At 70.9% G+C, this 57,671-nt stretch carries 47 protein-coding genes (2 of these 47 cut by a window edge); 20 read left to right on the forward strand and 27 right to left on the reverse strand.

Annotated elements, in window-relative coordinates:
- On the forward strand, positions 1-14 hold the 3' portion of the coding sequence (locus AC5P1C_RS11085; protein ID WP_493865566.1) for an acyl-CoA thioesterase. It extends 892 nt beyond the left edge of the window; the window shows 14 of its 906 coding nt (coding positions 893-906); its start codon lies beyond the left edge, outside the window; its stop codon occupies positions 12-14.
- A 191-nt stretch (positions 15-205) separates the two neighbouring features.
- On the opposite strand, the gene AC5P1C_RS11090 is transcribed toward AC5P1C_RS11085, so the two are convergent.
- Positions 206-1,108, reverse strand: a complete 903-nt coding sequence (locus AC5P1C_RS11090; RefSeq protein ID WP_493865567.1) for an NADP-dependent oxidoreductase — start codon at positions 1,106-1,108, stop codon at positions 206-208.
- 741 nt (positions 1,109-1,849) lie between these two features.
- Between AC5P1C_RS11090 and AC5P1C_RS11095 the strand changes: the two genes are divergently transcribed.
- Positions 1,850-2,347: a tetratricopeptide repeat protein gene (locus AC5P1C_RS11095; RefSeq protein WP_493865708.1), complete on the forward strand. Its 498-nt coding sequence runs from the start codon at positions 1,850-1,852 to the stop codon at positions 2,345-2,347.
- A 22-nt stretch (positions 2,348-2,369) separates the two neighbouring features.
- Here the strand turns inward: AC5P1C_RS11095 and AC5P1C_RS11100 are convergent, their stop codons facing one another.
- Both AC5P1C_RS11100 and AC5P1C_RS11105 read right to left on the reverse strand, forming a co-directional pair.
- Complete coding sequence (locus AC5P1C_RS11100; protein WP_493865568.1) at positions 2,370-3,365, reverse strand: DUF6397 family protein; 996 nt, start codon at positions 3,363-3,365, stop codon at positions 2,370-2,372.
- Between the two features lie 109 nt (positions 3,366-3,474).
- Positions 3,475-3,888, reverse strand: coding sequence for a roadblock/LC7 domain-containing protein (locus AC5P1C_RS11105; protein WP_493865569.1), 414 nt, complete (start codon positions 3,886-3,888; stop codon positions 3,475-3,477).
- Between the two features lie 94 nt (positions 3,889-3,982).
- Between AC5P1C_RS11105 and AC5P1C_RS11110 the strand changes: the two genes are divergently transcribed.
- On the forward strand, positions 3,983-4,411 hold the full coding sequence (locus AC5P1C_RS11110) for a PPOX class F420-dependent oxidoreductase (protein WP_493865570.1): 429 nt from the start codon (positions 3,983-3,985) through the stop codon (positions 4,409-4,411).
- 14 nt (positions 4,412-4,425) lie between these two features.
- Here AC5P1C_RS11110 and AC5P1C_RS11115 read toward each other — a convergent pair whose 3' ends face one another.
- From AC5P1C_RS11115 to AC5P1C_RS11135, 5 genes are all read right to left on the reverse strand, one after another.
- Positions 4,426-5,031 carry a GTP-binding protein gene (locus AC5P1C_RS11115; RefSeq protein WP_383319264.1) on the reverse strand — a complete coding sequence of 202 codons (606 nt, stop codon included), beginning with the start codon at positions 5,029-5,031 and terminating at the stop codon, positions 4,426-4,428.
- Positions 5,012-5,425, reverse strand: coding sequence for a DUF742 domain-containing protein (locus AC5P1C_RS11120; RefSeq protein ID WP_493865571.1), 414 nt, complete (start codon positions 5,423-5,425; stop codon positions 5,012-5,014). The genes AC5P1C_RS11115 and AC5P1C_RS11120 overlap by 20 nt, the downstream gene beginning before the upstream one ends.
- Positions 5,426-5,444: 19 nt before the next feature.
- On the reverse strand, positions 5,445-5,879 hold the full coding sequence (locus AC5P1C_RS11125; RefSeq protein ID WP_493865572.1) for a roadblock/LC7 domain-containing protein: 435 nt from the start codon (positions 5,877-5,879) through the stop codon (positions 5,445-5,447).
- Complete coding sequence (locus tag AC5P1C_RS11130) at positions 5,876-8,422, reverse strand: sensor histidine kinase (protein WP_493865573.1); 2,547 nt, start codon at positions 8,420-8,422, stop codon at positions 5,876-5,878. Before AC5P1C_RS11130 ends, AC5P1C_RS11125 begins: the two co-directional genes overlap by 4 nt.
- A 70-nt stretch (positions 8,423-8,492) precedes the next feature.
- A complete protein-coding gene (locus AC5P1C_RS11135; protein WP_493865574.1) occupies positions 8,493-9,266 on the reverse strand; it encodes an MHYT domain-containing protein in 774 nt (257 codons plus the stop codon).
- Positions 9,267-9,417: 151 nt separating this feature from the next.
- Between AC5P1C_RS11135 and AC5P1C_RS11140 the strand changes: the two genes are divergently transcribed.
- Positions 9,418-10,017: a class I SAM-dependent methyltransferase gene (locus tag AC5P1C_RS11140; RefSeq protein ID WP_493865575.1), complete on the forward strand. Its 600-nt coding sequence runs from the start codon at positions 9,418-9,420 to the stop codon at positions 10,015-10,017.
- Between the two features lie 48 nt (positions 10,018-10,065).
- On the opposite strand, the gene AC5P1C_RS11145 is transcribed toward AC5P1C_RS11140, so the two are convergent.
- Positions 10,066-10,821, reverse strand: a complete 756-nt coding sequence (locus AC5P1C_RS11145; RefSeq protein WP_493865576.1) for an alpha/beta fold hydrolase — start codon at positions 10,819-10,821, stop codon at positions 10,066-10,068.
- Between the two features lie 101 nt (positions 10,822-10,922).
- Here AC5P1C_RS11145 and AC5P1C_RS11150 point away from each other — a divergent pair, with 101 nt between their 5' ends.
- The gene (locus AC5P1C_RS11150) at positions 10,923-11,444 is read left to right on the forward strand and encodes a PadR family transcriptional regulator (protein ID WP_493865577.1); all 522 of its coding nucleotides are present in this window, start codon (positions 10,923-10,925) and stop codon (positions 11,442-11,444) included.
- Positions 11,445-11,455: 11 nt separating this feature from the next.
- Here the strand turns inward: AC5P1C_RS11150 and AC5P1C_RS11155 are convergent, their stop codons facing one another.
- Positions 11,456-12,361, reverse strand: coding sequence for an oxygenase MpaB family protein (locus AC5P1C_RS11155; protein WP_493865578.1), 906 nt, complete (start codon positions 12,359-12,361; stop codon positions 11,456-11,458).
- Between the two features lie 99 nt (positions 12,362-12,460).
- Between AC5P1C_RS11155 and AC5P1C_RS11160 the strand changes: the two genes are divergently transcribed.
- The gene (locus AC5P1C_RS11160) at positions 12,461-12,739 is read left to right on the forward strand and encodes a hypothetical protein (RefSeq protein WP_493865579.1); all 279 of its coding nucleotides are present in this window, start codon (positions 12,461-12,463) and stop codon (positions 12,737-12,739) included.
- Between the two features lie 469 nt (positions 12,740-13,208).
- On the forward strand, positions 13,209-14,087 hold the full coding sequence (locus AC5P1C_RS11165) for a hypothetical protein (protein WP_493865580.1): 879 nt from the start codon (positions 13,209-13,211) through the stop codon (positions 14,085-14,087).
- Positions 14,088-14,108: 21 nt separating this feature from the next.
- Here AC5P1C_RS11165 and AC5P1C_RS11170 read toward each other — a convergent pair whose 3' ends face one another.
- From AC5P1C_RS11170 to AC5P1C_RS11180, 3 genes are all read right to left on the reverse strand, one after another.
- Positions 14,109-17,516, reverse strand: a complete 3,408-nt coding sequence (locus tag AC5P1C_RS11170; protein WP_493865581.1) for a hypothetical protein — start codon at positions 17,514-17,516, stop codon at positions 14,109-14,111.
- Between the two features lie 195 nt (positions 17,517-17,711).
- Positions 17,712-17,894, reverse strand: a complete 183-nt coding sequence (locus tag AC5P1C_RS11175; protein WP_160502917.1) for a tail-anchor membrane protein — start codon at positions 17,892-17,894, stop codon at positions 17,712-17,714.
- A 141-nt stretch (positions 17,895-18,035) separates the two neighbouring features.
- A complete protein-coding gene (locus AC5P1C_RS11180; protein WP_493865582.1) occupies positions 18,036-19,088 on the reverse strand; it encodes a fatty acid desaturase family protein in 1,053 nt (350 codons plus the stop codon).
- A 313-nt stretch (positions 19,089-19,401) separates the two neighbouring features.
- On the opposite strand from AC5P1C_RS11180, the gene AC5P1C_RS11185 reads away from it, so the two are divergent.
- From AC5P1C_RS11185 to AC5P1C_RS11195, 3 genes are all read left to right on the forward strand, one after another.
- Positions 19,402-22,203: an SCO1167/SCO6262 family helicase gene (locus AC5P1C_RS11185; RefSeq protein WP_493865583.1), complete on the forward strand. Its 2,802-nt coding sequence runs from the start codon at positions 19,402-19,404 to the stop codon at positions 22,201-22,203.
- Positions 22,200-23,522, forward strand: a complete 1,323-nt coding sequence (locus tag AC5P1C_RS11190; RefSeq protein ID WP_493865584.1) for an SWIM zinc finger family protein — start codon at positions 22,200-22,202, stop codon at positions 23,520-23,522. The genes AC5P1C_RS11185 and AC5P1C_RS11190 overlap by 4 nt, the downstream gene beginning before the upstream one ends.
- Before the next feature lie 537 nt (positions 23,523-24,059).
- On the forward strand, positions 24,060-25,412 hold the full coding sequence (locus AC5P1C_RS11195) for an esterase-like activity of phytase family protein (protein ID WP_493865585.1): 1,353 nt from the start codon (positions 24,060-24,062) through the stop codon (positions 25,410-25,412).
- Positions 25,413-25,441: 29 nt separating this feature from the next.
- Here AC5P1C_RS11195 and AC5P1C_RS11200 read toward each other — a convergent pair whose 3' ends face one another.
- Positions 25,442-25,768 carry a hypothetical protein gene (locus AC5P1C_RS11200; RefSeq protein ID WP_493865586.1) on the reverse strand — a complete coding sequence of 109 codons (327 nt, stop codon included), beginning with the start codon at positions 25,766-25,768 and terminating at the stop codon, positions 25,442-25,444.
- A gap of 330 nt (positions 25,769-26,098) precedes the next feature.
- Positions 26,099-27,265 (reverse strand): xylose isomerase, encoded by a 1,167-nt coding sequence (gene xylA, locus AC5P1C_RS11205; protein ID WP_493865587.1) that lies wholly within the window; start codon positions 27,263-27,265, stop codon positions 26,099-26,101.
- A gap of 193 nt (positions 27,266-27,458) precedes the next feature.
- Here xylA and xylB point away from each other — a divergent pair, with 193 nt between their 5' ends.
- From xylB to exaC, 9 genes are all read left to right on the forward strand, one after another.
- The gene (gene xylB, locus AC5P1C_RS11210; protein WP_493865588.1) at positions 27,459-28,922 is read left to right on the forward strand and encodes a xylulokinase; all 1,464 of its coding nucleotides are present in this window, start codon (positions 27,459-27,461) and stop codon (positions 28,920-28,922) included.
- Positions 28,923-28,950: 28 nt separating this feature from the next.
- Complete coding sequence (locus AC5P1C_RS11215; RefSeq protein WP_493865589.1) at positions 28,951-30,153, forward strand: ROK family protein; 1,203 nt, start codon at positions 28,951-28,953, stop codon at positions 30,151-30,153.
- Positions 30,154-30,389: 236 nt separating this feature from the next.
- Entirely contained in the window at positions 30,390-31,328 is a 939-nt protein-coding gene (locus tag AC5P1C_RS11220; protein ID WP_493865590.1) for a MerR family transcriptional regulator, read from the forward strand.
- Positions 31,328-32,572, forward strand: coding sequence for an MFS transporter (locus tag AC5P1C_RS11225; protein ID WP_493865591.1), 1,245 nt, complete (start codon positions 31,328-31,330; stop codon positions 32,570-32,572). Before AC5P1C_RS11220 ends, AC5P1C_RS11225 begins: the two co-directional genes overlap by 1 nt.
- A 149-nt stretch (positions 32,573-32,721) precedes the next feature.
- On the forward strand, positions 32,722-34,212 hold the full coding sequence (locus AC5P1C_RS11230) for a tetratricopeptide repeat protein (protein ID WP_493865592.1): 1,491 nt from the start codon (positions 32,722-32,724) through the stop codon (positions 34,210-34,212).
- Between the two features lie 273 nt (positions 34,213-34,485).
- On the forward strand, positions 34,486-35,499 hold the full coding sequence (locus AC5P1C_RS11235; protein WP_493865593.1) for an acetamidase/formamidase family protein: 1,014 nt from the start codon (positions 34,486-34,488) through the stop codon (positions 35,497-35,499).
- Between the two features lie 38 nt (positions 35,500-35,537).
- Complete coding sequence (locus AC5P1C_RS11240) at positions 35,538-36,137, forward strand: N-acetylmuramoyl-L-alanine amidase (protein WP_493865594.1); 600 nt, start codon at positions 35,538-35,540, stop codon at positions 36,135-36,137.
- Between the two features lie 99 nt (positions 36,138-36,236).
- A complete protein-coding gene (locus tag AC5P1C_RS11245; RefSeq protein WP_493865595.1) occupies positions 36,237-37,493 on the forward strand; it encodes a GAF domain-containing protein in 1,257 nt (418 codons plus the stop codon).
- A gap of 188 nt (positions 37,494-37,681) precedes the next feature.
- The gene (gene exaC, locus AC5P1C_RS11250; RefSeq protein ID WP_493865596.1) at positions 37,682-39,205 is read left to right on the forward strand and encodes an acetaldehyde dehydrogenase ExaC; all 1,524 of its coding nucleotides are present in this window, start codon (positions 37,682-37,684) and stop codon (positions 39,203-39,205) included.
- A gap of 103 nt (positions 39,206-39,308) precedes the next feature.
- Here the strand turns inward: exaC and AC5P1C_RS11255 are convergent, their stop codons facing one another.
- The 9 genes from AC5P1C_RS11255 to AC5P1C_RS11295 form a co-directional block, all read right to left on the reverse strand.
- Positions 39,309-40,469: an alkaline phosphatase PhoX gene (locus AC5P1C_RS11255; RefSeq protein ID WP_493865597.1), complete on the reverse strand. Its 1,161-nt coding sequence runs from the start codon at positions 40,467-40,469 to the stop codon at positions 39,309-39,311.
- A gap of 276 nt (positions 40,470-40,745) precedes the next feature.
- A complete protein-coding gene (locus AC5P1C_RS11260; protein ID WP_493865598.1) occupies positions 40,746-41,720 on the reverse strand; it encodes an ArsR/SmtB family transcription factor in 975 nt (324 codons plus the stop codon).
- Positions 41,721-41,741: 21 nt separating this feature from the next.
- Positions 41,742-42,386, reverse strand: coding sequence for a M15 family metallopeptidase (locus AC5P1C_RS11265; protein ID WP_493865599.1), 645 nt, complete (start codon positions 42,384-42,386; stop codon positions 41,742-41,744).
- A gap of 190 nt (positions 42,387-42,576) precedes the next feature.
- On the reverse strand, positions 42,577-43,344 hold the full coding sequence (locus AC5P1C_RS11270; RefSeq protein WP_493865600.1) for a CHAP domain-containing protein: 768 nt from the start codon (positions 43,342-43,344) through the stop codon (positions 42,577-42,579).
- A 143-nt stretch (positions 43,345-43,487) separates the two neighbouring features.
- Positions 43,488-46,601 (reverse strand): AfsR/SARP family transcriptional regulator, encoded by a 3,114-nt coding sequence (locus tag AC5P1C_RS11275; protein WP_493865601.1) that lies wholly within the window; start codon positions 46,599-46,601, stop codon positions 43,488-43,490.
- A 266-nt stretch (positions 46,602-46,867) separates the two neighbouring features.
- Positions 46,868-48,034: a serine hydrolase domain-containing protein gene (locus AC5P1C_RS11280; protein WP_493865602.1), complete on the reverse strand. Its 1,167-nt coding sequence runs from the start codon at positions 48,032-48,034 to the stop codon at positions 46,868-46,870.
- Positions 48,035-48,229: 195 nt separating this feature from the next.
- Positions 48,230-49,030 (reverse strand): xanthine dehydrogenase accessory protein XdhC, encoded by an 801-nt coding sequence (gene xdhC / locus AC5P1C_RS11285; protein WP_493865709.1) that lies wholly within the window; start codon positions 49,028-49,030, stop codon positions 48,230-48,232.
- Position 49,031: 1 nt separating this feature from the next.
- Positions 49,032-51,479, reverse strand: coding sequence for a xanthine dehydrogenase molybdopterin binding subunit (xdhB, locus tag AC5P1C_RS11290; RefSeq protein WP_493865603.1), 2,448 nt, complete (start codon positions 51,477-51,479; stop codon positions 49,032-49,034).
- Positions 51,476-52,957 carry a xanthine dehydrogenase small subunit gene (locus AC5P1C_RS11295; protein WP_493865604.1) on the reverse strand — a complete coding sequence of 494 codons (1,482 nt, stop codon included), beginning with the start codon at positions 52,955-52,957 and terminating at the stop codon, positions 51,476-51,478. The genes xdhB and AC5P1C_RS11295 overlap by 4 nt, the downstream gene beginning before the upstream one ends.
- Positions 52,958-53,504: 547 nt before the next feature.
- Between AC5P1C_RS11295 and AC5P1C_RS11300 the strand changes: the two genes are divergently transcribed.
- Entirely contained in the window at positions 53,505-54,659 is a 1,155-nt protein-coding gene (locus tag AC5P1C_RS11300; protein WP_493865605.1) for a serine hydrolase domain-containing protein, read from the forward strand.
- A 32-nt stretch (positions 54,660-54,691) separates the two neighbouring features.
- On the opposite strand, the gene AC5P1C_RS11305 is transcribed toward AC5P1C_RS11300, so the two are convergent.
- The 3 genes from AC5P1C_RS11305 to AC5P1C_RS11315 form a co-directional block, all read right to left on the reverse strand.
- Complete coding sequence (locus AC5P1C_RS11305) at positions 54,692-56,341, reverse strand: PucR family transcriptional regulator (protein WP_493865606.1); 1,650 nt, start codon at positions 56,339-56,341, stop codon at positions 54,692-54,694.
- Between the two features lie 98 nt (positions 56,342-56,439).
- On the reverse strand, positions 56,440-57,546 hold the full coding sequence (gene menC / locus AC5P1C_RS11310; RefSeq protein ID WP_493865607.1) for an o-succinylbenzoate synthase: 1,107 nt from the start codon (positions 57,544-57,546) through the stop codon (positions 56,440-56,442).
- Positions 57,543-57,671: the end of a GNAT family N-acetyltransferase gene (locus AC5P1C_RS11315; protein ID WP_493865608.1), read on the reverse strand. The gene runs 792 nt beyond the window's last position; only the last 129 of its 921 coding nucleotides appear in the window; its start codon lies off the right edge, out of view; the stop codon is at positions 57,543-57,545. Before AC5P1C_RS11315 ends, menC begins: the two co-directional genes overlap by 4 nt.

Raw genomic sequence — 57,671 nt, forward strand, 5'->3', positions numbered from 1 at the left:
CGGCGGGGTCATGAGTCTCGAGCTAGGGGGCGTGGGCGACGGGGCCTGAGCTAGGGGGCGTGGGCGACGGGGCCTGAGCTAGGGGGCGCGGGCGACGGGGCCTGAGCTAGGGGGCGCGGGCGACGAGGCCTGAGCTAGGGGGCGCGAGCGACGAGGCCTGAGCTAGGGGGCGCGAGCGACGAGGCATCGGGGCCCATCGGCCCCGTCAGCCGACCAGCAGCACGAGCTTCCCTCGCGCGTGACCGTCCTCGCTGACGCGGTGCGCCTCCGCGATCTCGGCGAGGGGGAAGGTCCGCGCCACTGGGAGCGAGAAGTGCCCGGCCTCGATCAGCCCTCCGACCTCGGCGAGCGCGTGCAGCGCGCGGCCGTCGTCCCCGCGGCTGAACGTCACCCCATACTGCTGCGCACCGGCGAAATCGGCGATCGTCACGACGTTCTCCGGGTCGCCCGCGAGGCCGATGAGATCAGGCAGGACGCCACTCCCTGCCACATCGAGCGCCATGTCGACGCCCTCAGGCGCGAGCGCGCGCACCCGCTCGACGAGGCCCTCGCCGTAGGCGACGGGTTCGGCTCCCAAGGAGCGGAGGTAGTCGTGGTTCGCGGGACTCGCTGTGCCGAACACGCGCGCACCACGCACGACGGCGAGCTGGACCACGGCACTGCCGACGCTTCCGGAGGCTCCACTGACGAGCAGCGTGCTGCCACGCTTGACGCCCAGCCGGTCGAGTGCGCGGGTGGCCGTCTCGATGGCGGCCGGCAGCGCGGCTGCGTCGGCGAAGTCGAGCGACGGCGGGATCGGCGCGTAGTGGGACAGCACAGCCAGCTCGGCCTGGGCCCCTTCCTCTGCGGAGAAGCCGAACACGCGGTCGCCGACGGCCACGTCCACGACGCCCTCGCCGAGTTCATCGACCACGCCCGCCGCCTCATGGCCCATGGTCTGCGGCAGCTCCTGATCCATCAGGCCCCTGCGCTTCTTCCAGTCGCTCGGGTTGACGCCGGCCGCGCGCACCGCGATCCGGACCTGGCCGAACCCCGGATGCGGGTCGGGGAGATCCACGAGCTCAAGGACCTCCGGGCCCCCGAAGTGGTCGAAACGGGCCGCCTTCATCGTTCACTCCGATCTCGACAGTCTCTTGCCTCACTATCGCCGCTCGCCTACGCGGCTGCGAACGCATCACCCAGGACACCCGCAGGACGGACGAGCCCCGGCCGGCCACCGTCGCTGACCGCCGCGTAGACGGTGTACGACCACCCGCGATCGGCCGCGTACCGGACGCCCACTTCAGGAGCTCTCCGAAGTCGACGGCCTCAAGGACTTCGTACTCATACGCCGCCGGGCGCCTGCGCCGTCCCGGTCGGCACGTTCCAGAAGCCCACGTGGTGTCACGGGGGGTCAATGCCGCGGATCTCCATACAGGCGAGCCCAGAGCCAGAGCCAGAGCCTGACGCCACGTCGACCACGGGCCCAGGTCTTGATGAATCCTCCCGTCGGTCGCGTCACCCCGGCTTCCTGACCGGTTCCGCCTGCTCGCCCTCGGCATCGGCGTTCGGCAGCAGGCGATCCAGCCAGCGCGGGACACGCCAGGCCGACCTCCCGAGAAGCGTCATGACCGCAGGCACCAGCAGGAGGCGGACCACGATGGCGTCGCAAAACACGCTGGCCGTGAGGGCAGACAGGCGGCAGAACCCACGCCCCAGCCACACCGGTCCAGCCGTGACGCCATGGGAGCCTTACCTGCGTCCACACCCGCGTGCCGCTGCCACGCCGACCGTTATGCTCACCCGACATCACACTCATGGCGGCCGGCCAGGGAGAGAACGGGATGGTCCATTGACCACGGACGAGGACATGACCGGGCACCGCGACCACCTGCTCGTCGAGGCCGTACGACTCCGCGAGGACGGTCGTCGCGAGGAGGCCAAGGAGCGCCTGCTCGCCCTGTGCGAGCAGTTCCCCCTGGACCCGGAGGTGGCGTACCAGACCGCGTGGGTGCACGACACACTCGGTTTGGAGGCCGAGGCGGTGCCGCACTACGTACGCGCGCTCGAGGAACCGGGCCTTTCTCCCGATGACCGCCGGGGAGCCCTGCTCGGCCTCGGCAGCACCTACCGCGTCCTGGGCCGGTATCCGGAAGCCGTAGTGACCTTGGGTGACGCGGTGGCCGAGTTCCCCGACGACGCCGCCCTCAAGACCTTTCTGGCGATGGCTCTCTACAACACCGGCCGCACCCACCTCGCGATGGAGATCCTGCTGAACCTGGTGGCCACCACGAGCCAGGATCCCGGCATCGCCGCCTACCGGCCCGCGATCGAGCACTACGCCAAGGATCTCGACGCCACCGAGTAACGCCGCTACTCCCGGGCGTCCCTCAGCCCTTGCCCGGCTGCGCTCCCCTGCGGCGCATCCACTTGAGTAGGCCCCGCGGCTCCGCCGCCCGCCCTCTCTCCGGTTGGTAGAGCCGTGCGGCCTGCGGTGCCGCGTGGTCCGGCGCGCAGTGCGGGATCGGCTCAGCATCTGGGTCCGCGCGGTGGCCGGGAGTTGGTTCCGACGCCGGGCCGTGCTGGGGCTCGGGCCGCGGCGCCGGGCGTCGGCCCCGGGCCTGGGAGAGGCCGATGGTCAGGTTCGCCCGCAGCCAGCGGATCTCGTCCGGGTCATCCGCGGTCGTGATCCCCTGAATGATCCGCCCCGCCGGAGATTCGGGCGCGCTCTGGGCGAAGGGGTCGGGCATGAGCCTGCGTACATAGGCGCGTTCGTACGGATCCTTGATGATCTCCGCGATCTGGACCGGGGCGAGGAGCGAGGCGACGGCCGCGGCACGCTCCCAGGGATCGTCGGACTGCCGCAGCAGCGCTCCCGCATGGCGGCCGCGCCAGTTCCGTGCCCGCAGGTCGACGCCTGCCTCCAGTTGGGCACGGATCGTGCCGGGCGCTCGGCCGGTGAGCAGATTGGCGTTGGCCTCGGACTCGGCGAACTGCCGTAGTTCCTCGGCCAGATACAGCCAGACCACGGCCCTGTAGCGATTCAGGTAAAACTTCACCGGCGTGACGAAACCCGCGCGAGTGAGCCGCGTGAACCGGGCGGTGGAGATGTTCATGAGGGCCGCGCCCTCCGTGGTCCCCACGGCTCTGATGCGCTCCACCCATGCCTCGGGAAAGCCCTCCCCGGCACGGACGCGCTCGATCTCCTCGCGTGTGACGCGGCGCCGTCCACCGACCGTGTCGCTGACGGTGCGGATGCGCCCCAGCATCACGCCCAGCTCGAACTCGCCGCGTTTCAGCCCCAGTTCCCGCGCCGCTCGGCTCTGCGTGACCGATGTCCGCGCTGCCGCATCAGCGGCTTCGTGCATGATCGTGTGACCTGTCATGGTGGTTCTCCCCCGTGAGGCGTCTTTGCTCTCGGGAAAACCGTAGCGCGATCACCGCGACCCGCGCCGAGCCTGTGGATAACTCTCGACGCGTCGACGTTTCAGCTGGTCAGAGGTCTACGACTGGTGTCCGTTCCGGCTGTCGGGCGCCCACGCCGAGATGCTCGCCGACACGATTGACGAGGAGCGTCATCTCGTACGCGACCTGGCCGATGTCCGCTTCCGCGGAGCTGAGGACACAGAGGCAACTGCCGTCGCCCGCCGCGGTGACGAACAGCACCGCGTCGTCGAACTCGATCATCGTCTGGCGTACGTTGCCCGCGCCGAAATGCCGCCCTGAGCCCTTGGCCAAGCTGTGCAGACCCGACGAGACCGCGGCCAGATGTTCCGCGTCCTCCCGCTCCAGCTCCGAGCTCGCGCCGGTCACCAGGCCGTCGTTGGACAGCACCAGCGCGTGCCGTACGGGCTCCATGCGCTTGGTCAAGTCGTCGAGCAGCCAACCGAGCCCCGTGTTCTGGGCCATGTTCCCGTCTCCCCGCCTCAGTGTTCCCCCTGGTCGGCGGAACTGACCTGCCAGCCTTCCCCACCAACGGCGCCCCGGCAAGCATGATGAGGACATGGCGCAGAAGATGACTGAGGACCAGTGGCGGGCGTTCGTCTCGCAGGGCACCCGCACCGGCAAGCTGTCGACCGTCCGTGCGGACGGCAGCCCGCACATCGCACCGATCTGGTTCCTGTTGGACGGGGACGAGTTGGTGTTCAACACCGGGGCGGAGACCGTCAAGGGGCGGAATCTGGCGCGGGACGGGCGTGTCGCCCTGTGCGTGGACGACGACAAGGCTCCGTTCGCGTTCGTGGTCCTGCAGGGGCAGGCCCGGTTGATCGACGATCTGGCCGAGGTGCGGCACTGGGCGGGCCGGCTCGGCGCCCGCTACATGGGCGAGGGGCGCGCCGAGGAGTTCGGCGAGCGCAATGGCGTGCCCGGTGAGCTCCTCGTGCGCGTCAAGATCGACAAGGTGGTGGCCCGCGGCGGCATCGCCGACTGACGCCCCGGCCCACCTCAGCCCACGGTGTCGAGCAGCCGGGCGGTATGCATCCGCCCGGCGTACTCGACCAGGCGTATCAGCACCTCCTTTCCCGAATCGCGGTCCCGTGCGTCGCACAGCACCACAGGGGTTCCACGGTCGAGGTCCAGGGCCCGTGACACCTCGTGCGCACCGTACGTACGGGCGGTCGCGAAGCAGTTGACGGCCACGACGAACGGGATGTGCCGATGCTCGAAGTAGTCGACGGCGGGGAAGCAGTCCTCGAGCCGTCGTGTGTCCGCGAGGACGACGGCCCCGAGCGCGCCCTGGGACAGCTCGTCCCACAGGAACCAGAAACGGTCCTGCCCCGGCGTACCGAAGAGGTACAGCGACAGGCCCGACCTGATGGTGATGCGGCCGAAGTCCATGGCGACGGTCGTCGTGGTCTTCCGGTCGACTCCGCCGGTGTCGTCCACCGACTGGCCCGCCTCGCTGAGCAGTTCCTCGGTGCGCAGCGGGCGGATCTCGCTGACCGCGCCGACGAGGGTGGTCTTGCCCACCCCGAAGCCGCCCGCGACCAGAATCTTCAACGCCATGGCGGTCGTGTCGCCGCCACCGGCGTCAGAGTGCTCGGAGCCCATCGATCACCTCTCGCAGGATCTTCTCGTCGGGCAGCTGTGCGGGTGGCACGGGTCGGCTCACCTTCACGCAGCCCATTTCCAGCAGGTCGCCGAGCAGCACCCTGATCACGCCCACGGGCAGATCGGCGTCGGCCGCCAGCTCGGCGACGGATTGGGTCTCGGTGCGGCACAGCTCGATGAGCGACCGGTGTTCCGGTCCGAGCGCCGTGTCGTCCCCGGGCCCCGGTGCGTTCTCGTCCAGCGTGACGAGTGCGATCAGATCGAAGTGCACTCCGTTGGGGCCCGGTTTGGTCCGTCCGCCCGTCATCGCATAGGGACGGACCAGTGGTCCGGCCTCGTTGTCGTACCACTGGCTGCCCGCGTCCCGTGGTTCGCCGCTCCTGTCAGCGTTCATCTGCGTCGACCGCCCTGTGTCATCCGACGGCCGGCGGCGTGGCCGCGAAGCGCGGTGGGGTGTGGAGATGCTCGCCCACCCGCTTGACCAGGCGAGCCATCTCGTAGGCGACCAGGCCGATGTCGGCCGTCACGGAGCTGAGGACGGCGAGGCATGAGCCGTCGCCCGCCGCAGCCACGAACAGGAAGCCGTCGTCCATCTCGACCATGGTCTGGCGCACTCCCCCGGCCCCGAAGTGCCGGCCCGCGCCCTTGGCGAGGCTGTGGAATCCGGAGGCCACCGCGGCGAGGTGCTCGGCGTCCTCGCGGGTGAGGGCGGTCGAGGCGCCGACGGCGAGCCCGTCGTTGGACAGCACCACGGAGTGCCGTACCTCGCCGACGCGGGTAACCAAGTCGTCCAGCAGCCAGTCGAGTTCGCCGGACCGGCCGGCGGTGATGCGCTGATCCTGGATCATGCGTGGTCTCCTTCGGTGCTGTCACTGGCCGGTGCGGGCCCTGGGATATCGGGGACCGCGCCGACGATGCCCGGCCTGCGTCCGCCGCCGCGGGCCCAGCCCTCGCGGTAGGCGGCCATGCGGTCCCGTACCTCTTCGGGGCTGCGTTCGGTGTCTTCACGGACGCTCACGGATCCGGCCGCGTCATCGGGGCGCTCGCGCAGTTGGGGAGCCAGGCTGGCCTGGCGCACGCGGCGCGGGAGGTCGTCCGAAGGCTCCTGAGCGCTGTCGGGTTCCGTGTCCGAAGGCTTGTGCAGCCGGAGTGTGGTGACGCCCGGGGGTGTGTTCACCGGGGCTTTTGTCGAGGCGGCAAGCGCCGGGCGGGCGGTCGGGGCAGGAACGGAGTTGCCGTTCATCGGTGCGGCATCAGGCACGCGCGCGTGCCTGTCCTGTTTGCGCTCGCGTTCCATCGTGTGGGCTCCGGGGCTCTCCGGCGTGGTGCTCTGCAGCAGGGCGGTGGGCAGGAGGACGACCGCGGTGGTGCCGCCATAGGGCGACGTACGGAGGTGCACCTTGACCCCGTGGCGCGCGGCGAGCCTGCTGACCACGAAGAGACCCAGTTGGTCGCTGTCGAACAGGTCGAGCGCTTCGGACTGCTCGATGCGGCGGTTGGCCTCGGCCAGGGTTTCCGTGCCCATACCGAGACCACGGTCCTCGATCTCCAGGGCGTAGCCGTTGCCGACGGGTTCGCCGTTGACCCGCACCTTGGTGTGGGGCGGTGAGAACTGGGCGGCGTTCTCGACGAGTTCGGCCAGGAGATGGGTGAGGTCGGCGACGGCCGTGCCGACGACCGCGGCGGCGGGGAGTTGTCGTACCTCCACACGCGCGTAGTCCTCGACTTCGGAGACAGCCGCACGGACGACGTTCGTCAGGGAGACGGGCATGCGCCAAGCGCGCCCCGGCGCGGCTCCGGAGAGAATGATCAGGCTCTCGGCGTGCCGCCTCATGCGGGTGGTGAGGTGGTCGAGCCGGAACAGATCGCTGAGTTCGTTCGGGTCGTCCGCCCTGCGCTCCATGCTGTCGAGGAGACTGAGCTGGCGGTGGACCAGGACCTGGCTCCTGCGGGCGAGGTTGACGAAGACGCCGGAGATGCCACTGGCGAGTTCGGCGCGTTCGATGGCGGCGCTCAGGGCCGCCCGGTGCACCGTGCCGAGCGCTTCGTAGACCTGCCCCGTCTCGTCCTCCACGGGCGGGCCGGGTGGCGCTTCGGCATGAATGTCGATCTCCTCGCCGGCGCGCAACCTCCGCATGGCGTGCGGGAGTTTGTGACGAGCGATCTCCAGTGCTCCGTTGCGCAGGCTCACCAGCTCGACGACCAGGCCGCGCCCGATGCGTACGGAGATGACCAGCGAGGCGGCGACGGCGACGAGCCCGAGCAGCACCGCGGCGCCCGCCGACGTGAGCAGCCCGCGGGCGAACGGGTCGGCCCGGTCGGCGGCGCTGCGGCTCGCGCCCACGTCGATCGCCCGGAGCTCGTCCCGTACCGCGGCGTGGGGGCCGTCCCACTTGGCGGCCGACGCGGCGTCGGCGGCTTCGCGGCCCGGCGGTGCGACGAGCACCTTGTCCTCGACGGCGCGCACGTCGGCGTACGCGCTCCCCTCCTCGAGGTCCTGCCAGGCTGCTCGTTCGGGTCCGCGCAGATCCGCCACCGCCGCCTCGGTCAGGGTCCGCCGGGTTTCGACGGAACCGGTGAACTGCCGCAGTCGTTCCCCGTCCAGAGAGCCGTCGAGCCGGGCGCTGGACAGCACGGTGTCCTCGCGTGCCAGCATCTCGGCGGCCCGGGAGAATTCGAGCAGCACGCGCGCGTCGGAGCCGAGTTCGGCGTCCTGGACGCCGGTGAGTGCGCCGCCGACTCCGAAGGCGGCCGAAATGGTCTTCGTGTACTGGCCGTAGGTCGCGTCCCAGCCGGTGCGACGGTCAAGCACGTCGCTCCGCACGGTGCGCAGCCCGTCGGCCTCGGAGACGAACGTTTCGAGCCTGGCCGCCACGCCAGTGGGCAGGTCGGCGCCGTCGGCGACCGTCTGGCCCTCGCCACGGCGCAGCTTCGCCACCGCGCGGTCCGTTCGTCCTGCCTGCCTCTTGAGTTCGCTGCCACGGTCCGGTGCGGACTCGGTGGCGTAGCGCACGGCCGCCACGCGCTCGGCCTGCAGTGCGGCGACAGCCGCGTCGACGGGGCCGCGCACCTCGGCGTCGGCGCGTTGTACCTGCCGCAGGTGCGCCACGTCCTGGGCCGTGGTGACCGTGGCGTACCCCCACAGTGCGAGCAGGGACACGACCGGCACCATCAGCAGGCACACGATCTTGGCGCGTACGGTGCGCGGGCGCGGCCACCACGATCGCCCGCGCGCGGGGGTCATCGGCGGTCCGGGCTCCAAGGGGGCTTCCGCGTCGGGCCGTTCGTCGGCGGGTGGTCCCGCGTGTGCGCGACGACCACGTGCCGGGGCCCCGGGCTTCGGCGGCGCGGTGCCGTCGGCCGGGTCGGGGGTCCTACGGGGTGTACGCATGGCCTCCTCGCTCGGAGAGAATTCGGGGTGTGTGCCCGTACGGCCGCAGCCGCTCCAGGGCGCCACGCCGCTATCGGGCTGTGCGCTCCATCGGTCGCTGAGCCGCCACGGAGGCCGCACGTTCCCCCGAGGTCGGTGAGAGCGCGACGAACGCCGACGTCAGGAAGAGATAGGACCCGAGGCCCACGGCCAGGGGGAAGATGAACTGCATCGTGGTGGCCCCGGGCAGTGCCGCGGCCGACTCCGTGACCCGCACGCTCACGGCCAGCATTCCGGTGTAGTGCATGCTGCTCACCGCCCCGCCCATGACGAGTGACGCGACGGCGACCGCGAGGGGCGACCTGATGTTGAGCGCCGCCCACAGGGCCGCGGTCGCGGCGACGACGGCGATGACCACGGAGACGCCGACCAGCACCGGGTCGTAGCGCACGTCGCCGTGCAGTCGCAGGGCGGCCATGCCCAGGTAGTGCATGCTCGCGACGCCGAGCCCGGTGGTGAGCCCGCCGACCGCGAGCGCACGCCCGCGGTCACGCCCGTAGCCGACGGCGAAGACGCCGACGCCGACGACGCCCATCGCGACGACCAGACTCAGGATCGTCAGGGGCACGTTGTAGCGGATCTCGGTGCCGGTGACCCCGAAGCCGAGCATGGCCACGAAGTGCATCGTCCAGATGCCCGTGCCGATGGCGGAGGCCGCGGTGATGAGCCAGTTACGGCGTGAGGTGCCCGTGGCGCCGAGCGCACGGACGGTGCAGCGCAGCCCGAGGGCGGCGCCGATACAGGCCATCGCGTACGACAGCACGGGGGTCAGCCAGCCGAAGGTGGCGTGGTCCAGGTGTCCCATGGCTCCGGGACGCTAGTCCGGGCAGGGGCGCACAACGGGGGCGCAGTTCGAAAGGTGCTGGAATATGACAGAGAGAGGATCCTGAACGATCGCATCACGCTCGAACGTGTGCCCCCAACGCACATGCGAGTCCTTGAGCGATCATGGCCACATGAGCGATGACCACACGCGTGTCCGTGACTTCTTCAGCGCCCGAGCGGCCAACTGGGACGACCGGTTCCCGGACGACGGGCCCGCCTATCGGGCCGCGGCGTTCGAGCTCGGCCTGCGCCCCAGCGCTCGCGTCCTCGACGCCGGGTGCGGCACCGGCCGTGCGCTGCCCGCACTCAGGGAGGCCGTAGGGCCGTCCGGAGTCGTGCTCGGCGTCGATCTGACCCCCGCGATGCTGGAGGCCGCCACGCGGGCGGGCAGGGGCGGTGACGGGCAGCTTCTGCTCGCCGACGTCACCCGGCTTCCGTTGCGCGACGCTTCGCTCGATGCCGTGTTCGGCGCGGGCCTGATCTCCCATCTCCCCGATCCGGCCGAGAATCTGCGGGAGTTGAGGCGCGTCGTACGTCCCGGAGGGGTCCTCGCCCTCTTCCATCCCATCGGCCGGGCCGCGCTCGCGGCGCGGCAGGGCCGCCAGATCTCCACGGACGATCTGCGGGCCGAGCCGAACCTCCGCCCGCTGCTTGCCGGTTCGGGATGGCGGCTGACCTCGTACGTCGACGAGGACGCGCGGTTCCTTGCCCTGGCCCTACGGCAGGACTAGGGCCGACAGCCCTGCTCCGGGGGCGAGGCCGCGCGGGCTGGTGATGGATCAGTGACGTCCGGCGATGGCGGAGGCGAACGCCTCCGGGGTGTCGAGCATGACGTTGTGCCCCGCGTTCGGAATGGTCAGAACCCGCACCCCGGAGGCCATCAAATCGCCCGCCCCCACGAGTTCCCCGCTCAGCGCGCCCTGCAGGTAGACACGCTCGATCGGCAGGCCCATGAGCATCGCGCGCATGGTGGGCTTCGTACCTCTCACCAGCCCCGTCGCGCTGCGGTGCAGAGCCCGTGGGTCGGCGAGCCTCATGGTCGCCGCCCATTGGGGGCCGACCTTCTCGAGCACGCGCGCGTGGCCGCCGGCCACGAAATCCTCTTCTTCGTAGGACGCGATCTCGCTGCTGCCCGCGGTCGCGGCCGGGTCGGGATCGAGATTGGCCTCGGTGAGGACCAGTCGCGACACCAGGTCGCCGCGGCGGTGCGCGAGCACGATGGCGACAGAACCGCCCATGCTGTGCGCGACGATCTCCGCTCCGGTCACCTGGGCCTCGTCCAGCGCCGCCGCCAGCGCGTCAGCATGGTCCTCCAGGGAGTAGCCGAAATCCGCCGGGCGGTCGCTGATGCCGTGGCCGGGCAGGTCGACGAAGAGGGATCGGCGTCCGGTCAGCTCGGGCCTGGCCGCGATGTGCGCGTGATAGACCGCCGACGCCGCGCCGAGACCGTGCACGTACACCCGGGCCGGTTCGGATCCTTCGCTCTCCGTCCAGCGGACCCAACTGCCCTGTGCGTCGAACCGTGCCTGTCGCATCGCCGCTCCCTGAATCGCTTGCCGGTACAAGCGAAGACAATACATCGGCCTCGATGTATTGCGCGTACGAGGTACACCGTGAGTACGGCAGAATGCACGGCATGCTCGAACTGGCCATCCTCGGATTCCTCTACGAAGTTCCCCTGCACGGCTATGAGCTGCGCAAGCGCATCACCGCGCTGACGGGGCACGTACGCCCGGTCGCGGAGAGCACGCTGTATCCCGCCATCAAACGGCTGGAGAAGGGAGGCCTGCTGGCCCGCGAGACACAGCCCGGCTCCGTGGCGGCCCCGCGCCACGTCCTGAGCCTCACCGCGGACGGCAGGGGCGAGCTGCGCCGCAGGCTCACCGAGCCGCAGCAGGGCGACATCACCGACGAGAACCGCTGGTTCACGGTTCTCGCCTTTCTCCGCCACGTGGACGACAAGGCGGCCCAGGCCGCGGTACTCGATCGGCGCCTGGCCTTCCTCGAGGAGCCGGCCAGTTTCTTCTACGACGGCGAGCGCCCGCTGAGCGCCGAGGATCTGGACGACCCGTTCCGACGCGGCATCCTCACCGTCGCCCGTGCGACGAGCCGTGCCGAACTGGCCTGGCTGCGGACGACGTTGAGCTCACTGCGCTGAGGCGGTCGATCTCACTCCGACGAGGCGGCGGCCGACTCGTCCGTGTGCGCCACCGGGCAGCCCCGGACGCCGGGCACCGGGAACGTGCCGAGCTCGCCGACCCGATATCCCTTCGGGTACCCCTTGATCTCCCAGTTCTGCCGGGCATAGTGCGGTGCGGTACGGGGCGGCATCAGACGCACGGCGCGCCCACGCAACCGCACCGCGCCCCTGACCAGCCTGCGGGTGGCGGCGCCTGGCGGTTCGTAGCGGAAGGCGCGCAGGAGCGGCTCGTCGAGCAGGGCGAGGGTCGAGGACCGCAACAAGGGCGCCAGCGGGCCTGGATACCAGGAGGCCATGAGATCGAGGGTCGCGTCGGAGACCTTGCGCGCGCCCTGGTCCCACGCGAAGTGGGCCTCTTCGTAGGCGTCGAGACACTTCTCGAAGGCTTCGTAGGAGTCCGGGATGTCCTGGATCCCCATGTGCCGCCCCAAGGTGCGGTAGTAGACGGCAGCCGCGGTCGTCTCGTGGCGTGAGAGCTTGCGCCATCCGTAGGCGTCGATCCAGCGCTTGGGCATCACCACGAAGGTGCACAGCACGTAGCGCATGTCTTCATTGCTGATGTCGTAGCTGCGGTGCATCTGGTTGATGCGGCGGATCGCGGTGCGGCCTTCGTCCGTGCCGAAGCCGTGCTCCACGACGGTGTCGAGAAGCAACGCCGTGTCGTCGTACCGCTTCTGCGTACGGTCCGTCAGTTCCGCCGTCTCGGCGAGGAGTCGGCCGATGCTGGGCACGGCGTACGTGCGGTAGAGCGCCAGCTCCAGAGCGCGGGTGTAGTCCCAGGGGAACTCGTACGTCGCGGTGAGCCGGTAGATCGCCAGGGCGTCCTTCTCCGGGTCGAGACGCCGAATCTCCTTGAGCCTGTCATAGCGCTTCACCGCACGGCCCCCCTTCTGTCGTCGGAACTCCAACTCTACTTTGGAGTACAACAGACGAGTGATCATCAGCGGCCAACGCACCGGGGGAAGGTGGCCCACATGTTCGACAAGCTCCGCAAGTTGTGGCGCGCGGACGACGCCGTTCGTCGCAAGGAGGAGCGCCCGCACAACCTCTTCGAGGCGGCTGCCGTCTACGTGGCGGCATGCGCCGAGGACGATCAGGACCGCATGGACGAAGCCACCGAATGGGTCTCGCCGGAGGCACTGTCCTTCGGGGTCGGCGAACTCGCCTGCCGAGCGGTCATCGCCCTCGCCCGGGAGCGCGACGAGTCGCCGACGGACGTGGCGCGTACGCTCCTCGGCCTGCCCGCCGCCTGACATCCGTGTGCGTGGGATCGGGGCAGGCCAGTGCCTCATGGAAGGCATTGCCTGTCTCGACTGCGTGCGCGAGGCGTTCACGCACCTCTCGCGGGGTGCGTGGACGGTAGCCGGGGCCGTCGCCGCAGCAGCCCTGCCGGAAGCGGAGTCCGGCCAGCAGGACGGCACTCAGGGCGCGCCAGGCCGCCGTGTCACGGCGCTTGGGCACGGCGAGCGCCGAGCCCGCGTTGAGCAACGGGCCTTCGCACTGGGGGCAGACGTCGACGCGCACGCGTCCGTAGGCGGGCGACTTCTTGAAAGAAGCACGGCATGGCAGGCACACGAAGTGCGAACTGGCGCTGGGCATGACACCCAGCCTAGGCGTCCGGCACAGGGGCCTACGAGCGAGTTTCCTGGTCACGCACCCCTCGACGATCAAGCGGACCTGTGGTTAGGGTGCGCCGACGGATGAAGCGATGGGGAGGCTGGCATGGCCGGAACGGACGACGCTGTCGCCGCCGAGGACGACGCGCTGTACGTGCTGACCGCGGTGCTGCTGACACCCGCGAAGTTCCCGAGTGTGCTCGGTGACGACTATCCGGAGGCGTGCGCGGCTCTGGGCCTTGCGCCGCTCGCCGCGGGCTACGGTCTGGTGCTCGGTCAGGACGGTGCGGGCGCCCGGTGGACCGTCGTCGTCGACGACGTGTCCCTCGTGGCCGTCGCGATCGCCTCCTGGGACTGCGGCATGGAGTACGACCTGTCGCCCGACGAGCGCACGGTGGTCGCCGCGCTGCCCGGCTGGCCGCTCGCGGTCGCCGTCGCGGCCCCCAATGTGCCCGCTCCCCATGATCCCGATCCCGACGAAGCGGACCAGAAGCCGCTCTCGCCGCCTCAGGCCGACACATGGGGTCCTGCCCAGCGTCGGCTCGGCGCCGACGAGATCGCGCTCCAGTGGGCGGCGTGGCGCGAGCAGATCGACGACGCGGACTTCTTGACGGACGGCGCCGAGGAAGGGGCCGCGCAGGAGGGCGAGGACGCCGCCCCGGAGAGCGGCAGCGCCCCCGCCGGTTTTGATGCCGACGCTGATGCCGACCCGGCGCCGCTCACCGGCGTGCGTCGCGTGCTGGCGGAAGCACGGGCCTACGTGAGCACTCCGCCGCCCCTGGGCCGTGTGCGGTCGTCGTTCGCCTCCGGAGAGGCGCGCACCCTGCGCGCCGACGGTCCCGGCTGGTCCATGGTCGCCAGGACCGACGACATCGCGTTCGTGCTGCTCGACGAAGAGCCGGGTGAAGTACTGCCGGTGGGCCGCGGGCCAGAGCTCCCCTGGCTTCTCGACGCACTCGACAAGATGGCCGTACGCCCCGCCTGATCCCTCTGGTCCGACGCCCTGTCAGGGGTTCTGCTCGGTGTCGACGAGCAGCGCGGCCATGGCCGTGTCGTGGTCCGCGTGGTCGCGCAGGGACGCCAGTTCGGCGCGCCAGGTCGCATCCCACGACGTGGCCCGGCCGCCGACGCGCACCAGGGCGAGGGCCATCGCTCCGGCCGCCGGGGTCCCTCGCTCGTGCAGCAGCCGGGCTGCGGCGAGCAGTGCGGCACGCGCGCGTGGCGTAGGGACTTCCAGATGGAACCCACTGCCCAGGGGCAGCCGTTCGGGGCGTTCCTCGACCAGCTCCATGAGTCGCTCCCAGCGCGCTGCGTGATGTTCGCCGTGTCGCACGGCCGCCAGCGACGCGTCCCAGGTCAGGGCCGCCGCATGGGCGTACAGGCCGACGGCATGCATCGACAGGGCCAGGGCGTCGGCGATGAGAAGGGTCTGGGCCGAGCCTCGTCGGACGCGCAACGCCTCACTGATGCCGGAGAGTCGACGGAGCGCATCAGCTCGAACCTGCGGATCCGGCGTGACGGCGAGCTCTTGGAGCCCACGGATGACGCCTCGCAGGATGGGCCCGCCGACCGGCCCCAGAGGGAACCAGGCCAACTGCTGTGCGGCCGCGTCCCATTCCCTTCGACGCCGCCCCGGATCCGTGGCGGCGTCGGCGACGGCGCGCATGGCTTCGGCCGACTCCGGTGTGAACCAGGCGGGCAGGACACGGCACGCGGCGACGACGGTCTCTGTGTCGCCGTCTCGCACCAGTCGGGCCAGGAACTTCGCATACGCCTTCCCCACCGACTCGCGCACGGGCCCCCCGCGCGCGTGGATCACCGCTTCCCGTAGGGCAGGTTCGCCGACCGCCCGTGCCAGGCGGTCGGCGATGGCGGGCCGGTCGATCGCGGCAAGGAGATGGTGCGCCACGACGGCGCGCACGTCGCGGTGTTGGCGCGGTGTGTCCCACGCCGCCACCAGGGCGTCGAACGCCGCATCACCGGTGAGAGCGCCAAGGGCTCGGACCGCTTCCTTGCGGGAGCCGACCGGGGCATCCGCCGCGCAGGCCACGGGGGCGAGCAAGGTGACCGCTTCCCCGTCCGGTACCGCTTCCAGGAGCCGGCGGACGGATGCCATGGCGGCACGCCCCCGGACGCCGCCCGTCGCGGCATGGCGGAGCAGGGTGCCCAACAGCGGCTCGGTGGCGGGTGGCGCACCGTCGTGGGCCGCACTGAGGACGTCGCCCAGTGCACCGAGCGCCGCCGCGGAGACGGGCTGTGGCGCCGACTGCGCGAGTGTCGTGAGCAGCGCCGGTTCGCGCACCTGCGCTGCAGCGTCGGCGCGGGTGCGCAGTGGAGCCAGCTCTTCGGCGGCCACGCGCGCGTGGTGTTCGTCCCACGCGCGACGCTGTTCGGGCAGCCAGCGGCCTGTGACACCAGGCTGCACTCTCGTGGCCCAGGCCGTGCCCCGGGGTCGCACCCGGCCCGTGAGCCCCGCTTGGGCAGCGAGCAGCACGGCGTCCAGCAGGTCGGTGCGCCGGGTGACGACGGTACGCAGGATGTCAGGCACCGCAGCGAACGAGGCGTCGCAGTTGACCAGTTCGGCGCTGCGCTCTTCGCGCAGCGCCTGTGGCGCCGCCCAGGCAGCCGCCGCGCGCGCCGCGAAGTCCGGGTCGTCGGATTCCAAGGCCATCGAGCGCACCAGTGCGTCGAGTTCGGGCAGCGCGGTGAGGTGCGGTGCGAGCAGTTCCGCGAGGGAGATGCGAAGGGCGGGGTCCATCGGTGTGCCCGCCGGTGTCGCGGCCCAGACGGCACGTGCGGCTTCCTCACCGACGCGCAGCGCCGCGACGGGCTTGCGGGAGCGCGGGTCGCTCACGACGTGACAGAGCAGCTCTGTGGCGTAGGCCGCCCGTTGGAGTCTGCCGGTCGCCACGGCGCTCTCCGCGGCACGGCGCAACAGCCGCTCCGCCGCGGCCAGGGTGTCGGGGGTCGAGTCGCGGGACTGGACGGTGGTCAGCGACGCGTCGCGCAGGACGCTGTCGGACAGCGCCGCGAGCAGACGCGGCGGCGTCCCCGCGAGCTGCTGGAGGGCGGCCCTGCGTACGTCGTCCTGGTCGTGCCAGGCGCGTTCGCAGTCTCCGGCGATCCGAGCGAACTCCCCCGGTTCGCCTTCGAGTTCCGCGCAGGCCAGCAGCGCGGGCCAGGCCATCTGGCGTTGGTGGACGCGGTGCTGCCCCGCCATGTCGCGCAGCAGCGGTTCCCCCAGGGCGAGCGGGAGCGCTACGGCCAGGCGGCTGGCTGTCCACTCCTGACGCGACCAGCGCTTCACCCAGGGCATGACGAGCGCCGCCCTGTCGGCCGGTGCCAGGGCCGTCAGGGTGGCTACGGGGATGCCGCGCACCGAGCGGCGACGGGCGGTGCGTTCCTCGACCAGACGGCGGCGTTCCGGTGCGGGCAGCAGCGCCAGCAGACAGTCCGGCTCGATGTCATGACGTCCCGGCCCGCGGTGCCGCGACTGCGTCACGGGGCAACGACGGGCGAGGTCGACCAAGTCCGCGGGCCGGAGTTCCCCCAGGGCCCGCCGGGTTGCGGGCGGCAGCACCCCGCCGGAGACCCGTAGTTCGCGGGGTGAGCCGTCCTGGTGCGGTGGGGCCGCGCGCAGGATCTCGAGGACCTGGGCGGGGTGGCGCAGCAGGGAGCGGGCCGCCTGCGACGTCAGGAGATCCGGGACGCGCGCCAGGAGCAGCAGTCCTGCCTTCGGGTCGCGTTCCGCGGCCAGACTCGCGAGCGCACGGTTTCGGCTCGTGAAGCGGTAGCGGTCGGCGCCGCTCTCGCCGCGGGCGACGAGCAGTTGGGCCACGGCGAGCGGTGCCGTGCGGGTGAGGGCGTTCAGAACGCCCGCCGGGGGATCGAGTCGGGGCAGCCATGCCCCGGCCGTCTCGGCGGGGCATGCGGGCAGAAGCCGGGCGGCTTCACGGGCGCCGAAGCGTGCGTGGACCTCGGGCAGCAGGCGTGCGGCCAGGGTGCGCCGGCGGCTCAGGCGCAGGACGCGGTACGTCTCGTGCCGCGCTGCCCCGATGTCGCTCAACGCGAGGTGTTCCAGGGCCGCGTCCGGCACGGGAAGCCGGATGGCGGCCGAGAGGGCTCGGCGGCGCAGGAGGGGGTCGGTCAGGGCGTCGGCGATGGTCGCGAGGTCGCGCCGGGTGACGGCGAGGAAGAGGCCGGTGTGCCGTTCGTCAGGGGAACCGGCGGCGAGGGCATCGCGGAGTGTTACGTAAGCGTCGGTGGTGAGCGCTCGGGCGTAGCGGGCGAGGGCGCTCATGCGGGCCGGGAAGGGCAGCGGGTCGAAGTGGGCCGTCAGCCAGGCCGACGTCAGCGGCGCGAGGGTGGGCTCAGGCTGGGAGGACGGCGTCTGGGACGCCTCATCTGCGGCCATCAGCGATCACCGAGGGATCGCTGGGCCTCCTTTCGGGAAGTCATGTGCGCCATGGTCACCGCCGAACTGCCGGGGCGCAAAGGGTTTTCCGCTCGCGGAGCCGCCCGGAGGCAGGACCGCGAGCGGAGAAGCCGTCAGCCTCTGTACGTCGAGCGTCCACTCACACCGAGGTGGTGCCCCCTCCGGGGTGGCCGGTCAGTGGCCGATTTCCTTGCGTGAGACGCGGCGCAGCCTGCGCCGCTGTCCGGGATCGAGGGTCAGATAAGCCGCGGCCGGGACCCCGAGCACGATCAAGAGGGCGGCCCACCAGGGCAGCCAGATCAGCAGGATGATGCCGGCCGCCACACCTCCTGCGGCGATCTTCGCGTTCTTCGACATGTGTGTCGCCTCCTTCGCGGCTGCTGCCGCTCTCTGTCTTGAGAACGGGCTCGGGCCGCCCACGGTTCCAGTCTGCTCCCCTGATGGACCCCTGAGGAGCGACCCTGACGTAACCCTGAGGCGCGCCGCGTGTCCGGGGGTCTACTCGACCCTCAGCGGCTCGCCGACCTCGTACATGTGGCGCAGTACCTGACGGTAGGAGTCGATGAATCCGGCCTCCGTGTACGGCATGCCCAGCTCGGCGCAGTGGGCCCGCACCAGGGGCTGAACGCGCCGCAGGCTGGGGCGGGGCAGGCTCGGGAACAGGTGGTGCTCGATCTGGTAGTTCAGCCCGCCCAGGAACCAGTCGGTCAGCACGCTTCCGCGGATGTTGCGCGAGGTGAGGACCTGGCGGCTGAGGTGGCCCCAGCGCTCCCCGTCGGGGTCGGGCATCTCCATGCCTTTGTGGTTGGGCGCGAAGGCCAGCCCGAGGTGCAGGCCGAACAGCGCCTGGTGGATGGCGGCGAAGGCAAGGGCGTGGCCCACCGGCATGGTGGCCAGCAGCAGCGTCACATATCCGACGAGGTGGGCCACCAGAAGGAGGCCTTCGAGTACCCGTTCACGCGGGGCCTGGCGGCGCAGGTCCTGGAAGCCGTAGATCTTCATGGCGATGCCCTGGAGGAGCGTCAGGGGGAAGAACAGCCAGGCCTGGTTGCGGGTGAGCCAGCGGCGGAAGCCCTGGCGGACCGTGGCCTGCTTGCTCGTCCAGACGAGGATGTCCGCGGCGACGTCGGGGTCCTTCTCCAGGTGGTTGGGGTTGGCGTGGTGGCGGTTGTGCTTGTCGTTCCACCAGGCCGAGCTCATGCCGAGGAGGAGGTTGCCGTGGATGAGGCCGATGGCACGGCTCGTGCCGCGGTCGCCGGTGATCTGGGAGTGTCCCGCGTCATGGCCTATGAACGCCGTACGGGCGCACAGGACGGCGAGGACGGGCGCCAGGAGGAGTACCCACCAGGAGCCACCGATGAGGAACATGCCCGTGGCGACAGCGGCCAGCGCCACGGTGTTGGTCACGATGGTGCGGGCGTACCACCCGGTGCGGCGGCCCAGCAGCCCCTGCTCCTTGACGGTGCGCAGGAGAGGCGCGAAATCGCTCCCGGCGGGCTGCCTCATGAGGGTGGCTGGGGAACGCTCCGCGACTGCGGCGGCCTGGGGCATGGTGAGGTCTCCGGTCTCTGACTGGATCGGGCTGACCTGACACAACGTATGAGCCGGTGACCTGGGGCAACCATGGCGCCTTCACCCGTCTTGGACGGGGGCCAGCACCGTCCGGGAGGGGGGTTAGGTACACCAAGGCGATGGAGTGGCGGGGATCACTCCTTGATCGCTCACGCCTCGTCCGGGACGTGCTGTACCCTCGGCGACTCCGGTCCTAGTAGTCAAGTTTGAGGAATGCGCCATCGCCGAGCCCAGGCCCTCTGCCGCGTCACCTTCCGAGATCTCTGAACTGTCCCGCTGTTCCGTGCTGTTCGTGTCCGCCGATCCGGCCCGCATGGGCCGGGTCGCCTTCTGGCACCCCGACGGGGACGCGCCGCCCGACTGCTCCGCGGGCACCGTCGAGGAGCTGTCCATCGCCGTGCCCGACGACGACGGCGCGCGGCTCAGCGACGTGTCGGCGATCGTGCTCCCGGTGCGCGCGGCGCTGCCGGTCCTGACACGCGCGCGTGCCACCGCGGGGGCTCACCCGACGGCCGCGTTCTGGGGTGCGGCGGGGGTGCTCGCGCTGCAACTGGCCGCGCGCGGGCTGCTGTTGCCCGGCCTGACGGCGAGCGATCACGACGCGTGGCGCTCGGGCCCGCTGGGCACCGACGATCTGCGCCGCCTGCGCGACCTCGCCGCCGCGATGCCCCCTGCCGCGCACGCCCTGCCCCTTGACGACTCCCGGCCCCTGCGGCTGCCGGACCCCGAGCGGCTGCTGCGCCAGTTCCTGGACGCGGTGGCCGATACGCTGCCGCGCTCCCCCGCCGCGACCCTGGCCGCGAGCGCTCCCGCCTTCGCCTCTCGGCAGCCCCAGCACGTCCCCGAGCAGCGCCCCTGGGCCGCCGATGTGGCCGCCGGGCACGACGCCGGCGTACGTATCTCGCTGCGCGTCGAGGTGCCGGGCCTGGTGTCGGACACCTCCGACGGGACCCGGCTGCCGTTCCGCGCCGTGCTGCAGATGCACAGCGTCAGCGACCCCTCGCTCGTCGCCGACGCAGCCGAGGTGTGGGCCGGTTCGGGCGCCTCGGGGCAGGCCTTCGGGCCGCGGTCACGGATGGATGCCCTGCTCGCGCTGCGTCGCGCCACGCGCGCGTGGCCACCGCTCGCCCCGCTGCTCTCGGCCACCGTCCCCGATGCGATCGAACTCGCCGACGAAGAAGTCACCTCACTCTTGGGCGAAGGTTCCCGCATGCTCGCCACCGCCGGTGTCGAGGTGCACTGGCCCAAGGAACTGGCACGCAATCTGACCGCTCGCGCGGTCATCGGCCCGCCCGACGACGAAACCAAGGACCCCGACAAGCCGTCGTCGGACACTCCGTCCTACCTGTCCGCCGACGCGTTGCTCACCTTCAACTGGCGCTTCGCGCTGGGCGATCAGCAGCTCTCCCGCGAGGAGCTCGACCGCCTCGCCGAAGCCAACCGGCCCGTGGTGCGCCTGCGCGACCAGTGGGTCCTCATCGACCCCGAAGAGGCACGGCGCGCTCGCGAGCACCAGGACCACAAGGTCTCGCCGATCGACGCCCTGAGCGCCGTCCTGACGGGCACCACCGACGTGGCGGGGCGCCGCGTGGACGTCCAGCCGACGGGCTGGCTCGCCACACTGCGCGAACGCCTCGCGGACCCCGAGGGCATGAAGCCCGTCGGCCAGCCCGCAGCGCTCGCCGCTGATCTGCGCGACTACCAGCTGCGCGGACTGAACTGGCTGGCCCGGATGACCTCCCTGGGCCTGGGCGGCTGCCTCGCGGACGACATGGGTCTCGGCAAGACGATCACGCTCATCTCCCTGCATCTGCACCGGCAGTCCGAGGCCGAGTCCGCAGGGCCCACCCTCGTCGTCTGCCCCACGTCCCTGATGGGCAACTGGCAGCGCGAAATCGAGAAGTTCGCCCCCGGCACCCCTGTACGCCGCTTCCACGGCGCTCAGCGCAGCCTGGAGGACCTCGCCGACGGGGAGTTCGTGCTCACCACGTACGGCACGATGCGACTCGACGCGGACAGCCTGGCCCACACTCCGTGGGGCATGGTCGTCGCCGACGAGGCCCAGCACGTCAAGAATCCCTACTCGGCCACCGCCAAACAGTTGCGGACCATCGGCGCACGCGCGCGCGTGGCGCTCACCGGCACCCCCGTGGAGAACAATCTCTCCGAGCTGTGGGCCATCCTCGACTGGACGACACCGGGCCTGCTCGGCAAGCTCGGCACCTTCCGCACCCGCTATGCGCAGGCCGTGGAAAGCGGCACTGACCCGGCAGCCGCCGAGCGGCTCGGCCAGCTCGTACGCCCCTTCCTGCTGCGCAGGCGCAAGTCCGACCCGGGCATCGCGCCCGAACTGCCGCCCAAGACCGAGACCGACCGGGCCGTGTCCCTGACCACGGAGCAGACGGGCCTCTACGAAGCCGTGGTGCGCGAGACGCTCGCGGAGATCTCCGGCGCCGACGGCTTCACCCGCCGCGGCCTGATCGTCAAACTGCTGACCGGGCTGAAGCAGATCTGCAATCACCCCGCGCAGTACCTCAAGGAGGACAAGCCGCGGATCGAGGGTCGTTCGGGAAAGTTGGAACTCCTCGACGAGTTGCTCGACACGATCCTCTCCGAAGACGCGAGTGTGCTCATCTTCACGCAGTACGTGCAGATGGCGCGCCTCATCGAGCAGCATCTGGCAGCCCGGGGCACCCCGTCCCAGTTCCTGCACGGCGGTACGCCCATCGCGGCACGTGAGGCGATGGTGGAGCGCTTCCAGGACGGCGAAGTGCCCGTCTTCTTGCTGTCGTTGAAGGCAGCGGGGACCGGACTGAATCTGACGCGGGCCGAGCACGTCGTGCACTACGACCGCTGGTGGAACCCCGCCGTCGAGGCGCAGGCCACCGACCGGGCGTACCGCATCGGGCAGACACAACCGGTGCAGGTACACCGGTTGATCGCGGAGGGGACGATCGAGGACCGTATCGCCGACATGCTGCTGCGCAAGCGGGAGTTGGCGGACTCGGTCCTCGGTTCGGGCGAGGCGGCACTGACGGAACTCACCGACGCCGAGCTGTCGGATCTGGTGGAGCTGCGAGGGGGGACGCGATGAGCGACCTGTACGACGAGTCGAACGACGACGCACACATGGACGGCCGTCACGGGGAGGACGCGGACGGGCACGAGCGCACCTTCGCCGCGCTGCCGGCCACGCACGGGCGGGGGTTCGCGCAGAGCTGGTGGGGCCAGGCCTGGCTGAAGGCGCTGGAGGACACGGCGCTCGACCTCGCGCAGCTGAAGGCCGGGCGCAGGCTCGCGCGCGCGGGAGCCGTGGGCGCGGTCTCGGTGCGCCCCGGCCGCATCACCGCGGTCGTCCAGGACCGCGACGGCACCCCGCGCCGCTCGGACGTACTGCTGCAGCGGCTCAGCGAGGACGAGTGGGACCGCTTCCTGGGCATGGCCGTCGAGCGGGCCGGGCACATCGCGGCGCTGCTCGACCGCGAGATGCCCCCGCACCTGGTGGAGGACGCGGCGGCAGCGGGTGTCGAACTCCTGCCCGGCATCGGCGACCTGGAGCCGGAGTGCGACTGCGACGCGTGGGACCACTGCGGTCACACGGCCGCCCTCTGCTACCAGGTCGCCCGCCTGCTCGACCAGGATCCGTTCGTGCTGTTGCTGATGCGGGGCCGTGCCGAGCGTGAGCTCCTGGACGAGCTGCAAGTACGCAGCGTGGCGCAGGCGGAGGCCGAGGAGACCCCCGCGCAGGAGCAGGGGGCCCAGGCGGGCGTGGACGCCGACGAGGCGTACGCGGAGGGAGCCATCCTGCCTCCGCTGCCCGACCTCCCTCCGCTGCCGCCAGAGCCGGGCCTGCCGCCCTCACTCGACACGGAGGCGGAGCCCGCGCCCGGTCTCGATGTGTCGGCACTCGAGTTCCTGGCGGCACAGGCGGCCGTCGAAGCGCGCCGGATACTGGCCGAGGCGCTCTCTCCTGGGCACGAACGGCATCCGGTCGATCAGGAGTTGACGCCGGACGAGGATGCCGTGCGCCTCGCCACCGTGGCTCCTGCGCCGGTGGTCGCGCGCCTGGCGACCGCCGCCGACCGCGGCAGGGACGGGCTCGCGCTGGCCGTTCGTGCCTGGGAGTACGGAGGTCCCGCCGCGCTCTCGGTCCTGGAGGAGGAGTGGACTCCCGAGGCGGACGCCCTGGCACGCGCGCGTGCGGCGCTCGAAGCGGCCTGGGAGGACGGCGAGCGACCACGGCTGCGCGCCGCCCGCAATCGCTGGACGGTGATCGGCAGCGACGCCCAGCTGCGGCACGGGGTCGACGGCCGCTGGTGGCCCTACCGCAAGGAGCGCGGCCGCTGGACCCCGGCGGGCCCGGCGGCCCACGACCCCGCGACAGCACTGGCCGTGGCGACCGGCGGCGAATAGGCCGGCAGTTCCGGTGCGGGCCTCCCGCGCCCGCACCGGACCAGAGACGCGCCCGCTCACCACTGCGACCGCTCGGAGACGTGCGCGCCCTCACAGCACGCCACCCGCCGCGTTCACTCCACCGCCGCCCGCCTCCTGGCCGAAAGGCACCCGGCGGCCACCGGCGTATCCACGCCACTCACACACACGCCGGGAACATCGGCGCGCGCACTCCCCCTGACCGGCGATTGAGCACGGGCATGACATCCGAGAGCGTGGATCACACCGGTTCAGGGGGTGCCGACCGCGACTGGACGCCCCCGTCCCGCAGGCCCCGGGGCCCCATGAGTACGTCAGCGCGATCCATACGAAGGGGGACGGCAAGGGCCAGGTGCCCGACTACCGCTGACCGGCCTGCGGGTGACGGCGGCGCCTCCTGCCCCTCGCGGGAGGCGCCGTCAGCACGCCCCCTCTCGTTCACCTTTCCGCCTCCCTGTGTTCGCGCCGACGGCGAAGTCTGATCGCTGTCACCGAACCCTTGCGCCTCAGGAGGCACCGATGTCCCCGCACGCCGCCCGTCAACGTCGCGTCCGCCGTTCCATCGCCGCGGGCGTGCCGTTCGCCGTGCTCGCTGCGATCGCGGTGGCCGGGACCGCCACGGGCACCCCGACCGGCGGCAAGGAGAAGGCACCTCGGATCACCTCGACGGCGACACTGGGCGATGTCTCTCTGGGCACGTTCAGCAACTCCCTGCTGCCCGGGACGGTGAGCGACGACCGCAATGTGGATCTCGGCGGCATCGGCAGTGACATCTATCCGGCGGGCCGCAAGGGCGATTTCTGGACGGTCACCGACCGGGGTCCCAACGGCCAGATCAAGGTGGACGGCAAGAAGCGACGCACCTTCCCCGTCCCCGGTTTCGATCCGGCGATCGTGAAGGTCCGCGTCTCCGGTGACACCGTGAAGGTCGTCGACGCGCTTCCGCTGACGACTTCCTCCGGGAAGCCCGTCACCGGACTGCCCAACCAAGAAGGCCGCGATGAAGCGCCGTACACCTACGACGCGACGGCGGCTCTGCCGTACGACGCCAACGGCCTTGACACCGAGGGCATCGTGCGGGCGCAGGACGGCAGCTTCTGGCTCGTCGACGAGTACGGTCCCTCACTCGTCCATGTCTCCGCGCGCGGGAAGGTACTCAAGCGCTACGTCCCCGAAGGCCTGAAGCTGTCGGGCGCCGACTACCCGGTCGTCGAGGCACTGCCGGGCATCCTGTCGCACCGCAAGGGCAATCGCGGCTTCGAAGGGCTCGCCCAGCTTCCGGGCGGGGACCTGGTGATGGCGGTCCAGAGCCCGCTGTCCGTCCCGGACGAGGATGCGGGTGACGCGTCGCGTACGACGCGGCTGCTGCGATTCTCGCCGACGAAGCAGGCCGTCTCCGCCGAGTACGCGTACCGCTTCGACGCGGTGGATGTCGTCGACCCGGGTGAGGACGACACGTCGGAGCTGAAGATCTCCTCTGTCGTGGCCGTCGGCCGTGACCGGCTCCTCGTCGAGGAGCGCACCGACAAGGCCGCGCGGCTGCAGACGGTGAAGCTGGACCGCGGCGCCGACATCCTGGGCGAGCAGTGGGACGACGCCACGACACAGCCCTCCTTGGAACAGCTCGACGACCCGGCGGCTTCCGGAGTGCCCGTCCTGAAGAAGCGCCTCCTGGTCGATCTTGACGGCATCGACGGAGTACCCGACAAGATCGAAGGGGTGGCCCGCGTGAACAGTCACACCCTCGCGCTGATCAACGACAACGACTTCGGGATGACGGACGGTCCGGAGGCATTCGACAAGGAGGGAAGGCTCGTGGACAGCGATGTGGAGACCATGGTGACGTATGTACGGCTGCCCAAGGGCATCTGAGCGCGCTGCCCCCGCGTCCCACGCACCGATCAGGACAGCGGCCTGGTGACGCCCGTATTGAGGAAGTAGTAGGGCACTCCCTTGTCCACGCCCGACTGGGCCTCCGCGCCTGACGGGACCAGGGACTCCAGGTCGCTCGGCAGATCGCTGGGGAAGTCCGACGGCAGGCCACTGGGCAGGTTCGAGGGCAACTCCGTAGGCAGCTCGGAGGGGACCTCCGACGGGATGCTCAGCGACGGGCTGGGCTTGCCCTCCGAGCTCTCACTGCTCTCGGAGGGGCCCTTCTTGTCACCCGAACCACCGCCGCTGGTGGCCACCAGGACCACCGCGACGACGGCTCCGATCGCGACAATCACGGCAAGCAGGATGAACAGCCCGCCCCGTCGCCCGGACGGCCCTCCGGACGGCGGAGGAGGCTGCCACCCGCCCCCTCCCGGGGGCACACCGCCGCCTCCCGCGGGAGGCCATCCCCCGCCGTCCGGAGGCGGTCCGTACCCGTCGCCCGGGGGCGGACCGTATCCTCCGGGCGGTCCGAACCCACCGTCGCCCGGAGGCGGTGCGTCACCCGGCGGAGGAGGGGACTGCGGCGGTACGGGCGGCATGGCCATACCGTCAAGAGTCGCCTCGAAAGGGTCAGGATGCGACCCCTGTGCGGAAGTTGATACCTCCGGAGTCGGAGCCTCCGGTCAGCTTCGCGCCCCCAGGAGGTGATCCATGGCCAGCTGGTCGAGGCGCTCGAAGGCCATGCCACGGTCCGCGGCGGCCGTCACGTCGAAGTCCTCGAAGGCGGCGCGGTCGGCCAGCAGCCCGGAGAGCCCGTCCTGTGCGGTCGGCAGGGACAGCTCGTCCAGACGCGAAGCGCGCAGGGCTTCCTGGACCTCCGGGTCGGCCCGGAACGCGGCCGAACGCTCCCGAAGAATCAGGTAGTTGCGCATGCAGCCGGCCGCCGACTCCCACACGCCCGCATAGTCCTCCGTGCGCGGCGGCTTGAAGTCGAAGTGCCGCGGCCCTTCGTAACCGCCCCTCTCCAGGAGGTCGACCAGCCAGAAGGCGCTCCGCAGATCGCCCGCGCCGAAGCGCAGGTCTTGGTCGTACTTGATGCCGGTCTGGCCGTTGAGGTCGATGTGGAAGAGCTTGCCCGCCCACAGCGCCTGGGCGATGGAGTGCGGGAAGTTGAGGCCGGCCATCTGCTCATGGCCCACTTCGGGGTTGACGCCGAACATGTCGGGGCGCTCCAGACGCTCGATGAACGCGAGGGCGTGCCCGACGGTGGGCAACAGGATGTCGCCGCGCGGCTCGTTCGGCTTGGGCTCGATCGCGAAGCGCAGGTCATAGCCCTGCTCCGTCACATAGTCGCCGAGCAGGTCGAAGGCTTCCTTCATGCGGTCGAGAGCAGCGCGTACGTCCTTCGCCGCGCCGGACTCCGCGCCTTCCCTGCCGCCCCAGGCGACGTAGGTGCGCGCACCCAGCTCCACGGCGAGGTCGATGTTGCGGATCGTCTTGCGCAGCGCGTAGCGGCGCACGTCCCGGTCGTTGGCGGTGAACGCCCCGTCCTTGAATACGGGGTGCGTGAAGAGGTTCGTGGTCGCCATCGGCACGACGAGGCCGGTCGCGTCGAGCGCCTGCCGGAAGCGCTTGATGTGCGACTCTCGCTCGGTGTCCGTGGCGCCGAAGGGGATCAGGTCGTCGTCGTGGAAGGTCACTCCGTAGGCGCCCAGTTCCGCCAGGTGCCGTACGGAGTCGGCCGGTGCGATGGCCGCTCGTGTCGCGTCGCCGAACGGGTCCCTTCCCTGCCAGCCGACGGTCCACAGGCCGAAGGTGAACTTGTCCTCAGGAGTGGGCTGGTACGTCATGTGCGGCTCCCTGGATGACTGGTGCGCTACTGCGTGGCCGCCCCGGGCATGGCTGCATGCCCGTTCAGGTGCGGCTGCCGCGACTATTTCGTCATGGCGGTTAACAAATTAGTATCCGGAGGCATCCCTGGGAAGGTCGGACGGAAAGAAGTCCGGGCATGCCCGGAAAGAGCCGCGGGAACGGAGACCCCCGATGTCATCAGCGCCAGCAGCCGACGGACCCTTCGTCGTCGGTGTGGACAGCTCCACGCAGTCCACCAAGGTCCTGGTCGTCGACGCCGCCACGGGCAGGGTGGTGGCGAGCGGCCAGGCCCCGCACAGCGTCAGCTCGGGGGCCGCCCGCGAGAGCGACCCCGAGGAGTGGTGGAACGCCCTGTGCGCGGCCCTTGACCAGTGCGGCGACGCGGCGCGCGAGGCCGCCGCGGTGTCGGTCGGCGGCCAGCAGCACGGGCTCGTCACGCTGGACGCCCAGTCCAGGCCGGTACGGCCCGCACTGCTGTGGAACGACGTCCGCTCCGCACCGCAGGCCCGCACCCTGGTGGACCGTCTGGGTGGCCCGAAGGCGTGGGCCGAGCGGGTCGGCAGCGTGCCCGGCCCCTCCTTCACGGTGACCAAGTGGGCGTGGCTCAGCGAGCACGAACCCGAGGCAGCCCGTGCCACCGCGGCCGTACGACTCCCCCACGACTACCTCACCGAGCGCCTCACGGGCTGCGGCACGACCGACCGGGGCGACGCATCCGGTACGGGGTGGTGGGCATCGGGGACGGAGGCCTACGACGAGGAGATCCTGGGATCGGTGGGCCTGGACCCGGCGCTGCTGCCGCGCGTGGTCCGCCCCGGCGAGGTCGCAGGCACCGTACGCGGAAGCGGTGAACTGCCCTTCTCCAAGGGCACGCTCGTCGCCCCCGGCACCGGTGACAACGCGGCGGCGGCACTCGGACTCGGCCTGCGCCCCGGCACCCCGGTGCTGAGCCTGGGAACGTCGGGCACCGTGTACGCCGTCTCCAGGCAGCGGACCGCGGACCCGACAGGGACGGTGGCCGGCTTCGCCGATGCTCGCGGCGACTGGCTGCCGCTGGCCTGCACCCTCAACTGCACCCTGGCCGTGGACCGCGTCGCCGCGCTGCTGAGCCTCGACCGTGAGGCGGTGGAGCCGGGCGGCGCCGTCACCCTGCTGCCCTATCTGGACGGCGAGCGCACCCCCGACCTGCCCCACGCCTCGGGACTGCTGCACGGACTGCGGCACGACACGACTCCGGGGCAGCTGCTGCAGGCGGCCTACGACGGAGCCGTGCACTCCCTGCTCGGCGCCCTCGACCTGGTCCTGGAGGCGGACGCGGACCGCTCGGCCCCGCTCCTGCTCATCGGCGGCGGGGCGCGGGGCACGGCCTGGCAGGACACCGTACGACGGCTGTCCGGACGTCCCGTTCAGGTGCCCGAGGCCCGCGAGCTGGTCGCGCTCGGCGCCGCCGCGCAGGCCGCTGGCCTCCTCACGGGCGAGGATCCAGCCGCTGTCGCGCGCCGCTGGGGCACTGCCGAAGGGCCCGTCCTGCCTGCCGTGGAGCGGGACGAGTCGGCACTCGCCCGGATCGCCGGGGTAGTCTCCGACGCGGCGCCGCTGCTCGGCAGCGCGGGCCACCAGGACCCACGGTCATGAGGACGGAAGAACAGGGACTGACGGGGGAATGACCGCACCACCGCACGACGCGCGCCGGGGCACGTCCGGCGCCTCGCTGCCCGACACCCAGCAGGGGATGCGCCGCCGCAACCTCTCCCGCGTCATGCACGCCGTCGCGGCGCACGGGCCACTGTCCCGTGCCGCCGTGGCCACCCGGATCGGCCTGACGCGGGCCGCCGTCTCCACTCTGGTGGACGAGTTGATCCGCGCCGGGCTCCTGGACGAGCTGGGGCCCGAGCGCCCCGGCAAGGTGGGACGCCCCGGATCCGCGCTCGCGGTCAGCGGCAGCGGACCGGTCGGCATCGGCGCCGAAGTGGGTGTCGACCACCTCTCGGTGTGCGCGGTCGACCTGCGCGGAGAGGTACGCGCGCGTGCCGTGCGACAGGGTGACAACCGGGGGCGCGCCCCCGGACCCGTCGTCGAGGAACTCATCGCGCTGGTCCGGCAGGTGGGCAACGAAGCCCACCTGGCCGGGCTGCGTCCGGCGGGACTGGCCGTCGCCGTTCCCGGGCTCGTCGCCCGCGGCACAGGGACAGTGGTCCGCGCCCCCAACCTCGACTGGCACGACGTCGACCTCCGCGCGCTGCTGCCGGGCAGGGTGCCACTGACGGTGGACAACGAGGCCAACTTCGGCGCACTGGCCGAGCTGTGGCTCGGTGACGAGGTGCCGCAGGACTTCCTCCACGTCTCGGCGGAGATCGGCATCGGCGCCGCACTGGTCGTGGACGGGCGGCTCCTGCGCGGGACACGCGGCTTCGCCGGCGAACTGGGGCACGTGCCTGTGTGGCCGGACGGACCGGACTGCCCGTGCGGCGGCCGTGGCTGCCTGGAGCAGTACGCGGGCGAGGAGGCGGTGTTGCGCGCGGCGGGCCTCGATCCGGGCGCGGACCGCGTCGGGCTGCTCGCGGAACGCGCAGCGCAGGGAGATCAGGACGTACGCAGGGCGCTACATGATGCCGGGGCGGCGCTGGGCATCGCGCTCACCGGTGCGGTGAACCTGCTCGATCCGCGCTCGGTGGTGCTCGGCGGCGCCCTGTCACGGCTCGCACCATGGCTGCTGCCGTCGCTGGAGAGCGAGTTGAGGCGCCGTACGGCGGGCACCGCCTGCGATGTCGCCGCATCCGGGCTGGGGTCCGACGGCCCCTTGCTGGGGGCGGCGCACTCGGTCGTACGGGCGGTGCTCGATGATCCGGCGGGAGCGACGGCATAGCGCAGGCCGTCCACAGAGGAACGCATTTCACGGCTGTCCGGCCATCTCCTTGTAACCCGATTTCTTGCGGCCCGTCTCCGTGTCAGCGTTGCGGCCCTTCTGCGTGTCAGCGTTGCTGCCCTTCTGCGTGTCAGCGCCTCAATCACTCGCCCCAACCACCTGAAGCCGATGCATACCCCACCCTCAGAGGGGCTGGAGCTTGAGTCTCCAGTAAGGGGAGACAGGAAGGTGGGGACATGAACGGCGACACGCTCTACTCGATCGGTGATCTGGCGCGACGGTCCGGCCTCACGGTCAAGACCGTCCGGTTCTACTCCGACGCGGGAATCGTGCCGCCCGCCGACCGCAGCCCGGCCGGCTACCGCCTGTACGGCACCGATGCCGTCGCCCGCCTCGACCTCGTACGCACCCTGCGCGACTTGGGTCTCGACCTGCCCACGATCCGGAAGGTGGTGGACCGGGAGGTCTCACTGCCCAAGGTCGCAGCGGCGCACGCGGACGCACTGGAGGTGCAGATCCGTGTGCTGCGCCTGCGGCGCGCGATCCTGACAGCGGTCGCCAAGCGCGGGTCCACCCCTGAGGAGTTGGATCTCATGCACAAGCTGGCCAAGCTCTCCGAGAACGAACGTCAACGTCTCATCGACGACTTCCTGGGCACCGTCTTCGACGGCCTGCACGACCACCCCGCCTTCGCGGCGGTCATCCGCTCCCTCACTCCCGAGCTGCCCGACGATCCCGAGGTCGAGCAGGTCGAGGCATGGGTGGAGCTGGCCGAGCTGTTCCAGGATCCGGGATTCCGCTCCACCATGCAGGGCATGGCCAGAGACCTGGCCGCCGACCGCGCACCGGACGACAGCACCGGACTGCCCCGCGTCCTCGCCCAGGCTCTCCGCTCGCAGGTCGCCCCGGCCCTGGCGGCAGGCACCGACCCCGCATCGCCCGAGGCCGAACCGATCGTCACGGCACTCGCGGCTCACTACGCGCACATTCTCGGTCTCCCCGACGACACCGAGCTTCGCCAACGCCTGGTCACCCGCCTGGAGACCATGGACGACCCCCGCAGGGACCGCTACCTGACGCTGCTCGCGGTGATCAACGGGTGGCCCGCGCCGGACAGTCTGGCACCGGCACTCGACTGGACCGGCCGGGCGCTGCGTGCCCACACGCCCCGGTAGTGGGCCGGTCAAGCCCGATCGCCACCGCCGCCTTCACCGAACCGACCGACACCGCACCGCGGCGATTCCTCTCCAGCTACCGGGAGCTGATGGACGTACCCGGCTTCTGGCCACTCGCCGCGATCGGGCTGGCGTCGAAACTGGCGCCCAGCATGGTCGGTCTGAGTCTGCTGCTCCTGGTGAGCCAGGAGGGCTACTCGTACGCAACCGCGGGTCTTGCGGTGAGCGTCCTGGCGATCGGCCAAGGTGTCACCGCTCCCCTGCGCGGAAGGCTCATCGACCGGCATGCGCCCCGGCCGGTCCTGCTGGGCTGCCTTGCCGCGTACCTGACGGCCACTCTTGTGCTGGTGCTAGTGGTGCGCGGGGGCGGATCCGTCGCCGCGGTCCTCGCGTTCTCCGCGTCCATGGGGGCCGGCGCGCCTCCGGTCGCCGTGATGATGCGCTCGCTCTGGCACCGCTGCGCAGGCACCGGGTCGCTGGCCACCGCGATGGCCCTCGACTCGTCGATGATGGGCGCCACGTTGATCACCGGCCCCGTGCTTGCCAGTTGGCTGAGCCTTTCACTCTCGCCGGTCGTGCCGCTCGCAGTCGTGGCGCTGCTGACGGCTGTCGCGGTCGGGCTGCTGGCCGACTCCCCGGGCCCACCGCCACGTTCCGGACGGTCCGGGCGATGGCTCGGCCCTCTGAGTTCCGCTCCCCTCCGGAGTCTGCTGGCCGCGGACGTCCTCTTCGTCACGGCGGTGACCGCGCTGGACGTGGCGCTGCCGATCTACGCACGGGAGTACCACGCGGCCAGATTCACCGGCCTGTACCTCGGGCTCCTGTCCGTCGGCAGTTTTCTGGGCAGTCTCGCCCTGGGCGCTGTGCCGCATCTGGTCTCCCGCGGCCCCAAGGTGTCCGTGCTGCTCTGCGTGTTCGCGGTAGGGGCGGGTGCGCTGGCATGGGCCACGGGCGTGTCTCCGCTCGCGGTGCTCCTGGTCTGCCCGTCGGCCGGTCTCGTAATCGGCTGCACCTTCGCGACCCTGCGCACGCTAGGCGGCGACCTCGCCCCCGAGGGCCGTGTCACCGAGACGATGTCCTGGCTGAGCAGCCTCGACATGGTCGGCGGTGCGGTGGGCGCGGCGGTGTTCGCGTACGTCGCGGCGGATGAGGGAAGCAGGACGGCGCTGCTGCTGGTGCCGGCGGTCGCCTTGCTGGCCGCGGTGGTCGGCTGGAACTCGCGGGCACGGAAACCGAAACCATGACCGGTCGGCGGATCAGGCTGTCTGAGGCCCGAACTGCCGGAGTGCGTCGCGGCGTGTCGTTCCCGTGAACCGAGCGTCGCCCTCGTATCGCGCGGGCAGAATCGCGAGACTGGACAGACCGGACAGAGGCGAAGGAAGAGGCGACAGCGATGGAATCGGACCGGCATGCCCACGTCCTGAGCGGCACCAGCGACGAAGCCGCGCGCCACTACGAGCGGGCGCTCGATGCGCTGTTGTTCTTCCGTGGGGAAGTCGCCGACGAGGCGCAGGCGATGGTGGCGGCGTCTCCGGATTCCGCGATGGCGCACGTCTTCGGTGCCTATCTCGGGCTTCTCGGCACCGAGGAGAAGGACGCGGCCGAGGCCCGTAGGTCGTTCAGCGCATTCCGGGGCTCGGTCGGTCTTGCGGGGCTTTCGCCGCGCGAGGAGATGCACGCGGCTGCCGCCGCGGCGTGGCTGGACGGGGACATGCTGCGCGCCGGGCAGATCCTCGGCGAGATCAGCACCGAGTTCCCCCGCGACGCCCTCGCCCTGGCCGTCGGCCACCAGATCGACTTCTTCACCGGCGACGCACAACGGCTGCGCGACCGGATCGGTGGCGCGCTCTGTGCATGGGACGGCGACGACCCGCACTTCGGCCCGCTGCTGGGAATGTACGCCTTCGGGCTTGAAGAGGCCGGGCACTACGGTCGTGCAGAGGAGATCGGTCTGCAGGCGGTCGAACGTCATCCGCGGGATGTGTGGGGCATCCATGCGGTCGTCCACACGTACGAGATGCGGGGGCTGTTCGGCGAAGGGATCCGCTACCTGGACGCGCGGACCGCGGACTGGGCCGACGGCAACTATCTGTCCGTGCACAACACGTGGCATTACGCCTTGTACGCGTTGGAGGCGGGGAACATCGAGCGGGTCCTCGGCGTCTACGACAACACCCTCCACAACGAGGCGTCGCAGCCGATCGCCATGGAACTCCTGGACGCTTCGGCCCTGCTGTGGCGGCTGCTCCTTGCCGACATCGACGTCGAGCCTCGTTGGGTGGCGCTCGCGCAGGCGTGGGCCGGGCGCGAGGACGGCGCTTACTACGCGTTCAACGACGTCCACGCGGTGATGGCATTCGCGGGGGCGGGGCGGCTCTCCGACGCCGAACGGCTGGTGAAGGACCGCGAGGAATGGCTCGTCCGAACCACCATCGCGGTGCCGACCGAAGCGGCGCGGAACGAAGCGGTATCGAACCGGGCAGTATCGAACCGGGCGGTATCGAACCGAGCAGTGTCGAACCACGCCATGACGCGCGAGATCGGGGTCCCGGTGTGCCGCGCCCTCCTCGCCTACCGACAGCGGCAGTACGCCCGCGCGGTCGAGCTGCTCGCCCCGATCCGCTATCGCCTCAACTCCTTCGGCGGCAGCCACGCACAGCGCGACGCCATCCAGCGCACCCTGGTGGAAGCAGCCATCCGCTCCGGGCAACACGACCTCGCCCGCACCTTGCTCAGCGAACGCATCAATCTGCGTCCCCTCTGCCCCTACAACTGGCGGGCCCGTGCCCGGCTGGCCGATCGGCTCGGAGACCCGGCCCAGGCCGCGACCGCCCGTGCCCGCGCCGAGGAGCAGGCCGCTGCAGGGGCGGCTGCGCTGGGCTGAGTGCGGGTGTCGCGCTTCCTCGTCCCCCTAAAGGGTGACCGCGTTATCCACAGTCACGGTGCTGTACACAGATTCAGATCGCGCCCTTCCGACACAACCGACCGTCGCCGTAACGTAATTGAGGCGGGACACGATCGCCCTGGCGGTTTCGTGTCCACGCGGATCGGGGGAATCAGGTGTCGAGGGGCAAGCAATCCTGTGCTGCTCCGCGGGGCCATCGGGCCGCACAAGGCCCAGGTTCCCCATGGAGCGACAGAAGAGAGCAGTCCTGTCATGAGCCAGCCTCGAATCCTGACCGTACGGCCCGAACCCGGCGAGTACGCCTGGACGTTCGGCGGTGCACCGCCCGTGGCACGGATCGCTCCAGGTACCGTCCTCGACCTCTATACGGAGGACTGCTTCGCGGGGAAGGTGCGCTCCGAGAAGGATCTGGTCTCCGAGGTCTGCCAGTTCCCGTTCCTGAATCCGCAGACCGGACCCTTCCATGTCGAGGGCGCGGAGCCGGGCGACACCATCGCCGTGCACTTCGTGTCGATCGAACCGGCGCGCGACTGGGCGGCGTCCACCACGGTCCCCCTCTTCGGGGCGCTCACCTCCACCCACACCACCGCATCGCTCCAGCCGCCGCTGCCCGAGACCGTGTGGATATGGCAGCTGGACCGGGACCGGCGAACCGCCCGGTTCAGCGCACGTGACGGCGACTTCGAGATCGCGCTGCCGATGGACCCGATGCACGGCACGATCGGCGTCGCACCGGCCAACCTGGAGGTGCGCTCGGCGCTCGTGCCCGACGCACACGGCGGCAACATGGACACGCCCGAGATGCGCGCCGGAGTCACCTGCTACCTCGGGGTGAACGTGGAGGGCGCGCTCCTCAGCCTGGGCGACGGACACGCACGTCAGGGCGAGGGAGAGACCTGCGGAGTCGCCGTCGAATGCGCCATGAACACAGTCGTGATAGTCGAACTCCTGAAGGGAGTCGCAACGCCCTGGCCGCGCCTGGAGTCCGACACCCACATCATCTCCACCGGCTCCGCACGCCCACTCGAGGACGCCTTTCGAATATCCCAACTCGACCTGGTGCACTGGCTGGTACGCGACTACGGCTTCAGTGAGATCGACGCCTACCAGTTCCTGACACAGACCGTCGAGTCGCCGCTCGCCAACGTCTGCGACACCAACTACACGTGCGTGGCCAAGATCCGCAAGGAGTGGTTGCCCGCGCGCGAAACTCACCGGGGGCTGCACGCGCGGCTGCGAGAGACGGCCAAGGTGCTGCCCCACTGAAATCCCAGCTGTTCCCCCCACCGAGAGGTAGGCCAGCCATGGATCGAGCAAGACGATTCCCCAGCAGGCGCCGGCTGTTGCAGGGAGCGGCCCTCGCCGCCCTCCCTGCAGCGCTCCTCCCCGCGACTCGCGCCACGGCCCGGCCTCGGGCGGTCGACTACCCCCTCGCCGAATGGGTCCCGGCAAGCACCTCCAACTACACGGCGGCCAATCGCCCCAGCACCTATCCCGTCGACTACGTGATCGTCCACGTCACCCAGGAGACCTTCGCCGACACGCTCGACATCTTCCAGAACCCGGCGAAGAAGGTGTCGGCCCACTATGTGGTGCGCTCGAAGGACGGCCACATCGCCCAGTGCGTCCGCGAGCGCAACGTCGGCTGGCACGCGGGCAACTGGGACTACAACACGCGCAGCATCGGTATCGAGCACGAAGGGTGGGTGGATCAGCCCGAGTATTTCACCGACGCGATGTACGAGCAGTCGGCGCTGCTGACCTCGGCGATCTGCGAGACGTACGACATTCCCAAGGACCGGGAGCACATCATCGGGCACGTCCAAGTGCCTGGGAGCGACCACACCGATCCAGGCCCGCACTGGGACTGGACGCGCTACATCCGGTTGATCAACTCCGCCTGACGCCGACCGTCTGATGGCGAGACGCTCGTCGGGGCGCTTGTCGGAGCACGCTCGCGGGGCGACGATGGCAGCACCGCATCGCCGTCCCGGGAGGCCGAGTTGACCGAACCATGGGTGGCTCTGGAGGTCGGCGCCGATCCTGCCGAGCGGGTGCGGGTACTGCGGCGCGCTCACGAGAGGTTCACCGAGGCGGGGACGGTCTCGCGGCCGGTCCGTTCCGTGGTGGCCGACTCTTGGCGGCGTTCGGCCAGGGCCAGGGTCAGCCCGGAGGACACCGGCGCGGCGGTGGAGCTCACCGACGGGGACCTCGGTTCGTATCGGTCCGAGCATCCGCTGGCCGGGGTCATGCCGCTGTTCCGTGAACTGATGGGCACGTTCGCGATGGACGGTGAGCATCTCCTCGCGGTGTGCGACGCGCACGGCAGGCTGCTCTGGGTCGAGGGGCACTCCGCGACCCGGCAGAAGGCGGGGCGGATGAACTTCGTGCCGGGTGCGCGCTGGGCGGAGTCCGCCATGGGGACGAACGCTCCGGGCACTGCAGTGGCGGTGGACCGGCCGGTGCAGGTCTTCGCCGCCGAGCACTTCATCCGACGCGTCCAGCCGTGGACGTGCGCGGCGGCTCCGGTGCACGATCCGCGGACCGGGCGGTTGCTCGGGGCGGTGGACATCACCGGGGGCGACGGCCTCGCGCATCCGCACAGCCTGGCCTTCGTGCAGGCGGTGGCTCGGGCGGCGGAGTCCCAGCTGGCCCTGTTGTCACCGTCGGCGGATTCCGGGGACACGGTGGGGCTCACCGCGCTCGGCCGTGATGAGGCGCTGCTGTTGACCGGGGGTCGCAAGGTGCGGCTGAGCCGTAGGCACAGCGAGATCCTCGTCCTGCTCGCCCGCCACCCGGAGGGGCTGACCGGCGACGAGCTGCTGTGCGCGTTGTACGAGGACGAGTCCGTGACGCCGGTGACGCTGCGGGCCGAACTGGCACGGCTGCGGCGGCTTCTGGGGCCGGAGCTGCTGAGGTCGCGCCCGTATCGCCTTGCGGCGCCGGTCGAGTCGGATGTCGACGCGGTCGAGCGACGGCTCGGTTCGGGGGCGGTCACGGCGGCCGCCGCCGCGTACGCGGGCCCACTCCTGCCCGCATCGCAGGCACCTGCGGTGGCGCGGCTGCGGCGCAGGCTCGCCGACCAACTGCGCGCGGCGCTCATCGCACGCCGCGACCCCGACCTCCTGTCCGACTGGGTGCACACCCCGTGGGGCGAGGACGACCTGGCGGTGTGGCGCACGCTGGCGCAGGTACGCGCGACCCCACCGGTGCTGGCCCGCCTCAGCGAACTGGACGCGGAGCTGACGGGCGCGAGGTAGGGGCGAGCTGACATCCGCCGGGCATCCGCCGGGCATCCGCCGGGCGAAACGGCAGGCGGGCGAAACGGCCGCCTGCCACCGCCAACCGCCTTCGGCCGGCTACCGCAACGTACCTGCAACGTCCGGACTCCTACTCTCCGGGCGAGAGCTGCCCAACGGCGGGCAGCCTTCCCCGGGAGGCCACCAAGATGACCCGTTACGCAGCGCCCGGCACCGACGGCGCAGTTGTCTCCTACCAGGCCCGCTACGACCACTTCATCGGCGGCGAGTACGTCCCGCCCGCCCGCGGCCAGTACTTCGAGAACCCGAGTCCCATCAACGGGCAGCCCTTCACCGAGATCGCACGCGGTACGGCCGAGGACGTGGAGCGAGCCCTGGACGCCGCGCACGCCGCCGCTCCCGCTTGGGGCCGCACCTCCGCGACCGAACGCGCCGACGTCCTGCGGAAGATCGCCGACCGCATGGAGGCGAACCTCGAGAGCCTCGCGGTGGCCGAGAGCTGGGAGAACGGCAAGCCGGTCCGCGAGACGCTGGCCGCCGACATCCCGCTGGCCATCGACCACTTCCGCTACTTCGCGGGGGTCATGCGCGCGCAGGAGGGTTCGCTGAGCGAGGTGGACGAGGACACCATCGCGTACCACTTCCACGAGCCGCTCGGCGTCGTCGCGCAGATCATCCCGTGGAACTTCCCTATTCTGATGGCGACTTGGAAGCTCGCGCCGGCGCTCGCCGCGGGCAACGCGGTCGTCCTCAAGCCGGCCGAGCAGACTCCGGCCTCCATCCACTATTGGATGAGCCTGGTGGCCGACCTCTTGCCGCCTGGTGTCGTCAACATCCTCAACGGCTTCGGCGTCGAGGCGGGCAAGCCCCTCGCCTCCAGCCCGCGCGTCGCGAAGGTCGCCTTCACCGGCGAGACCACGACGGGGCGGCTGATCATGCAGTACGCCTCGGAGAACATCAAGCCGGTGACGCTGGAGCTGGGCGGCAAGTCGCCGAACATCTTCTTCGACGACGTGTGGGCCGCCAACGACGACTTCCGCGACAAGGCGCTCGAGGGCTTCACCATGTTCGCCCTCAACAACGGCGAGGTCTGCACCTGTCCGTCGCGGGCCCTCGTTCAGCGGGGTCACTACAGCGAGTTCATGGAAGCGGCGGTCGCCCGCACGGAGCAGATCGTGCCGGGACACCCGCTGGACACCGACACGATGATCGGCGCCCAGGCGTCCAACGACCAGCTGGAGAAGATCCTCTCCTACCTGGACATCGGCCAGCAGGAAGGCGCCAAGGTCCTGACGGGCGGCCAGCGCATCACGTACGACGGCGAGTTGGCGGGCGGCTACTACGTCCAGCCGACCATCTTCGAGGGCGACAACCGCATGCGGATCTTCCAGGAGGAGATCTTCGGTCCTGTCGTCTCGGTCGCGTCGTTCAGCGACTTCGACGACGCCATCAAGACGGCCAACGACACGCTGTACGGCCTGGGCGCCGGAGTGTGGACGCGCGACATGAACACCGCCTACCGGGCGGGCCGTGCGATCCAGGCGGGCCGTGTCTGGACGAACTGCTACCACGCGTACCCCGCGCACGCGGCGTTCGGCGGCTACAAGCAGTCAGGGATCGGCCGTGAGACGCACAAGATGATGCTGGAGCACTACCAGCAGACGAAGAACCTCCTGGTGTCGTACTCGCCGAAGAAGCTCGGCTTCTTCTGAGCCTGAAGTCCTGACGTCCTGAAGTCGGCTGCCTGGCGCCACCGTTGCGCGCCAGGCAGCCCGGCGGGCCCGTCGACGTGCGCGGCTCGTGACAGTGGGCCGGTCAGCGGCGGAAGGGGCCCGTGACTTCGTAGGTGATGCCGCCGGACGAGCTGCCGCTCGTACCGCGCTGGCTGGACAAGTACAGGCGCGTGCCGTCCGGCGAGAAGGCCGGGCCGCAGATCTCCGATGAGGACTGGCCGTTGATCCGCAGGAACGTCGCGACTACGTCGTCCGGCGTGATGATGCAGATCTCCATGTTGCCGCCGTCCTCCGCGACGTACAGGTCGCCGGAGGACGAGCCGGTGACGTTGTCGACGCCGGTCAGCGGGGCTCCGCCGCCGACGACCAGGGAGTCGTCGTAGGCCAACTCGTAGGTGCCGGCGGCCAGGTTGAGCTGCCAGACGCGGCCGTCGCCCTTGGTGGTGAACCAGACGGTGTCATTGGCGTAGTGGCAGCCCTCCCCGCCGTTGAACAGCTTGGCGCCCGAGACCTGGTCGCGCGTCGGGGTGGGCGAGCCGTCCGGGTCGGGCACGGTCGCCCAGGTGAAGCTGCCGGAGGTGGCCGTTCCCGCCTTGAGGACCTGGAGCGTACCCGCCGACAAGTTGCCCCACGTGGACGGAACGAATCGGTAGAAGCAGCCGTCCGACGCGTCCTCGGTCAGGTAGATCACCTTGCGGACCGGATCGGCGGCGGCCGCCTCGTGGTTGAAGCGGCCCATGGCGTCGCGGCGCACGGCGGCCTTCACACCCCACGGGTCGGTCTCGTAGACGTAGCCGCTGCTGACCTCCTCGCAGGACAGCCAGGTATTCCACGGGGTCGCACCACCGGCGCAGTTGCGGTTGGTGTTGGACAGGATCCGGTACGAGCCGGTGATGGAGCCCGCCGAGTTGAACTTGATCGCGCCCGCTCCACCGGTGGAGGAGATCTCCGAGTTGGAGACGTAGATCCAGCCCGTGCCGTCGGCGAAACAGGCGCCGCCGTCAGGGGCGTTGTGCCAGGTGTAGGTGGTGGAGCCGACCTTCTGGCCGGATCGAGCGATCACCCGACTGGTGAAGCCGCTGGGCAGCTGGATGCCGTTGGCGTCTGCCGTGCCGAGCGCCCCGTACGGGCCGGGGCCTTTCTGGGCCGGCGCCGCGTAGGCCGCTCCCTGCATGAGGGTGTAGCCGAAAGCCGCTGCCGTACTGCCGACGACCGCTCCACGCAGGAAACTACGACGTTCCACTTGATCACTCCAGGGGATCGTGACCGCCCCTGCCGCACTGGTCGGGCGGCGAGGTCGCGGGGGGGGCGCTTCCGGAACCTAAAGGTCCCGGATTGACAGTGCATCAACAACCGATGAAGCGGAAGCGTCTGCTGTCGTCCGGCTTCTTCCCACTGCCCCACACATTGCGCTGCGGCACGCTGAGCCTCCTTGTCCGTGTCGAGATCACCTGTCTTGTTGACCATTCCACCAAGCAGCCACCCAACGTGACAGGCGCGCGTGCCCCACTTCTGTGAGTCACACGTGCCGGTCGAGCAAGCTGGCACCCAGTGGGGTGACCTCGTGGAGCATGCTGTTGCCCTCGCGGGAGCTGACGATCAGGCCCGCACGGCGCAGCACCGTGAGGTGCTGGCTGGCCGATGACAGTGCCAGGCCGGTGCGGCGGGCGAGTTGGCTCGTGTTGCTCTGGTGGCATTCGCCGGCCGCCTCGAGGACCGCGGCGCGGCTGCACCCCACGAGGTCGGCCAGGGTGTCGTTCGCCTCGTCTGCCGCCTCGGAGTCCCAGGGTTCGTGGCCGAGGGGGTACACCAGGACCGGGACCTCCTCTCCCTGCCGCACCAGTGTCACCGGGTGGCAGCGGCAGAAGTACGAGGGGACAAGGAGCAGGCCGCGTCCGTCCAGGTGCAGGTCGCGGTCCACCGGATAGTCGATGGTGAGAACGGGCGCGTGCCACCGCGCGGACGGGGAGAGGTTGCGGAGCAGCGCCTCCACACCGCCCGAGGCCAGGACCCGGCCCGCCCGTGCTCGTTCCCGTGCGGTGTGCGTCAGGATGCCGCCGAGGAACGGAGTAATAGCGACCCGCTGGTAGTCCCGGAAGGACTGGTCGAGGTGGGCGAGCGCCGGGACGACGCCTCGATGCAGGTCGCGGGCCCACGGCGACAACGGGCAGCCGCTGCCGAGGAGTTCGATGTCCTTCCGCACCTCGTTCTTGGGGGTGAGGAGGACGGGCTCCACCGCCTCGGCCAGGGACAGGGTGGCGGTGTGCGGTGTTAGGAAATCCGGGAAGTACCCCTGGGCCGGGATGAGTTCGGACAGTGCGCGGGCCCGCCGCGGCAGGTTCGGGCGTACCCGCCCGCGCCACCGGATGCCGAGGAGGCCGGCGCAGCCGTCCCTGAGCCAATGGGTGCTCAGGACTGTTTCCCACATCAGAGCCGGCCCGCTCGCCACCCGTGTCCGGGCGAGGTCCGGGGCGGTGAAGTGAATGCGCAGCATGTGTCCCCCGATCACAGCTGTTCACATAGGCCCGTACCGGGCGGCAGGGGCTCCGGTCAGCAGCGCCCAGTAGCGGTCGCCGTAGGACCAATGCCACCACTCCGTCGGGTAGTTGATCAGTCCGGCGGTGGTGAGTGCCGCTCTCAGGGCGAGCCGGTTGCGGCGTGCTTGGTCGGAGATGTTCGGTGCGTCGGTGTAGCAGGCTCCACCGCTGGCCTCCGGGCTTGCGTCGACCGGTGTGCCGAGGTCGAGTTCGTCGCCGTGCGTGGTGCACAGCGTGAGGTCCACGGCAGCACCGGCGACGTGCGGCCCTATCTCGGGCGGTGCGAGCGAACGGCTGGCCTGGGTGAGCAGGTGGTCGTCCGGCCAGTCAGGATTGGCCCGGCGCAGCTCGGCCGCGTACGCGTCGAAGTACCGGGTCTGCAGGGCCAGTGGTCGGTACCCCTCGGTGACCAGCAGCCGCAGCCCCTCGGGCAACAGATGTGCCGCCCTCTCGAGGCGCATGGCGACCCCCTCGCGGACCATGGCGTACGCCCCGTCCGGATCCGCCTGGCGTGCGTCCACGTCGAGGAGGGGCAACTCCCTTAGGTCGACGCAGGGTTCGCCGCACTCGACGACGGAGATGTGGGCCACTTCGGGTGCGTTCATGAGGATGATCGGGGGCATGCCGCTTCCTTTGTCGTCCTGAGCCGTCCTGAGCCGTCCTGAGTCGTCCCACGTGCAGGCAGTGCGATGCGGGAAGTACGGAAGGTGCCGGCGGCCCACGCGCGCCCTGGCCCCAGGGAGAGGTGGGTGCGGCACTCTCCCCGGGGCGCCCCCGTCGGGCGGTGGTGGTCCTGCCGGCGGGTAGCGGGTGTTACCGCTTCTCGGGCGAGACGTAGCCGACGACGTCGCCTCGCTCGGTGTTGGACCGGGAACGCTGGAAGACGCCTTCCTTGCCGTTGCCGCTGGACGTCTTCGTGGTGTTGCCCTCGATGGTCGTCAGCTTCTTCCCGCTCTTGCGGTACTTGACGACGAGACCGACGTGGTCCACGTCCCAGCCGTTGTTGCCGAGGCTCGGCTTGCCGCCGTCCCAGTCGTAGAGCACCGCGTCACCGGGCTTGGGGACGTAGGAGCCGCGCTTGTGCCACGTGCCAGTGCCGGCCTTGGCGGCCCGGTAGAACGAGCCCGCCCACGGGTCGATCTTCTTGGTCTTGGCGCCCGACTTCTTCCAGACGTAGCGGGCGAAGTCGGAACACCAGTTGTTGGAGCGCCACTTCACGCCGCCGGTCGAGGTACTGCAGATGTTGTCGCCGCTGGTCTTCCAGTACCCGCTGTAGAAGTTGCAGTTCTTCGGGGCCTCGCGGTTGCGCTGCGGGTTGTTCTTCTCGGCGGTCGCCCTCGTGACGATCTCTGCGCGCAGAGGGCTCGAAGCCGCCGACGCGGTCGTGGTCAGCGCCCCCCCGACGACGGCGCCGCCGGCGAGGCCGGCGACCAGAAACATGACCGCCGGGCGGCGGAAGACGGGCGCCTTCGTCGGCCGGCAGGCCGAGTCGGCCGTAGCGCTGTCCGTGATGCTTGTCGTGCTGCTGTCCGTGCTGCTGGTCGTGCAGCTGTTCCTACTGCTGTTCGTGGTGTTGGACATCGTGGTCCTTTCCCCGTTGTTCCCCGTTGCGCCGGAGGCTCTATCCCTCCGACGTCACCAAGGTTCGCCGGGGCTCCTGCAGTTTGCCTGCAAGGTCTCCGCAACACGGCTCACAGCGACTTACAGTTCACTTCGCTCCACGCTCATTTCGCTTCAAGTTCATTCCGCTCCAGCGTGCCGAACTCCGTGAACACGGACAACGCCTCTGTACGCAGTGCCGCCGCCCGCTGCCCGTCGCCCAACGCCTCGCGGACCGACGCGAGATCGCGCAGCGTACGGGCCCGCGGCAGGCGCAACTCCAGTGCGTCCCACAGGCTCACGGCGGCGGCGAGCCGCTTCTCCGCCTCCAGGTGCCGTCCGTCGGCCAAGGCGCACTCGCCGAGCGTACGCAGGGTCAGCGCCTCGCCGAACCGGTCGCGGTACGCCCGGCAGACGTCGAGCGCGCCGAGCAGTTCCGCCTCCGCCTCCCGGGTACGCCCCAGCCTCAACCGGGCCTTGGCGCGGGCCCGTTCGGCGTACGCGGCCATCAGCGGATCGCCGAGGCCCGCGAGGATCTCGAGAGCCCTTCCGGCGTACCGCTCCGCCTCCTCGTACGCTCCGAGCGACCGGTGCACGAGGCTCAGCGTGCGCAGCGTGAGCGCCTCGCCTCGTCGGCTGCCCAGGCACCGGTAGCCCCGCAGCGACACGTCCAGGAGTGCCGACGCGCCGTCGTGGTCGCCGAGTTCCAGGCGTACGGAGCCACGGAGCCGGCAGGCAAGACCGATGCCCGCGTCGTCGCCCAGGTGCTGGAATACGTCGACGGCGCGGGCCAGCGCGTCGTCGGCGGCTTCCAGGCGGCCCAGCTCACGCAAGTTGCCGCCGAGCCCCGTAAGGGCGGCAGCCTGGCCGTGCAGGTCGCCTATGGCGGCGCACAAGGGCTCGGCCTGTCCGAAGTAGTCCTGCGCCTCGGCGTACCGGTCCTGCTCGAACCGCAGTTGTCCCAGGCCGATCAGTAGCAGCGCCTCGCCTGCGCGGTCCTCGGCACGCCGGGCCGAGGCGAGAGCCGCGTCATGGCTGCGCCACCAGGCGTCGAAGCGGTTGCCGACGGCGAACGACGAGGAGCACAGCGCCGTCGCGGCGGCACAGGCGAGGGTGTGCAGGCCGAACGCCGCCGCGCGCTCGACGGCCGTGGCGAGCGCGTCGGCCTCGGCCTCGAACCAGGGATACGGATCGGCGAGCGCCCGCCGTGTGGTCGCCGCCCCCACATCGGCGGCCGGTGCTCCGCCCGCCGTGCCCGGCTCGCCCCACCCCGTCTCCGGCCCGCCGGCGGACCGGTTGACGCTCGCCGAACCTCCGAGATAGGGCCGCAGCACGACCACGCCCGAAGGCGCTTCCTCCGCGACCCGCTCCACCAGGCGCAGTCCGGCGGCCAGCGCCCTTCCCACCGACGCCGTGCGTACCTCGAGCGAGTCCTCGGCCTCGGCCCGCTCCGCGGCGTACACCCGCACCAGGTCGTGAGCCCGATAGCGCGACTGACCGGCGGAGTCAGTCCCCGTCCAGTCCAGCAACTGCGCGTCGACGAGCCGTTCGAGAACCTCCTCCACATCGTCCTCGGCCCCGTCGACGAGCAGCGCCACCATCCAGGGTGCCGTGTCGCACGGCCCGAGCACGGCCAGGCGGCGCAGCACCGTGCGGGCGTCGTGATCGAGCGACTCGTAGCTCAGCCCCAGACTGGCGCGCACCTCAAGGTCGCCCACGGCCAGCTCGTCGAGGCGGCGCCGCTCGTCCTCGAGGCGATCGGCGAGGATGCGGGGAGTCCAGTGCCGGCGGGTGGTCAGTCGAGCCCCGGCGATCCGCAGGGCCAGCGGCAGACCACCGCACAGCGTGACGATGCGCCGGGCGGCGGCGTCCTGGGCGGGAGCGTCTGTCGCAGCCCGCGCTCCGGTGACCTGGGCCAGCAGTTCAAGACTGCGTGCCTCGTCCAGGACGGCGAGATCGGTGCGCCGGGCCCCGTCGAGGCCGCCGAGCCGGGCCCGCGAGGTGACGAGCACGCCACAGCCCGCGCTGCCCGGCAGCAGGGGCCGCACCTGGGCCTCCCTGCCCGCGTCGTCGAGGACCAAGAGGAGGCGGCGCCCCGCGACGAGGCTGCGGAAGAGGTCGGCACGCTCAGCGGCGTCGTCGGGCGGTTCGGCGCCCAGCGCGCGCAGCAGCCTGCCGAGGACGTCGCCGGACGGCAGGGGGCCGCCGGTGCCCTGCAGCTCGGCGTAGAGCTGCCCGTCGGGGAAGGCGTCCATGGCCAGGTGGGCGGCCTTCACCGCGAGGGCGGACTTGCCGACGCCCGCCGGCCCTGACACCACCACGACGGAGGTCGCGTCCCGCGGCGCGGTGAGCCCGTCCACGACCTCGGCGATCTCTGTCTCGCGCCCGGTGAAGTCCCGGATGGCAGGCGGCAGCAGGCACACAGGGCGGGGCGACGCGGGCACCGGCGGTGCCGAGACGTCGGTGGCCGCCGCACCGCCCTCGGCACGCAGCAGCGCGGGGTCGGCCCTCAGGATCGCTCCCTGCAGCCGTCGCAGTTCCGGCCCGGGATCGATGCCGAGTTCCTCGGCGAGTACGGCCCGCCCCTCCTCGAACACCTGAAGGGCGTCCGCCTGCCGCCCCACCCGGTAGAGGGCGAGCATGAGTTGACCGCGCAGCCGCTCGTTGGTGGGGTGGGCGCCGACGAGTGCCCTGACCTCGGTGAGCAGCTCGCTCTCCCGCCCCCCGCATTCGAGTTCGGCGGCGATGCGCTCTTCGAGTACGGCCCGCCGGGCCTCCTCGAGCCGTACCGCCTGGCTCCGCAACACCTCGCCGACCCCGCCGAGCGCGGGACCGCGCCACAGCATGAGGGCGTCGCGCAACGACCGGGCGGCGCCGGTGTGGTCCCCCTGCGCCGCGGCCCGCCGCCCGGCCGCGGCCAGCTCCTCGAACCGCTCCAGGTCCACGGCACCGGCGTCGGGCCGGATCACGTACCCCGGCGCCTGCGTCTCGATCGCCCCCCGTCGTGCTTCCGGCAGCGCCCGCCGCAAGGCCGAGACGTACGACTGGATCAGCGCACGGGCCGTCTCCGGCGGCTCCCCTTCCCATACGACGTCCACCAGCGCGTCGGCGGGCACGACATGCCCGGCGCGCAGCAGCAGCGCGGCCAACAGAGCACGGGGCTTGGGCCCGCCCACCCGCAGGGGACGGCCTTCCCACAGTGCTTCGACCGGCCCGAGCAAACGGAATTCCAATGCCATGGTCTGTCCCCCGAGGTGTCACCGACACTGACTCACGCCTCATGGTCCCCCAACCTCCCTGACAGGGCGATGAGTTGCGGCGAGCCGGACGTCATGGCGGCGGGTTTCGGCCGCCGGCACCCGTGTGCTCCACCGCGGAAGCCGCCCCCTTCCACGCACCGGTCCCAGCCGTCGCCTGCGGAACGTCGCCTGCGCCGAAGTGGAACCAGAGGAGCGGACCAGATGCCGTCCATGAGGGGATACGCGGGCTCCACCCCGGCGGACCGCTACCGCCGCCCGGTCGCCGCAAGCACCGCGGCCTCGGCCAGCCCGTGGTTCTCGAGGCCCGCTCCGAATCCCGAAGGGAAGGCGAAGCGGCGACGCGTGTACGCGTAGGCCACGCCGCTGTCCGGGTCCGCGAAGGCGAGCGAACCTGAAGCGCCGCTGTGACCGAAAGCGTCCGGGCCCAGGAAGGCGTACCGACCGCTCAGTTCCTCGAAACCCAGGCCGAAGGCGTCTTCGTTGCCGGTGACCAGGTCGGTTCCCCGGTAGTGGACCCGGGCGAATTCGGTGACGGTCTCCGGCTTCAGCAGCGGGGCTCGGCCGTCGAAGGTGCTGATCGCCGCGGCGTACATCCCCGCCACTCCCCGCGCGGTACCGACCCCGCCGACCGAGGTGGGGCCGAGCGCCCGGACGGCGCGAAGGTTGGCGAAGGCCGCCACATCGGTCGGCGGGGTGGCGTTCTGGTTGAAGGCGATGCCGGTGATGCTGTCGGGGGCCACCGCGCCGGCCGCGAGTCGCTCCGCCTCCTCCGGGGTGGGCAGCAGCGGCAGTACGTCGGCGTAGCGCGCTTCGAGTTCCTCCGGCAGCCCCAGGTGGAAGTCGAGTTCGTACGGCGCCCGGATCCGCTCTTCGTAGATCTCCTGGATCGAACGGCCGGTCACCCGCCGCACAACCTCTCCCGTCAGGGCGCCGATCACGAACCCGTGGTAGCCGTACGCCGATCCCGGCTCCCAGAAGGGCCGTTGCCCGGCGAGCCGCGCGGCGATCAGCCGGTCGTCGGCCAACTCCTCGGTGGTGAACCCGCCATCGACGCCGATGGCCCCTGAGCGGTGCGCGAGCAGTTCGCGCAAGGTGAGCCGATCCTTGCCCTCCGCACCGAACTCCGGCCAGTACGCGGCCACTTGGCGGTCCAGGTCGAGGACTCCGTCCTGCACGAGGAGCGCGACCACGAGGTGGGCGGCGCCCTTGGTGATGGAGTAGAGGCCGGTCAGCGTGTCCGCCGCTGTGCCGGGACCTCCCCACAGGTCGACCACCCGGCGGCCGTCCACGTGGACCACGAGCTGCGCCTCGGGCGCGTCCCGCGCCTCGCCGAGCACCGCGGCGAACGCTTCCCGCACCCCCTCGAAGCCCTCCGCCACGCTGCCGTGCGGTCCGTCGTCCTCGCGCCCCATGACTGTTCCCCTCGTCGTTGATCACGTGCCGTTCGCGAGGTCACAACCGCCGCTCAGGGACCGCCATTCCCTGTGGATCGCCGGCGATGCAGGTTGCGGGCCGACTCGGTGACCAGCAGCAGGGAGGGAAGGACGGTGCCTCCTGCGGGCGCCGCACCTCTCGGCCCAGGTCGAAACGGCGAGTTGGGATGCCGCTCAGATCTCGAAGGTCCGCAGCACATCGGCGGCGACGCTCAGCGCGATGGTCGCGGGTTCCTTGCCCGTGATGTCGGTCAGCCCGATCGGGGTCTTGATCCGGTCGATCGTCGCCTCGTCGTGACCGCCCTCGTCGGCGAGGCGTTTGCGGAACCGTGCCCACTTGGCCGCCGACCCGATCAACCCGATGGGGCCGAGACGGGTCGTGCGCAGGGCGGCGTCACACAGCGCGGCGTCCTCGGCGTGATCGTGGGTCATGATCAGGACGTGGGTGCCGTGCGGCAGTTCCTCCAGCACCTCCTCGGGCAGCAGCGGCGTGTGGTGCACGTGCACCTGTGCCACCGCGTCCGCCAGGACGTCGAGCCGCCGCTCGGCCAGCATGTCGGAACGGCTGTCGATCAGATGGAGGTCGAGGTCCTGACGGGCCAGGATGCGCGCCAGTTCGAGGCCCACGTGCCCGACGCCGAAGATCGCCACCGCCCTTGCCACCGGCAGCGGTTCGAGCAGCACCGAGACCGTGCCGCCGCAGCACTGCACGCCGTGCTCGTTGGTCACCTTGTCGTTCAGGGCGAAATCGATCAGCTCCGGCTCGGCCTTGGACACCGCGATCATCTCCCGGGCCCGGTCGATGGTGACCGCCTCGACATTGCCGCCCCCGATGGAGCCCCATGTCGCGCTCCGCCCCACGACGAGCTTCGCGCCGGCCTCGCGCGGGGCATGGCCGCGCACAGTCGCGACGGTCGCGAGGACGCCGGGCTCCCGGCGTGCCCGCAACCGCGCGACCGCGGCGATCCACGTCATGTCAGGCACCGCTCAACGCTTCCGCGTCGGTACGGTTCTCGCCGCCCGCGGCAAGGCCGTTCGGGGTGTCACCGTTCCGGGAGGCATCGTTCCGGGAGGCATCGGAGGAAGCGGAGGAGCAGCCGCCCTGCCGAGCAGCCTGGATCGCCCAGAACACCGCCTCCGGCGTCGCGGGCGATGCCAGTTCGACGCCGACCCCGCCCGGCCCGAACGCGGCGGCGGCCTGCCGCAGCGCCTCGCGCACCGAGAAGGCCAGCATCAGCGGAGGCTCACCCACGGCCTTGGACCCGTACACCGCACCCTCTTCGGAGGCGTTCTCCAGGAGCGTGACGTTGAACTCCTCGGGCATCTCCGAGAAGCTCGGCAGCTTGTACGTGCTCGCCGCCTGGGTCAGCAGCCGACCGCGGTTCGGGCCGTCCGTGGCGTCCCAGCGCATGTCCTCGAGGGTCAGCCAGCCCGCGCCCTGCACGAAGCCGCCCTCGACCTGGCCGATGTCGATCATCGGGGAGAGGCTGTCGCCGACGTCGTGCACGATGTCCACCCGCCGGATGCGGTACGCGCCGGTGAAGCCGTCCACCTCCACCTCGGCCGCTGCGGCGCCGTACGAGAAATACTTGAACGGCGATCCCGTGAACGACTTCGCGTCCCAGTGCAGCCCCTCGGTCCGGTAGTAACCGGCCGCCGACAGCTGCACGCGCTGGAAGTACGCGGTACGCACCAGCTCGTCCCAGGCCAGCTCCTGGTCGCTGTCCAGGGTGCGCGCGACGCCCTCGACGACGCGTACGTCCGATGCGTTCGCCCCCAGCTGGGTGGCGGCCACCTGCAGCAGCCGCTCGCGCAACTGCTCGCAGGCGTTCTTCACCGCCGCACCGTTGAGATCCGCCCCGGCGCTGGCCGCGGTGGCGGAGGTGTTGGGCACCTTGTCGGTACGCGTCGGGGCAAGCCGCACCTTGTGCAGCGGGATGCCCAGCGTGGTCGCGGCCACCTGCAGCATCTTGGTGTGCAGGCCCTGGCCCATCTCGGTGCCGCCGTGGTTGATCAGGACCGAGCCGTCCTTGTAGATCAGCACCAGCGCGCCGGCCTGGTTGAAGGCGGTGAGGTTGAACGAGATGCCGAACTTGACGCCGGTGAGCGCGAGGGCCCGCTTGGTGTGCGGATGCGCGGCGTTGAAGGCGGCGATCTCGCCCCTGCGATCGGCGATTCCGCCGTTCTCGCGCACCTTCTCCCAGACGGCGGAGATCCGTTCGGGCTGGCCGACCGGCTGTCCGTACGGCGTCGTCTGGCCCTGGCGGTAGAAGTTGCACTCCCGCAACTCCATCGCGTCCAGGCCGAGCTCCGGCGCGCACCGGCCCATGATGTCCTCGATCACCAGCATGCCCTGCGGTCCGCCGAAGCCGCGGAACGCGGTGTTGGAGACCTTGTTGGTCTTGGCGATGCGACCGGCGATGCGCGCGTTGGGGATCCAGTACGTGTTGTCGATGTGGCACAGCGCGCGAGCCACCACCGGCTCGGACAGGTCCAGGCTCCAGCCGCCGTCCGCGGTCAGGGTGGCGTCCAGTGCCTGGATGCGGCCGTCGGCGTCGAAGCCGATCTTCCATGCGGCGTGGAATCCGTGCCGCTTGCCGGACATGGTCAGGTCCTGGGTCCGGTTGAGCCGCAGCCGCACCGGCCGTCCGGTCAGCTTGGCGCCGAGCGCGGCGACGGCCGCGAAGCCGTGCGGCTGCATCTCCTTGCCGCCGAAGCCGCCGCCCATCCGCAGGCACTGCACGGTCACCTCGTGGCTGTGCAGACCGAGCACATGCGCGACGATCTCCTGGGTCTCCGAAGGGTGCTGGGTGCTGCTCTGCACGAACACCTGCTCCGCCTCGTCGACTTGGGCGAGCGCCGCGTGCGTCTCGAGGTAGAAGTGCTCCTGGTCGGAGAACTGGAACTCACCCGTGAACACGTGCGCGGAGTCGGCGAACCCGGCGTCCACGTCACCGGCCAGCATCACGGGACGAGCACCGTGGAAACTCTCGGCCGCGATCGCGTCCTGCAGCGTGATCAGGGAGGGCTGTTCGTCGAGTTCCACCTCGACGGCCGCCGCACCGAGCCGTGCCGCCTCCAGGGTCTCGCCGAGCACCCAGGCGACCGCGTGGCCGTGGAACATGACCTCGTCGGGAAACAGCGGCTCGTCGTGCTTCATCCCGGCATCGTTGACGCCCGGCACGTCGGCGCCGGTCAGCACACGTATCACGCCGGGCACGGCGAGCGCGGGCTCGGTGTGCAGTGCGGTGATCCTGCCGCAGGCCTTCATGACCTGGACCGGGTAGGCGTGCAGCACGTCCTTGGTGCGCTGGACCAGGTCGTCGGTGTAGAGCGCGGCGCCGGTGACGTGCTGGACGGCGCTCTCATGCGGCATCGAGACGCCGACGACGGGCTTCTCGGGGCGCTTTGACAAATGGCTCATGAGGAAACCGCCTCAGTGGTCTGCGCGTACAACTTCAGCAGGCTCTGGCCGAGCATCGCGGAACGGTAGCGGGCGCTGGCGCGATGATCGTCCATCGGCGTGCCCTCGGCCCGCAGCACCCGGGCCGCCTCCTCCACAGTCTGCGCCGACCACGGCCTGCCCTCCAGGGCCGCCTCGGTGGCGAGGGAGCGGATCGGGGTGGCGGCCACGCCGCCCAGACCGATGCGCGCCTTGCGTACGACCCCGTCCGCGATGTCGAGCGCGAACGCGACCGCCACGCTGGAGATGTCGTCGAAGCGCCGCTTGGCGATCTTGTGGAAGGCCGTGACCGGCGACAGCGGCAGCGGGACGCGCACCGCGCGGATCAACTCGCCGGTCCTGCGCACGCTTTGCCGGTAACCGGTGAAGTACTCCGCCAGCGGGACCACCCGCTCACCGTCGGCGTCGGCGAGCACCACCGACGCGTCGAGCGCGAGCAGGACGGGCGGGCTGTCGCCGATGGGCGAGCCGGTCCCCAGGTTGCCGCCGATGGTCGCGCCGTTGCGGATGAGCCGGGAGGCGAACTGCGGGAACAGCTCCGCGAGGAGCGGGACTTCGCCGTCGAGGCGGCGTTCGATCTCGGTGAGCGTCAGCGCTGCCCCGATCTCGATGGAGTCGGATTCGACCCGCAGCTCCCGCAGTTCGGGCAGCCGGTCGATGGCGACCACGCAATCAGCCCGGCGGGAGCGGATGTTCACCTCGACGCCCCAGTCGGTGGACCCGGCGACCACCACCGCGTCGGGCCGCTCGCGCAGCAGCCGCAGCGTCTCGTCCAGGGTGCTCCTGCGCAGGAACGTGCTGCCGTTCTGGGCGTATTCCGTGGCGACGGGTGCGGGCGGGGGCAGCTCCCGGCGCTGCGCCAGCGGATCCTCGCCCGTGGGCGTACCGACGGCGAACGCGGCATCGCGGATCGGGCGGTATCCGGTGCAGCGGCACAGGTTTCCGCTCAGTGCGTGCAGATCAAAACCGTTCGGACCGTGCTCTGCGTCGGCGCCTTCGGCCGCGTCGGTGGTGTCGGCGGAGTCCGCGTGTGCGCAGCGGTCGGGGCGGTAGTACTCGGCCGCCATGCTGCAGATGAATCCCGGTGTGCAGTAACCGCATTGGGATCCGCCGCGTACCGCCATCTCCTCCTGCACCGGGTGCAGGACCGGCCGCGTGCCGGGTTCGCCTGCGGTCGCGAGCCCCTCGGAGGTGATGATCTCCTGGCCGTCGAGCGCCGCGGCCGGAACCAGGCAGGCGTTGACCGCCACCCAGTCGGTGGGCTTGTTCACGCCGGGACGGGCCACCAGGACCGAACAGGCGCCGCATTCACCCTCGGCGCAGCCCTCCTTGGTGCCCGTGAGACCGCACCCGCGCAGGAAGTCCAGCGCCGTGGTGTGGGGTGCGGCGGGTGAGATCGGTGTTTCTCTGCCGTTGACCGTGATCCGCGCAGCTGTCATGACATGTCTTCATTTCGGTGCGAGACGGGTGCATGCATCATGTTCGCCAATTTCAGGCAACTTTCTGTGTTCAGACGCGCCCTGCGAGAGGAGCGGGCGCAGCACGGCACGCAAGAGCGACGTACCGGAAGGGGGTGGCGGGGAACCCGGAATGTGCCGCGTACGGGCACATCAGAACCGCGTGTTCAGCAGCCGTGCGCGATACGACCCGGAACCCAGACCGTGCACTGGGCGAGGCGACCGAGATCAGAGCTGGTGTACATCCGCTGGTCGCCTCCTTTCGGGCGTCATGGGTCGGCGTGACTACCGGAAGCTAATGGCTGGGGCCACGCAGGTCAAGGGGCCCCCGCGCGCCAGCGGCGCCCGCCACACCGCGAGAAGCGGTTCGTTCCCCCCGATGAGCGTCCCGCCCCGCGTTGTCTCCCCACGACGAAGCCTCGACCCTTCCGCCTGCCCTAGCTTCCGGACATCACCGGTTCGAAAGGCAACCTCTGTGCCACACGGTGCGGCCGTTGCCACTGATCGCAGCAACCGAAAGGGGCAGTAGATGGCAACGCGCACAGTACGCGGCAGCGCGGTGGGTCTGGTGACAGCGGCGGCCCTGACCGCCGCTTCGTTCACCTCACCCGCGGCGGCCGACGCAGGCACGGGACATCAGCGGACCCAGGCGGCCATGGACGCGGCGGTGAGGAGCGGGGTGCCCGGAGTCACCGGGCAGGTCAAGGACGGATACTCGCTCTGGACGGGCACTTCGGGCGTCGGGGACCGCGGGACGGGCGAGCCGCGCTCGGCGTTCGACCGCTACCGCATCGGCAGCATGACCAAGACCTTCGTCGCCACCGTGCTGCTCCAACTGGAGGCCGAGGGCAGACTCGACCTGGACGACACGGTCGACACGTGGCTGCCCGGCGTGGTCCAGGGGAACGGCAACGACGGCCGCCGGACGACGGTGCGCCAACTGCTCAACCACACCAGCGGGATACCGAGTTACACCTCCGACCCGGAGTTCCTGGAGCGGGGCTTCACCGAGAAGTTCCTGGAGCACCGCTACGACACGTACACACCGGGGCAGTTGGTGGGCATCGCCATGCGCTACGAGCCGCTCTTCGAGCCGGGCACGGCCTGGAGTTACTCGAACACCAACTACACCTTGGCCGGCATGGTCATCGAGAAGGTCTCGGGCCGCCCCTACGAGGACGAGATCAAGCGGCGCATCATCCAGCCGCTCGGCCTGTACGCCACGTCCGTCCCCCGCACCGCGTCGTCGCTGCCGGAGCCGAGTTCCCGTGCGTACTCCAAGCTCTCCCTGACGCCGCAGCCGACCGGTCCGGTCCACGACGTCACCGATCTCAATCCGTCGGCCGCGGGTTCGGCGGGCGCGATGATCTCCGAATCCGGTGACGTGAACCGCTTCTACTCGGCCCTCCTCGGCGGCAAGTTGCTGCCCGCGGCGCAACTCAAGGACATGAAGACCACCGTCCCGGTCAGCGGGGCCGGCCTGATCACGGGCTACGGTCTGGGGCTGATGAAGTTCGAGCCGTCCTGCGGCGTTCCGGTCTGGGGCCACGGCGGCAACATCCAGGGGTCGGCGTCCCAGGCCGTGACCACGGCGGACGGCAAGCACTCGCTGGCCTTCAACTTCAACGGCGACTGGGCGGGTGACAGCCAGGCGGTCATCGAGGCGGAGTACTGCCCGGAGTAGATCTGCCTTCCCGGACATGTCGGCGCGCCGACTCAGCGCGCCGACATGTCCGGGCGGCGCAGCAGGCGCAGCTGCAGCATCAGCGCGAAGCGGACGTCGGGGTCGGTGAGGTCGGCCTCGGCGACCTCGGTGGCGCGGCGCAGGCGGTAGCGGAAGGTGTTCTGGTGGACGTACATCGCGTCGGCCGCCGCCGGGACCTCGCCGAAGGCGTTGAGCCATGCGCGGAGCGTGTCGACCAGTGGGGCGTCGTGCTCCTTGTCGTAGGCGAGCAGCCGCGCCAAGGGGCCGGTCGGCGGGTCGCCTCGCTCGGCGGCGAGGTCGGCGAGATCCAGCAGGAGCGCTTCGACGTGGACGTCCGAGATCCGGGCGAGCCGGCGAGGGCCTCCGTTGGCGCGCAGGACGCGCAGCGCGCGGTCGGCTCCTTCGCGGGAACGGGCCAGTGCGCTGCCGTCCCGGGCCGCGGGGCCGATGCCGATCAGCGGGGTCAGCCGGTCACCGATGCGCGTGAGGAAGTCGCCCGCGGTGCGGGCCGCCCTCTCCTCCGCGTCCGCCGGGTTCAGCGGTACAGGGAGGATCCCGTAGGCGACATCGCCGACGAGTGCCGTGGCGGCGCGGGCGTGGATCGCGGAGAGGTGCACGGCGAAGGCGTCGGCCAGGCGCTGGCGTTCGGCCGTGTGCTGGGCGTGCAGGTCGGTCGATCCTGTCAGCTCGGGCGGGTCCGGCACGGCCAGGGCGAGGACGACGCCTGCGTGGTCCGCCAGGCCGAGCCGGCCGAGGGCCTCCGCCGCGCCCGATCCGCCTTCCAGGGCGGTGGAGACCAGGTCGGCACGGAGGCGGCGCTCGACGTCGGCGCCTGCCCGCAGGCGCAGCAGGTGCAGGGCCACCAGTTTCGCCGCGTCGTGCAGCGCCTGACCGCGCTGCGCACTGAGCGGGGTCCGGACGACGGCCCAGATGGACCCGAGGAATTCGTCTCCGGCGCGCACGGCGATCGCGACACGCGGGATGTGGAATCCGTCGGTCTCGGGTGGCGCGATGTGGACCGGCTGATCGCTGCGGTAGAGGGCGCGGAAGACCCCGCGGTCCTCGAGGAAGCGCGTGAAGCGTTCGGGGACCTGCCGGCCGAGGACGGTCTCCACGCGGGAGGGGTCGGCCTCGTCCTGGCGGCCGGAGAAGGCCAGGACGCGGGAGCTGCGGTCCTCGATGGTGATGGGGGCGTCAAGGAGCGCGGCCACGGCATTGGCCAGGGCGAACAGATCGCCGGAGGGGGTGCCGCCCAGCGTCTGCGGGCCCGCCTCGCCGACGTCGCCGTCCGCCAGCAGTGAGCGCAGCAGCGCGGCGAGCTGGGCCCACGACGCGCCGCGGGTCAGCGCGAGCAGCACCACCCCGGATCTCTCCGCCGCGGTGATGACCGCCGGGTCGGCCGGTGCCGGGGCGCGGACCACCAGGGCCGCGGCCCCGGCCTCGCCGAGGGCGGTGAGCAGCCGGGCTGTCTCGTCCGTCCCGTGGATGCTGATGCCGAGCACCAACGCCTGGCGGGGCAGCACCGGTTCGTCCAGCGGATCGTGGATGACCACTCCGCCGATCCCGTCCGCCGTGTCCGGGTCGCCGCACACGAGATCGAGCAGGGTGGTGCCGAGGTCTTCCATGACCCGCCTGAGGCCGGCCCGCGGCTGTGTGTTCACGGTGCCCCTTCCGTCGTCCCCGGACAGTGCTCGCGGCCACCGTTCGTCGGTGTGGACGGAATTGTGGGCTGTTTTCGTCGGTCACTACAAGGGTCCCGTCACAGAGGGATCCACTCCGTGTCGACGGTGACCTCCTCCAGGGCGTCGGGGATCGGCACGACACCGAGGCCGGGGCCGTCGGGGACCGGGAGGTGGCCGTCGGCCAGCACGAACGGCTCGGTGATGTCGGTGCGGTAGTAGCGGTCGGATGCGGAGGTGTCGCCGGGCAGCGTGAAACCCGGCAGCGCGGCGAGAGCGACGTTCGCCGCCCGGCCGAGGCCGGTCTCCAGCATGCCGCCGCACCAGACCGGCACGCCGTGCGCGACGCACACGTCGTGGATACGGCGGGCCTCCAGATAGCCGCCGACCCGGCCGGGCTTGATGTTCACGATGCTGCACGCGCCCAGGGTGATCGCCGCGGCGGCGGCGCGGGCGGAGGTGATCGACTCGTCCAGGCAGACCGGTGTGGCAAGGGACTTGGCCAGCTGCGCATGGCCGATGAGGTCTTCCTCCTCCAACGGCTGCTCGATCAACAGCAGTCCGTACGGGTCGAGTTGGGCCAAGTGCCGGGCATCGGCGAGGGTGTAGGCGGTGTTGGCGTCGACCTGGAGCAGCAGGTCATCGCCGAAGTGCTCGCGTACCGCACGGACCGGCTCGACGTCCCAGCCGGGCTCGATCTTGAGCTTGATGCGCCGATAGCCCTCGTCGAGGTAGCCGGCCACCGCTTCGAGCAGCTCCGGCACGGAGCCCATGATGCCGACGGACACCCCGCACGGCACGCGCTCGTGGACGGCACCCAGCGCTCGCGCCAACGGCACGCCGCGGGCGCGCAGTTCGGCGTCGAGGACCGCCATCTCCAAGGCCGCCTTCGCCATCCGGTGGCCGTTGAACGGTGCCAGGGCCGGAGCGACACCGGCCGCGTCGAGGCGCGGGTGGCGGCCGAGGGCGGGGACGAGGAATCGGCGCAGTACGTCGGCGCAGCCGGCCGCGTACTCCGATGAGTACAGCGGGTCGACCATCGCCACGCACTCGCCCCAGCCCTCCGCGTCGGCGCTCACCGCGCGCAGCACCAGCGCCGTGCGCTCCGTCAGCGTGGCGAACGAGGTGCGGAAGGGGGCCACCAACGGCAGCCGGATCCGGCGTACTTCTACTCCGGTGAGCTTCACTGTGTGTCCTTGTCCACGAGGAGGTACCAGCCGGCGCGGTCGAATCCCGTCACCCGCCAGCCGTCGGCGAGGAGCCCGCCGAGTGCGTCGCGCACGGCGGCGCGCCAGGACGCCGCGGACCCCGC

The sequence above is a fragment of the Streptomyces sp. A18 genome (genome assembly GCF_059026065.1).

Bases quoted from the DNA above. Each gene is read 5' to 3' on its own strand.
- xdhB (WP_493865603.1), bottom strand. From the start codon at position 51,479: ATGAGCCATTTGTCAAAGCGCCCCGAGAAGCCCGTCGTCGGCGTCTCG.
- AC5P1C_RS11280 (WP_493865602.1), bottom strand. From the start codon at position 48,034: ATGGGGCGCGAGGACGACGGACCGCACGGCAGCGTGGCGGAGGGCTTC.
- AC5P1C_RS11120 (WP_493865571.1), bottom strand. From the start codon at position 5,425: ATGAACGCTGACAGGAGCGGCGAACCACGGGACGCGGGCAGCCAGTGG.
- AC5P1C_RS11190 (WP_493865584.1), top strand. From the start codon at position 22,200: ATGAGCGACCTGTACGACGAGTCGAACGACGACGCACACATGGACGGC.
- AC5P1C_RS11275 (WP_493865601.1), bottom strand. From the start codon at position 46,601: ATGGCATTGGAATTCCGTTTGCTCGGGCCGGTCGAAGCACTGTGGGAA.
- AC5P1C_RS11235 (WP_493865593.1), top strand. From the start codon at position 34,486: ATGAGCCAGCCTCGAATCCTGACCGTACGGCCCGAACCCGGCGAGTAC.
- AC5P1C_RS11195 (WP_493865585.1), top strand. From the start codon at position 24,060: ATGTCCCCGCACGCCGCCCGTCAACGTCGCGTCCGCCGTTCCATCGCC.
- AC5P1C_RS11260 (WP_493865598.1), bottom strand. From the start codon at position 41,720: ATGCTGCGCATTCACTTCACCGCCCCGGACCTCGCCCGGACACGGGTG.
- AC5P1C_RS11180 (WP_493865582.1), bottom strand. From the start codon at position 19,088: ATGCCCCAGGCCGCCGCAGTCGCGGAGCGTTCCCCAGCCACCCTCATG.
- AC5P1C_RS11220 (WP_493865590.1), top strand. From the start codon at position 30,390: ATGAACGGCGACACGCTCTACTCGATCGGTGATCTGGCGCGACGGTCC.
- AC5P1C_RS11160 (WP_493865579.1), top strand. From the start codon at position 12,461: ATGTTCGACAAGCTCCGCAAGTTGTGGCGCGCGGACGACGCCGTTCGT.
- exaC (WP_493865596.1), top strand. From the start codon at position 37,682: ATGACCCGTTACGCAGCGCCCGGCACCGACGGCGCAGTTGTCTCCTAC.
- AC5P1C_RS11110 (WP_493865570.1), top strand. From the start codon at position 3,983: ATGGCGCAGAAGATGACTGAGGACCAGTGGCGGGCGTTCGTCTCGCAG.
- AC5P1C_RS11300 (WP_493865605.1), top strand. From the start codon at position 53,505: ATGGCAACGCGCACAGTACGCGGCAGCGCGGTGGGTCTGGTGACAGCG.
- xylA (WP_493865587.1), bottom strand. From the start codon at position 27,265: ATGACGTACCAGCCCACTCCTGAGGACAAGTTCACCTTCGGCCTGTGG.
- AC5P1C_RS11150 (WP_493865577.1), top strand. From the start codon at position 10,923: ATGCTCGAACTGGCCATCCTCGGATTCCTCTACGAAGTTCCCCTGCAC.
- AC5P1C_RS11145 (WP_493865576.1), bottom strand. From the start codon at position 10,821: ATGCGACAGGCACGGTTCGACGCACAGGGCAGTTGGGTCCGCTGGACG.
- AC5P1C_RS11105 (WP_493865569.1), bottom strand. From the start codon at position 3,888: ATGGCCCAGAACACGGGGCTCGGTTGGCTGCTCGACGACTTGACCAAG.
- AC5P1C_RS11100 (WP_493865568.1), bottom strand. From the start codon at position 3,365: ATGACAGGTCACACGATCATGCACGAAGCCGCTGATGCGGCAGCGCGG.
- AC5P1C_RS11270 (WP_493865600.1), bottom strand. From the start codon at position 43,344: ATGTCCAACACCACGAACAGCAGTAGGAACAGCTGCACGACCAGCAGC.
- AC5P1C_RS11240 (WP_493865594.1), top strand. From the start codon at position 35,538: ATGGATCGAGCAAGACGATTCCCCAGCAGGCGCCGGCTGTTGCAGGGA.
- AC5P1C_RS11095 (WP_493865708.1), top strand. From the start codon at position 1,850: ATGACCGGGCACCGCGACCACCTGCTCGTCGAGGCCGTACGACTCCGC.
- AC5P1C_RS11130 (WP_493865573.1), bottom strand. From the start codon at position 8,422: ATGCGTACACCCCGTAGGACCCCCGACCCGGCCGACGGCACCGCGCCG.
- AC5P1C_RS11295 (WP_493865604.1), bottom strand. From the start codon at position 52,957: ATGACAGCTGCGCGGATCACGGTCAACGGCAGAGAAACACCGATCTCA.
- AC5P1C_RS11115 (WP_383319264.1), bottom strand. From the start codon at position 5,031: ATGGGCTCCGAGCACTCTGACGCCGGTGGCGGCGACACGACCGCCATG.
- AC5P1C_RS11215 (WP_493865589.1), top strand. From the start codon at position 28,951: ATGACCGCACCACCGCACGACGCGCGCCGGGGCACGTCCGGCGCCTCG.
- AC5P1C_RS11175 (WP_160502917.1), bottom strand. From the start codon at position 17,894: ATGTCGAAGAACGCGAAGATCGCCGCAGGAGGTGTGGCGGCCGGCATC.
- AC5P1C_RS11125 (WP_493865572.1), bottom strand. From the start codon at position 5,879: ATGATCCAGGATCAGCGCATCACCGCCGGCCGGTCCGGCGAACTCGAC.
- xylB (WP_493865588.1), top strand. From the start codon at position 27,459: ATGTCATCAGCGCCAGCAGCCGACGGACCCTTCGTCGTCGGTGTGGAC.
- AC5P1C_RS11170 (WP_493865581.1), bottom strand. From the start codon at position 17,516: ATGGCCGCAGATGAGGCGTCCCAGACGCCGTCCTCCCAGCCTGAGCCC.
- AC5P1C_RS11230 (WP_493865592.1), top strand. From the start codon at position 32,722: ATGGAATCGGACCGGCATGCCCACGTCCTGAGCGGCACCAGCGACGAA.
- AC5P1C_RS11265 (WP_493865599.1), bottom strand. From the start codon at position 42,386: ATGCCCCCGATCATCCTCATGAACGCACCCGAAGTGGCCCACATCTCC.
- AC5P1C_RS11090 (WP_493865567.1), bottom strand. From the start codon at position 1,108: ATGAAGGCGGCCCGTTTCGACCACTTCGGGGGCCCGGAGGTCCTTGAG.
- AC5P1C_RS11165 (WP_493865580.1), top strand. From the start codon at position 13,209: ATGGCCGGAACGGACGACGCTGTCGCCGCCGAGGACGACGCGCTGTAC.
- AC5P1C_RS11135 (WP_493865574.1), bottom strand. From the start codon at position 9,266: ATGGGACACCTGGACCACGCCACCTTCGGCTGGCTGACCCCCGTGCTG.
- xdhC (WP_493865709.1), bottom strand. From the start codon at position 49,030: ATGACGTGGATCGCCGCGGTCGCGCGGTTGCGGGCACGCCGGGAGCCC.
- AC5P1C_RS11140 (WP_493865575.1), top strand. From the start codon at position 9,418: ATGAGCGATGACCACACGCGTGTCCGTGACTTCTTCAGCGCCCGAGCG.